The organism is Labrys sedimenti (assembly GCF_034424805.1).
GTDB classification, from domain to species: domain Bacteria; phylum Pseudomonadota; class Alphaproteobacteria; order Rhizobiales; family Labraceae; genus Labrys; species Labrys sedimenti.
The window spans coordinates 55,782-112,344 of the sequence record NZ_JAXOUF010000006.1 but is presented as its reverse complement, the minus strand read 5'-3'; the positions used below and the strand labels follow the sequence as shown (position 1 = coordinate 112,344).

Here is a 56,563-nt window from a genome sequence, read left to right as displayed (position 1 = left end):
TTTCACTCGCGTCACATCCATTGCATCGAGGCTGGCTCGCGGCCCCAACATCGTGTGCTGCCCATCGAGGACCCGATCATGCGCTACATCGCCTTGCTGCGCGCCATCAATGTCGGAGGAAACTCCACGGTCAAGATGGCCGAACTGCGCGCCCTCGGCGAAAGCCTCGGCTTTACCGGGGTTGCAACCCTGCTCCAGAGCGGCAATCTGATCTTCGAGGCGAGCGAGGCCGCCACGCAAGCCTTGGAGGCGCGTTGGGAGCAGGCCGTTGCCGAGACCTTCGGGGTGCCGGCCGCCTTCATGATCCGCACCCTGCCCGAATGGCGGGCCTTGATCGATGCCAATCCCTTCATGGCCGAAGCCAAGGCCGATCCTGCCCATTTGCTGGCGCTTGCCTGCAAGCAGGACATCCCGAAAGCAGCGGTCGAGACCCTGAGGGCAGCGATTGCAGGTCCTGAGCGCATTGCCGCCGGCGAGCGCTGCCTCTACGCGCACTATCCGGACGGTATCGGCCGCTCCAAGCTCACAACCAAGCTGATCGAGCGCCATCTGGGCACGCTGGTGACCGGCCGAAACTGGAACACGGTGCTGAATATTCGGAGCATGTACGGAGCCACGCCCCAGAGAGCATCGTGATCTCGTGCCAGCAGACACTTTAGATGTCTTGGACCACTGATAGGTGGTATAAAACTCCACCGTAGATCTGATGCTCTAGTAAATCTTTTCGTCCCGGCTCGGAACCCGGCTTGATCGCGACGTGAGCTGCACATTCTCAAGAGCGATTTGAACTTTCGCCTGCACTCTCAATTGAGAATTTCGCCAACTCTTATCCAGATCATAAAAATACAAGATACTTTTCAGCAAATAGATTAAGAGGTATATTAGAATAAACCGACATATAACATAATAAAGGAGGGCACCATGGGAGAGACTGCCATACATCCGGCAGCAATAAAGCACCTGCCTTCTTTCATAACCGCGCCAGGACAGACAGATATACTGTTCAATTTTGTATTGATATTCCTGTTAATCGTGGTATTCGCCGTCGGCACCTTCTATCTGCGCCTGCACGCCTTGCCTGAGCAGATCGCCCATGAGACCCAGAAAGTCCAACTGCAAATCGTGGCGGTCCTCGGACTGATCTCGCTGTTCACCCACAATCATCTGTTCTGGATCGCGGCACTGCTGCTGGCCATGATCGAGATTCCCGACTTCCTGTCGCCGCTGGCGTCGATGGCGCGTTCACTCAAGACCATGGCGCGGCGGGGAGCGTCGCATACCGCCCCATCCGCCCTCCCATCATCGACCACGGACAGTGCCAATCCGGAGCAGAGCCGCTCGCCGACAGCGAGCAGCAATGGCGGGGGGCCTGACCATGCTTGAATTTCTGCTTTGCTCACTGGTGACGATCCTGCCGGACTATCTCTATCGCCGTTATGGACAAGGCAAGAGGATCGGGCGCGAGATCACGCTCTATTCGATGTGGTTCGAGTTGCGCCGGGGAATCACGGCTTGCCTGATCCTGACCGTCTCCTTGATCACCATGATCTTCTATTTCCACCCCTCGACCACCAATGCCTCGACCGCCTTCCGCACGGTGACAATCTTGCCGGAAACAGGCGGGCGTGTTGCCGAGGTCTATGTAAGCCGCTTCCAGAAGGTCAAAGCGGGCGACCCCCTCTTTCGCCTCGACAGCACGGCCCAGGAGGCCGCGCTGGCGGTAGCGGACAAGCGTGTGGCCGAGATCGATGCCCAGATGACGGTTTCGACCACCGAACTCGCTGCCGCCGACGGTCAGATCCAGACAGCTGAAGCCACGTTGCAGCAGGCTCAGGACGATCTAGGCCGCCAACTCGAGCTGCAGCAACGCAATGCCAGCACGGTGGCACAGCGTGAGATCGATCGACTGCGTCAGCTTGTGGAGGGGAACCGCGGCGCCGTGGCCGCAGCTGTCGCCAACAAGCAGAGCCTGCAGACCAAGATTTCGACGCTGCTGCCCGCCCAAAAGGAAAGCGCTCAAGCTGCGGCCAAGCAGGCTCGGGTCGAACTGGACAAGACCGTGGTACGTGCCGGGGTTGCCGGTACGGTTCAGCAATTCACGCTCCGGGTTGGCGAGGTGGTGAATCCGCTGCTGCGCCCCGCCGGCGTGATGGTGCCCGAAAATGCCGGGCGTACGACCCTGATCGCCGGCTTTGGCCAGATCGAAGCCCAGGTCATCAAGCCAGGCATGATCGCCGAGGCGACCTGCATCGGCAAACCCTTCACCATCATCCCGATGGTCATCACCGATGTGCAGGATGTCATCGCCTCAGGGCAGGTGCGAGCCTCAGACCAGTTGGTCGATGCTCAGCAACTTGCGCGTCAGGGTACGATCACGGCCGTGCTGGAGCCACTTTATCCGGGACAACTCAATGGGGTGCCACCTGGCAGCAACTGCATCGCCAACGCCTACAGCAACAACCATGACGAGATCGAGGCGCCGGAGACTGGCACCGGCCGCAAGATCTTCCTGCATGCGGTCGATGCGACGGGCCTGGTCCATGCCATGATTTTGCGGATCCAGGCCGTCCTGCTACCGGTGCAGACACTGGTGCTGGGTGGGCATTGAGGAGCGCGCAGGAGCCCCCCAAAGCCGAACGGCTCCCCCTCGCAACATCGCGAAACCCTGCACGCATCGAAGGAGCCTTGAGCGCGGGCCGGTCGTCAAATCGTTGCGGCAGGCCCGGGCCGGTCATGCCGCTGCAATGGACGCCTGCCCCTTCGGCGCCTACCTTGACGAAATCCGCCCCGGGCAATCTCAGGGCGCTTCACTTCAGAGCAGGGTTCGGAACCATGTCGGCGGACGTCTATGAGTGGCTGAGTGATGCCGCATTGCGGATCACCAGCGTGCGCTTTTCGCTGATTGCCCCCCAGGCGCTGGCGCCGGCCTTCCTATTGATGGCAGTCGCCTCCTTCCTGACGCTTCTGATGAGCCGGCTTTGGCGCGTCAGCGATCGCCTGCGTGAACTCGAGGAAAAGACCCTGGCACATCTCGACGGGGAGGATCGCGCGCTCCTGGCCACGTGGCTGACCCGGCGAGGACGCCTGCTCTATCATGGCATTCGTTCGATCGTTGCCGCCGGCATCTGCGTGGCAACGGTTATCCTGATCGTGTTCTTCAACGCCCTGATCGGCATGCAGCGCGAGTGGGGAGCCTCTCTCCTGTTCATGATGGCGATCATGCTGTTTGCCCACGCGCTGATCTGCCTCTTCCGCGAACTCAACGTCGCCATCAAGGATTTCGACAGGCGATACGGGCACTCCGGAACTTTCAGCGCATCAAGCCGAGAATCCAAAATGTGAGTCGGGGTGGAGTTGCCGACCCATGGTCCCGCCCTATGCAAGCCACCAACCATCCGGCCGGTGTGCCGGATGGCGATTATACCAACCCACGGAATACGTGGCTCGTCATCCCCGGCCGAGCATAGCGGAAGGGGATCCAGGGGCTAGCGAGCACAGACTTTACAGCATCGAACCTGATTTCTGAATCAGGCTCGATGCTGTAATTCCTTGTTGCCGCATCTTTTTTACCGAAAACCGGTACCCACTTTTCGGCGCGATGCTCTAGCCCTGGATTCCCTTCCCGCCGCCTTCGGCGGCGCCGGGAATGACAGCGTTCTACCTACACACTCCGGTCAAGATTTATGAGGGTCGATATTACGCCGACATTGCCGCTTTCATGCGGATTCGCGAGAATAGCTTCCTACCAGCCGAGTTCGCGCAGATAGGCGGCGCGGGCACCGACACCCGTGTGGGTGAAGTCCGTGAAGACCCCGTCGATGCCCAGGCGGAAGAACTTCAGATATTCCAGGCTCGGATCGCCATGATAGTCGGCGGCCAGGTATTTCTTCTCGTTCCGGAAAGTGAAGACATGCACGAACAGGCCGGCCTTGTGCGCATCGGTGACGAGGCTGGTCGGATCCTGGGTCGAGGCCTCAGGCGTCGAGCCCTTATAGGGCGTGCCGTCGGCATTGCTGTCCTTCCAGGGCGAGATCCTGAGCGAGACGATCTGGGGCTTCCAGGGTCCGATGCCGTCGGCATAGGTCTTGATCTCCGCCAGTCCCTCCGGGCTCAGCATGGCGTCAAACCAGCGTGCATCGCCCGAGACCGTCCAGTCGAAGGGGCGCGAATTGGTGATGTCGTCATAGAGCACCTTGCCGGTCTCCAGGTCGACGCCATCCGCGTCGATGAGCTGGACCTGCCGGGTCTCCAGACCATGTTCGCGCATATATTTCAGGCTGGTCGGCTCGAAGCTCTGCACCAGGATGGGGGCTTCCTTGGTATTGAGGCCATTCTCCTTGATGATCTTGATCAGGGCGTCCTCGAGCGGGCGGCTGCCCGGCGCACCGCAGCCATTGGCGATGGCCTGCGCATTGTTCCAGGTCGGGTTCTTGGTTTCCGGGTAGACAGCGATCGGGCGGCCGGTCTCCTTGCTCTTGGCCTTGGCGATGTCGATGACCTCCTGGAAGCTGAGCACCGGGAACTTGCCGTTGAACACCTTCGGCCGCTCATTGGCCGCGTCATAGGTGGTGCCGGCGATCCAGTTCTTCAGCTCGGCCATGGTGAAATCGGTGATCGACCAGTCATTGGTATGGTCTTCGCCATCGACGACCAGGGACTTCAGCACCGATTTGGGATTGGCCGGATCGGTCAGGTCGGTGAGATATTCGGCGGGCCCGCTGGTCGGCGTCTGGGCCCATTTCACCTTGACCATGACGCCCGGCACCGTGCGCTTGCGCGCTGCGACGTCGGCATTGGTCTTGGCCACCTCGGCGACGTTGGTGTTGTCGCTCAGCCAGGGGTTGTGGCGTGCCACCAGCACGCAATCCTTGGTCAGGTGCAGATCCTCTTCGAGCGCGTCCGTGCCGAGGGCAGCGGCAAGGTCATAGGAGGCCTCGGTCTCCTCGGGTACCAAGCCCGGCACGCCGCGATGCCCGATCACCAGCGGCGGCTTGCCGTCGAGGGTGAGGAAGGGCTTGGCCCCGGCCGGTGCTGTATCGGATTGAGCAGAAACCGCCGACGGGGCGGCAAGCCCCAGGACGGCAGTACCAAGCAAAGCCACACCGACGCGTACATTCCATCGCGCGCAACCATATCTCATGACCGGATCTCCAACCCTTCGCTCGCATGATCTGTGAATGCCCACCCCCCGGCCTTCTTGTTCCAGTTTTCTGACAACGGCATGACCTGCGAAACGGATCGGCGCGCCGGGCACAGTCTTCCCTTCTCGAGGCATGCGTTTTTGAGCCGAGGATGAGAACCAGAGAAGAGCTCAGCCGGATCGGCACCCAAGCGATCAAAAAAGTATCACCACAACCCGTGAAACGTGGTGGCACGTAGTTTCCTCAACGGGTTAGCTTCCTGGCACTGGAGAGCCGGTGGCTCAACAGCAAGAGCGGCAAGGTCATACCCGGCCGCATTTGGGGGAGACGGTCATGCCCAGGCATCCGATAGCGGTCCTGGAGAGGCGCTGCGAGCATCGTCGCCGATCCATGTCATCCCGGCTCGAAAGGGCATCGCGCCTGGCAGATAACGCGCCGGCGCTCCCTGACACTCCGCTTGTTCCATTCGACTACGCCGCCGCTGCAAACGGAGCCTGACACGCTGATCAAAAAATAGCAGCGCCTTGGCACCTTGCGGCCAGCCAATGCGTTGTACCGCCAAGCTCCATCCCGGAACGCGGCGGGTGCAAGACCAATCCCGGCCGCGCAACGTCACGTCGATCATTCGTACAATCATAATATCCAAGGGAGAAAGCCCGAATGAAACTCACCGCCTTGAAATCCACCGGCGCGGCCGTCCTGGCCTTGTCCCTGCTGGGCAGCGCCTCGGTTTTGGCCCAGGATGCGGCCGTCAAGGACGCCACCATCGCATTCCTGATGCCCGACCAGGGCTCCACCCGCTATGAAGAACACGATCATCCCGGCTTTGTCGCCCAGATGAAGAAGCTGTGCGAGAGCTGCAAGGTGCTCTACCAGAACGCCGATGCCAGCATCTCCAAGCAGCAGCAGCAATTCAACTCGGTGATCACCCAGGGCGCCAAGGTCATCGTGCTCGATCCGGTCGACTCGGCCGCCGCGGCTTCCATGGTCAAGCAGGCGCAGAGCCAGGGCATCAAGGTCATCGCTTATGACCGCCCCATTCCCGACGCCAAGGCCGATTTCTACGTCTCCTTCGACAATAAGGCGATCGGCAAGGCCATTGCCGAGTCTCTGGTCGAGCATCTGAAGGAGCTGAAGGCGCCGACCGAGGACACCGGCGTGCTGCAGATCAACGGCTCGCCGACCGACGCGGCCGCCCGCCTGATCCGCGACGGCATCCATGAGGGCCTCAAGGATAGCGGCTACAAGACCCTGGCCGAATTCGACACGCCCAACTGGCTGCCCTCCAACGCCCAGCAATGGGCCAGCGGCCAGATCTCGCGCTTCAGCAAGAAGATCGTCGGCGTGGTCGCCGCCAATGACGGCACCGGCGGCGGCGCCATCGCGGCCTTCAAGGCCGCCGGCGTCGACCCCGTGCCGCCCGTCACCGGCAATGACGCCACCCTCGCCGCCCTGCAGTTGATCATCGCCGGCGACCAGTACAACACCATCTCCAAGCCGAGCGAGATCGTCGCTGCCGCCGCCGCCGACGTCGCCGTCGAACTCCTCGCCGGCAAGACGCCCAAGGCCGAGGCCACTCTGTTCGACACCCCCTCCAAGCTGTTCGTGCCGGCCATCGTGACGTCCAAGAACCTGAAGGCGGAGATCATCGACAAGAAGATCGCCACCGCCGACCAGCTCTGCGGCGGCCGCTATGCCGAAGGCTGCAAGAAGCTCGGCATCACCCAGTAAGCAGATTGGGGATCCCCAGGCCGCCTTCAAGCGCGGCCTGGGGATCATAGCTGCCACGGCCTGTTATCAGCTGTAGACTTCATGCGAGATCGCGCGGCGCCACATTATGCCGCCGGCCTCACGCCTGAGGCATTGCCGCACCATTCCTGCAGCCAGGCATTCCCGATCCATCCATGAAAGGACTCCGGCATGACTGACCTTTCTCCCGGTTCCGCATCGGCCAGTGCGCCCATGGGCGAGCTCATCCTGAGCCTGCGCAACGTCTCCAAGCATTTCGGCGCCGTATCCGCCCTGACCGATATCGAGCTCGACGTTCATGCCGGCGAGGTCGTAGCGCTGGTCGGCGACAACGGCGCCGGCAAGTCGACCCTGGTCAAGGTCCTGGCCGGCGTCCACCAGCCCAGTTCCGGCACCATCACCTTCCACGGCAAGCCGGTGACGCTTTCGACGCCGAGCGACGCCCTCAATCTCGGCATCGCCACCGTCTTCCAGGATCTCGCTTTGTGCGAGAACCTCGACTCGGTCGCCAATATTTTCCTCGGCCGCGAACTCGAGCCCTACCGGCTCGATGAGGTCTCGATGGAGATCAAGGCCTGGAAGCTGCTGAACGAATTGTCGGCCCGCATTCCCAGTGTACGCGAACCGATCGCCTCCCTGTCGGGTGGCCAGCGCCAGACCGTCGCCATTGCTCGTTCGCTACTGCTCGAGCCCAAGATCATCCTGCTTGACGAACCGACGGCCGCCCTTGGCGTCGCCCAGACCGCCGAGGTGCTCGACCTCATCGAGCGCGTGCGCGATCGCGGCCTCGGCGTGGTGATGATCAGCCACAACATGGACGACGTCCGCGCCGTGGCCGATCGCATCGTGGTGCTCCGGCTCGGGCGCAACAACGGAGTGTTCACGCCGGAGGATTCCCACCAGGATCTCATCAGCGCCATCACCGGCACCGCCGAGAATTCAGTATCCCGCCGCGCCACGCGGCTTCAGGGACAGAGCGCAACCGAGGGCACGCAGAGCCAGAGCCAGGAGAGCCGGCCATGAGCAGCAACATCGACCAAAGTCGCTCTGAAACGAGCACTGTCAAAACGCCGCTCGACCGCGCCGATGTCCGCGTGAAGCATGACGACAGCATCGGCGGCGCCATCAGCGCCTTCCTCGAACGCGTGCGTTCGGGCGACCTCGGCTTCCTGCCGGTGATCGTCGGCCTGATCCTGATCTGCATCGTGTTCCAGAGCCTGAGCCCGGTCTTTCTCTCGGCCAACAATCTGGTCAACCTGCTGTTCGACTGCTCGACGGTCGGCGTGATCGCCCTCGGCATCGTCTGCATCCTGATGCTGGGCGAGATCGACCTGTCCGTCGGCTCGGTGAGCGGCCTGTCCTCCGCGTTGCTCGGCGTGCTCTGGGTCAATCTGAATTGGCCGGTGGTGCTGGCCATTCCCGCCGCGATCCTGGCCGGCATGGCCATCGGTGCCGTCTATGCCTTCCTGTTCAACCGTTTCGGCATGCCGAGCTTCGTGGCCACTTTGGCGGGCCTGCTCGCCGTGCTCGGCCTGCAGCTCTATCTGCTCGGCTCGACCGGCTCCATCAACCTGCCCTATGGCTCCGGAGTTGTGGATTTCGGCCAGACCATGGTGATGCCCCACATCATCTCCTACGCCCTCGCCGGCATTGCCGGAGCGGTGATCTTCTATTCCGACTTCCGCACTTCGGCGCGCCGCCGCGAGGCAGGGCTCTCCGCCCGCCCCTTCAGCTTCACCTTGATCCGCGCGGTTGCGATCACCATCGCGCTCGAGCTCATCGTGTTCTATCTCAACCAGGATCGCGGCGTGCCCTGGATGTTCACGCTGTTCGTCGCTTTGGTCGTGACGATGGACTATGCGCTGACCCGCACCAAATGGGGCCGCTCGATGAACGCCGTCGGCGGCAATCGCGAGGCAGCCCGGCGCGCCGGCATCAATGTACGTTTCATCTATTCCTCGGCCTTCGTGATCTGCGCCGGGTTGGCAGCCACTGGTGGCATTCTCGCCGCCGCCCGCCTCGCCTCCGCCAGCCAGCAGGCCGGCACCGGCGAGGTCAATCTCAATGCCATCGCCTCGGCAGTCATCGGCGGCACCAGCCTGTTCGGCGGTCGCGGCAGTGCCTATTCCGCCCTGCTCGGCATCATCGTGATCCAGGCGATTTCGAGCGGGCTGACACTGCTCGATCTGTCATCCTCGCTGCGTTACATGATCACCGGCGGCGTGCTCGCCATCGCCGTGATCGTCGACTCCCTGGCCCGCAGGTCCCGCGTCTCCCACGGCCGCGCCTGACCTAGTTCCGAGCCGGCAAGCCGTTACCGATCAAGAGCTTGCCGGCTCCTTTTCGCAAGATACTCAAAATTCTAGCGGGAGGCATGCGCTGTCCCGGAACTGATCGAGGAGACGCCATTCATGGAACAGAATTTCTCGGGTAAGGTCGCGGCCATCACCGGCGCGGCTTCGGGCATCGGCCTCGAATGCGCCAAGGCCCTGCTGTCGGCCGGCGCCCGTGTCGTCTTCGTCGACCGCGCCGAGGACGCCCTCAAGACGATCTGCGCGGAACTCGGCCCCAATGCCATTCCCGTGGTAACCAACCTGCTCGATCCGGCCAGCGTGTCACGCATGATGCCTCAGATTCTCGACAAGGCCGGCCAACTCGACATCTTCCATGCCAATGCCGGTTCCTATATCGGCGGCGAGGTGGTGGAGGGTGACCCCGACGCCTGGGACCGCATGCTCAACCTCAACATCAACGCCGCCTTCCGCACGGTGCGCGAAGTGCTGCCGCATATGGTGGAACGCAAGACCGGCGACATCATCGTCACCTCCTCGGTGGCGGGCATGATCCCGGTAGTGTGGGAGCCGATCTACACCGCTTCCAAGCACGCGGTGCAGGCCTTCGTGCATACCGTGCGGCGGCAGGTTGCCAAGCATGGTATCCGCGTGGGCGCGGTGCAGCCCGGCCCTGTCGTCACCGCCCTGATCAGCGACTGGCCCAAGGCCAAGCTCGACGCGGCCCTGGCGGCCGGTGACCTCATGCAGCCGACGGAAGTGGCCGCGGCGGTGATGTTCATGCTCAGCCGTCCCCGCAACGTCACCATCCGCGACCTGGTGATCCTGCCCCAAGCCAATGATCTGTGAAAGATCGTTCAAGAATAAGCACCACTTCTTGAAACGTTGCGTACCCCCTCTCAAACGAAGTATTCGTTCCCTTGCAGGCCCCGGCGCGCCTGAAACAATCAGGCCCGCCGGCGTACCATATCGAGGAACTTCGACAGGCTGGGGCTCGGTTCATCCGCGCGACGCGCAAGGTAGAGCGGCGCCGTCAACCGCGTCGTGTCGTCAAGGCGCCGATAGACGATGCCGTTCGTCTCCAGTTTCGCCATCGAAGCCGGCACGATCGAGAGGCCAAGACCGGCCGAGACCAGGCTCAGCGTCGAGACCATGCGCGGCGTTTCCTGGCCCACCATCGGGCTGAAACCGGCGGCACGGCAGGCCGCGATGATGTCGTCATAGAGGCCCGGGCCGGAGGGGCGGCGATTGAGCACGAAGGTCTCGTTTGCCAGCGCAGCGAGCGACAGGCGTTGCCGCCGCAGGGAAACGGCGGCAAGCGGATGGTGGTCCGGCAAGGCAACCAGCATCTCCTCGACATGGAGGGGTTCGACGATGAGCCCGTCGGGCCTCGCGGCAGGAGCGCGAACGAAGGCCGCGTCCAGCCGATCGGCGCGCAGCAGTTCGATGAGATCGCCCGTGCTGCCCTCCTCCAGTGAGAGGGCGATGCCGGGCGCCGCATCGCGCAATCCGCGCACGACGGCGGAGACCAGCGGGTGGAAGGCAGCCGAGGTCGTATAGCCGACCGCAAGCCTGCCCTGTTCGCCGCGCGCCGCCCTCCTGGCGGCCTCCAGGGCCGCATCGACATCCTGCAGGACGAGCCGGGCCCGCTCGACCAGCACCCGCCCCGGCTCGGTCAATCGGACACCGCGGGGCAGGCGCTGGAACAGAGGCGCGCCGACCGCACGCTCAAGCACGCGGATCTGCTGGCTGAGCGGCGGCTGCTGGATTCCGAGCCGCTCGGCCGCCCGTGTCACATGCCCCTCATCCGCGACGGCCACGGCATAGCGAAGATGGCGCAGTTCGATCATATCATATCCTACAGATATGGATATTGCCTTTATCATATATTGGACATGATGGATCGGGAAGCCTAGCCTCGCAAAGAATTCTCGAAGCAAGGCCCGCATCATGGACGCAGCAAGCTCTTCCCTCCCACTGGAGAGGAAATCCCCCGACATTGCCGACCTCTTCGGCGGCTTCCTCACTCTGGGCCTGATCGGCTTCGGCGGTGTGCTGCCGCTGGCGCGCCGCATGGTGGTGGAAGAACGCGGCTGGCTGAGTGCGCAGGAATTCGCCGACCTGCTGGGCCTGTGCCAATTCCTGCCGGGCGGCAACATCATCAACATGTCCGTTGCCATCGGCCTACGCTTCCGCGGTGTCGCCGGCGCCTGCGCCGCCCTCCTCGGTTTGATCGCCGCCCCGACAGCCATCGTCATCGGTCTTGGCGTGCTCTATGACCGCTTCCACGCCGACCCGCATATCCAACACCTCTTTGCAGGGCTTTCGGCGGCTGCGGCGGGGCTTCTCATTTCGATGGCGATCAAGGTCGCGCGTCCGCTACGGCGCGATCCCGCCGGCATCGTGATCGCCTGTGCCTGTTTCCTGGCTATCGCCGTCCTGCGCCTGCCTCTGCTGGCGACCATGCTGGTCCTGGCGCCCCTCGGCATTTTCCTGGCCTGGAGGAAAGCGTGATGGCGTCGACCCTGCTGGCCCTTGCCTTGATCTTCACGGAGCTTTCGCTGCTTGCCTTTGGTGGCGGCAATACCATCCTGCCCGAAATGCACCGGCAGGTGGTCGATATGCATCACTGGATGTCGGCACAGCAATTCAGTGCGATGTTTGCCCTGGCACAGGCTGCCCCCGGCCCGAACATGATGATCGTGCCGCTGGTGGGCTGGCATGTCGCGGGACTACCGGGCGTGCTGGTGACCTCGCTCGCCAAGTTCGGCCCCTCCTCCCTCATCACCGGTGTCGCCGTCAGGCTCTGGGACCGCTTCCGTGACCGGCCCTGGCGACAGAAGGTACAGGCGGGGCTGCTGCCGATGACGGTGGGGCTGGTTACGGCGAGTGCCGCGGTGATCGCCGAAGCCTCCGCCGAAACCTGGCTGCTGGCCGGTATCATCGCCGTCTCCGCCTTTCTCACCGCGACGACCCGCATCCATCCATTGCTGGTGCTGGCGGGGGGCGCCGCGATCGGTCTGAGCGGGCTTGCCCAGTTCTGAGGCGAGGACGACGAAAAGGATTTTCGACCATGACGACGCCGGCATCCGATACGCTCGATCCACTGCTGCGCGATCTCCTGGCCTGGCTGTCGCGCAGCGACCGCCCCTATGCCGAGGTCATGGATGCCTGGCGGACATCCTGTCCACGCCTGCCGGTGTGGGAGGAGGCCAATGATCGGGGCTTCGTTTCCCGCGGCTGGATCGATGGCACTGCCATGGTCGGCCTGACCGAAGCGGGTCAGCGGTTCCTGAAGCAAGCAGATGAAGTTCGACCCATGACGGGTCTCAAAAGCTAGCCCAAGGCAACGCCGCGACCTTCCAGGAAAGACAGCAGCCAAGGCTCGCCCAGAAACACTTCGGCCTCGAAACCGGCCTGCCTTGCGCCTTCGACATTGGCGGGCAGGTCGTCGAAGAAGATAGAGTTGGCAGGATCGATGCCGGCCTTCTCGGCTACCACCTGGAAGGCACGCAGCGAGGGCTTCTCATGTCCGATCTCATGGCTGAGATAGGGCTCGAAACCGGCGAGCACGCCGCCCGATTCCTTCAGTACGAAGTCCCAATGCTCCTGATTGGTGTTGGAGAAGATCATCACCCGATTGCGCCTCGCCAGGCGTTCCATGACGGCGAGCATCGACGGATTGACGGCGAGATGGCAGCTCCAATCCTCGACGAAAACATCCCAGGACGCCCGATATCCACCAGCTTCCGCCAATTGCTGGTGAAACAGGCGGATCGGCGTTCCCGTGCCCCAGCGCGATTGCCGAAACAGGCTCACGACCTCCTCGGGTGTCCAAGAGGGGCGGCAGCGCGACGCAAGGCGCTCGAACAGCACGGCATTGTCGTGCTCGACCACGACACCGCCGAGATCGAAGACGAGCGCTTGGAAAGGCGATGACGACATGACGCTTCCTGCTTTCAACCGAATCCAACGCAAGGGCTATGAAAGCATTGCGGCACCGATAGGTTCATCGGCACCGCTCGACTAACTTTGCCTCCTGTATACAAGCGGAGACTTCATTCTCCTTTCAAGGCAACGGCTGGTGAAGGCGCCACCTCCCGTTCGGCCTTGCGTATTGTCTGTGTCTGTCCGGATCCAAAGATGAGGTAGCTGAGAATGGCCAGCACGATCACGCCGATTCCGCCATAGAGCATCACCAACTCGAAGCCGTCGACCAGCGCAGCGTGGACCAGGGTGCCGGACGGATCCGCCCCGGCGAGTTTCGGCATGTCCTGGCTCAGGCTTGCGAGATTGCCGGCGGCAACCTTCTCCGCCAATGCCCGCAGTTCCTCGGTTCCCAGCGCCACCCCAAGGCTCGCCTGCAGCGAGGCCCGGATGCCTTCGACCAGGACAAGGCCCATCACCGCGATATTGATGGCAAGGGTGATCAGGCGGGCACTGATATCGATACCGGAGGCCATGCCCGCCCTGTCCGCCGACACCGAAGCGGTGGTGGTGTTAGTGGTGGGCGTCGAGGTGATGCCGATGCCGAGGCCCGCGATCAGAAGGCCCGGCAGCAGGGTCAGCCAATTGGCGCCCTCGACACCGGCACCGATCTTCATGGCGATGAACCCGACACCAATCGTCATCAGGCCGAGCGGAATGGCGATGCGGGCCTGATAGCGCCGACGCAGGGCCTCGCCGAGCGGCGGGCCGACCATGAAGGGCAATGTATAGGCCAGGAGCAGCAGGCCCGCCTGCGTCGCGTCATAACCAAAACCGCTCGAGACATAGATCGGCAGATAGATGATGAAGGGCCAATAGCTGAAATTCATGCCGATACAGCCCATGATCGCGCCCGAAAACTGGCGGATACGAAACACCGAGAAATCGAACATCGGATGCGGACTGACCTTTTCGGCCGCCAGAAACGCAACGAAGGCGACGATGGCCACTGCGGCGACGCCCCAGCGCATGGCCGGTGCCAGGTCGGCTCCCTGGGTGATCAGATAGGAGAAGCCGAACACGGCCAGGGACAGCGTGACGATGCCGGCCAAATCGATGCGCTTTGCCTGAGGATCGCACGACTCCCGGACCCCGATACCGATGAGAAGCAGCGCCACGACCGCAAGCGGCACATGGATGAGGAACACCCACTGCCAGTTGGAAAGCGAGACGATCAGGCCGCCGATCAGTGGCCCGAAACCGAGGCCGACACCCGAGACGATGCCCCAGGCCGTAAAGGCCCGGCCACGCTCGGCGCCCTCCTGGAACTGGTGCGAGAGCACCGCCACCGTGCATAGCAACATCGCCCCGCCCGCCAGGCCCTGCAGGAAGCGGGCGATGATCAGCACCAGCGCCCCCTGTGCGAGGCCGCAGATCAGCGAGGCCAGCGCGAAAGCGATAGTGGTGATGATCATCACCCGCTTGCGGCCGAAGCGATCGGCAAGGGTGCCGGTTGCCATCAGGACCGTGGTGCAGGCGATCGTATAAGCATTCATGATCCACTGCAGATCCATGAAATCGGCCTTCAGCGCGGTTTCGAGGGTCGGCAGGATGACCGGCACGCTGGAAATCTCCAGCCCGAACAAGAGGGAAGCGAGACATACGCCCGCCAATGCGACAGCATTGCGCCCTGTCTGAAAAGTCATGATCGAACAACCTGGTCCGGGGCCGACGGCGATGGCCGCGCAGTCCTCCCCCGGCTCTTGAAAAAGACGGTTGTCCTCACATAGAAGATGACCGATCATATAAAAAGACGATCATCATCTATTTCAGAAATGACAAAATGGTATTGATGCAATGACGACGCTGGATGTTGATGCCGTCAAGGCGTTCGTGATGGTGGCCGACCTGCAGAGTTTCACCCGGGCCGCCGAGGCGCTGGCCAGCACGCAGGCGACCATCAGCGTCAAGCTGCGGCGCCTGGAGGAGAAGCTCGGCGCAAGGCTGATCGAGCGCACGCCGCGGCGAGTGCGCCTGTCGCCGCGCGGCGCCGCCTTCCTGCCCGCCGCACGCGACTTCATCGCCGCCCATGAACGGGCGATCGCGGAGTTCGCTTCGGCGCCCTGCCGGCTCTCGCTCGGCTTCGTCGATCATGTCGCCGGCCCCGAACTGCCGGCCCTGTTGGCGCAGCTCAACGCCCACGACCCGACGCTCACTTTGAAGGTGAAGATCGACACCACCACCATGCTGATGGCCGCTCTCGACGAAGGCGGGCTCGACGCCGTCATCGTTCACAACGAGGACGATCGACGGCCGGGCACACCGCTTTCGGCGACCCATTACGGATGGTACGCCTCGCCCGGCTTCGAATGGCGGCGTGAAGATCCCTTGCCGCTCGCCATGTTGAGCATGTGCGAGACCTGCCCCGATCGCCTGCGCTCCACAAAGGCTCTCGAACAGGCAGGCCTTGCCTGGAGCGAGACCTTCGTCGGCGGCGGCGGCTCGGCCCTCAACCTTGCCGTTTCCGCCGGCGTCGCGGTTGCGGCCCTCGCCCACCGCGTCGCCCCGCCCGGCGTGATCGAAGTCAGCGCCAAGCTCGGCCTGCCTCCCTTGCCGCCCTCGCAAATCATCCTGCATTGCAACGCCCTGTCGCCGCGGGCGCGGGATGCCCTGCGCATCCTCACCACGGCCTTCCGGGAACACCGGACGACCTGAGACACGGAGCAAGCATCATTCTTCTTCCTGCAGGCTCGAGAGCGGCAGCCCTTCGAAGCGCTTCAGCGTGTCCAGCACGATCGAGGTCTTCACGTGCTGCACGGAATCATGGGGCAGCAGCACCTCGTTGACGAAGCGTGACAGGCCGGCGAGGCCACGCGTAGCCACCTTGAGGTGGTAATCCATCTCGCCGGTGAGAGCATAGGCCTCCAGCACCTCGGGCAGATCGTTGACCAGCTGGGCGAATTTACGGGCATTGTCGCGATTGTGGGTGGCGAGCGTCACGGAGATCACCACCAGGAGGTCGAGCCCGACCTTGTGCGGATCGAGGCTGGCCTGGTAGCCGCAGATCACCCCCGACGCCTCCAGGCGGGAGCGCCGGCGCGAGCATTGCGAAGCCGATAGCGCGATCTTCTCCGATAGCTCGATATTGGTCAGGCGGCCGTCACGCTGCAGCTCCCGCAGGATTCGGAGATCATAGGCATCGAGATCGATCATTGCATCAATCCGAGGTTTCATGCGCGTTTCGTGCATAGATTTGCCGTGAGCCATCAAGAATGCAAGCACATTGCGCGATGATGCTGGCAGAATCCCTCTCAATGCGGAGGGCGTCTGGCCGCCCTTCTGACAATCAGGAGGAAATTATGGGTCCCTTCCCGCACGATGCACCGCCGGCGGCGATCACGCCCGACAATCCCGCAGGAACAGACGGATTCGAATTCGTCGAATTCGCCCATCCCGAGCCCGCCAAGCTCCAGGCGCTGTTCACCAGCATGGGCTATGTGCCGGTTGCCACCCACAAGACCAAGGACATCACGGTCTGGCGCCAGGGCGACATCAACTATATCGTCAATGCCGAACCCGGCAGCCACGCCATGCGCTTCGTCGAAACCCATGGCCCCTGCGCCCCTTCCATGGCCTGGCGCGTGGTCGACGCCAAGCATGCCTTCGAGCATGCGGTAACCCGGGGCGCCACGCCCTATGAAGGCGATGACAAAACACTGGATGTGCCGGCCATCGTCGGCATTGGCGGTTCCCTGCTCTATTTCATCGACGCCTATGGCGAAAAAGGCTCGGCCTACGCCCGGGAATTCGACTGGCTGGGCGAGCACGATCCAAAGCCGGCCGGTGTCGGCTTCTATTATCTCGACCACCTCACCCACAATGTCTATCGCGGCAACATGGACAAATGGTGGGCCTTCTACCGCGAGCTTTTCGGCTTCAAGCAGATCCACTTCTTCAACATTGACGGCCGCATCACCGGCCTCGTCAGCCGGGCCATCACCTCGCCCTGCGGCAAGATCCGCATCCCGCTCAACGAGTCCAAAGACGACACCAGCCAGATCGAGGAATTCCTCAAGAAGTATCACGGCGAAGGCATCCAGCACATCGCCGTCGGGACCGAGGGCATCTATGACGCGGTCGACAGACTGGCTGCCAATGGCTTGAAATTCATGCCGGGCCCGCCCGATACCTATTACGAGCGCTCCCATGCCAGGGTGAATGGCCATGACGAGCCGATCGGACGCATGAAGAAGCATGGCATCCTGATTGATGGCGAAGGCGTACAGGACGGCGGCATGACCAAGATCCTCCTGCAGATCTTCTCCAAGACGGTGATCGGCCCGATCTTCTTCGAATTCATCCAGCGCAAGGGCGACGAAGGCTTCGGCGAGGGCAATTTCCGCGCCTTGTTCGAGTCGATCGAAGAGGACCAGATCCGGCGCGGCGCCCTGGCTGCCGAGTAGCCACCTTCAGAAGCATGAAGAAGAAGCCGACGCCATCGCGGCGTCGGCAGTGTTGTCTACGCCGTCAGCCCGCAACGGCGGCGAGGCCTGCCTCGGCATCGGATTCGAAGCGATCCCCAACCGCAAGGCCGTGCGACTTTGCAAAGCTGGCCGCCGATTGCTTTTGCCCGGCATCATTGCGGATGGTGGCAATCTCGATCAGTCCGCCCTGCACCGCGATCGCAATGGCCTGCTCGCCGATAGCAGCGATCTCTCCCGGCTTCCCGCCGACATCACCGAAACGGCGCACCGGCCGCAGGACGCTGCCGAACAGGCGGACCTTCCTGCCCTGCACCATCGTCCAGGCGCCGGGGGCCGGATCACAGCCCCGGATGAGATTGTGGATGGCCTCGGCATGGGCGCTCCAGTTGATCCTGGCCTCGGCCTCCCGGCACCAGCCCTCATAGGAAGCGAGGCGTTCGTCCTGGACATGCTCGGAATGATGCCCGGCCACCACCAGATCCGCAGCCTCGAGCATTGCCTCGACGCCGAGCGGGAACAAATGGTCGAAATAGACGGTGCCGAGCGTGTCGTTCGGGCCGATCGCCACGGTCTTCTGCAGGATCACCGGCCCTTCGTCGAGCCCATCCGTCGGGCGGAAGATGGTAAGACCCGTCTGCCTGTCCCCCTTGATGATCGGCCAGTTGATCGAACTCGGGCCCCGATAGAGCGGCAGCAGGGACGGATGGTACTGGATCGTGCCGTGCTTGGGGATGTTGACGAAGGATTGCGGCGCGAATTGCAGCACATAGGCCATGACGGCGAGATCGACATCGAGCGCACGCAAGGCGCCCTCGGCCGCCGGGCTCTTGAGATTGGGCAGTTGGAACAGCTTGAGTCCCCGCTCCTCGGCGGCGAGGCGGAGCGGATCTGGCCGGGCACCCGGCTTTTCGGGAGCACAGAAGACGGCAGCGACCTCATCGCCGCGCGCCAGGAAGGCCTCCATCACGCTCTTGCCGAACGCTTGCTGGCCGATGATTACGATACGCATGATATCTCCATGAATTCAGGCAAAGAAGGTCCGCCCCCGCTCGCGCGGGGTTGGAAAATCCGTGATGTCGTCCGGGAAGTCGGTGTTCAGGCCGGCGCCAGGCACACTCGCGCGGCTTCGCCTGCGCTTCGTCTGCTTAGGGTCCTGTTCTGGTCAGACACCGGTGTTGATCCACACGGCCTTGGGCTCGGTGAAATTGTCGATGGCAGCGTCGCCATGTTCGCGGCCGAAGCCTGAATCGCGGGCTCCGCCCCAGGGCAGGCGCACATCGGTGGGACCATAGGTGTTGACCCAGACCGTGCCCGCCTTCAGCCGGCGGGTGAAGCGATGGGCGCGGCCGATATCCCCTGTCCACACACCCGCCGCCAGCCCGTAGACCGTGCCATTGGCAAGGCGGATGGCTTCTTCCTCGTCCTTGAAGGGAATGACGGCCGCGACGGGCCCGAAGATCTCCTCCTGGGAGATACGCATCTCGTGCCGGACGCCGGCAAACACGGTCGGCTCGACGAAATAGCCGGTCTTGCCATGCCTTGCGCCGCCTGCGACGACCGAAGCCCCTTCCTTGCGGCCGATGTCGATATAGTTCAACACCCGCTTCATCTGCACCTCGGAGACCAGCGGCCCCATGCTCGTGGCAGCCTCCAAGGGATCGCCGACACGGATCGAGCGGGCGCGCGCCGCCAGCCGCTCGACCATCTCGTCATAGACGCTCTCATGCACGAGAATGCGTGAGCCTGCCGAGCAGACCTGCCCGGTGTTGAAGAAGATGCCAGCGCCGGCCGCCTTGGCCGCGGCATCGAGATCGGCGTCCGGGAAGACGATGTTGGCCGACTTTCCGCCCAGTTCGAGCGTCACGCGCTTGAGATTGCCGATCGCGCCCTGCAGGATCTGGCGCCCGACCACGGGCGAGCCGGTGAAGGTGATCTTGTCGATATCCATGTGGTCGACCAGCGCTTGCCCGGCGATCTTGCCGAAACCCGGCACGACATTGAGCACACCGGCGGGGAAACCTGCCTCCAGCGCAAGCTCGCCGATCTTGAGGGCCGTGAGAGGCGTCAGTTCGGCCGGCTTGAGCACCACGGTGCAGCCACAGGCCAGGGCCGGCGCGATCTTCCACATGCCGATCATCAGTGGGAAATTCCAGGGGATGATGGCGCCGACCACCCCCAGCGGCTCGCGCACCGTATAGGTCAAGGCGTCGGTGCGGGCCGGTATGACCTGGCCGTTAATCTTGTCGGCCATGCCGGCATAATAGGTGAGCGTATCGAGGACCGCGGGCAGATCCTGGCGGCGAATGGCAGAAACCGTCTTGCCGGAATCGAGACTTTCGAGCCGCACCAGTTCGTCTTCGTCGCGGCGAATGAGATCAGCCAGCTTCAGCAGCAAGGCTCCTCTTTCGCTGGCCTTCATGCGCGACCAGCTGCCTTCGAAGGCTGCACGGGCCGAGCGCACGGCGGCGTCGACATCGCCGGCATCCGCCTCCGCCACCCGGGCAACGACCTCACCGGTTGCCGGATTCAAGGTCTCGAAACTGCGTCCGGAAGCGGCGGCGATGCGCCGGCCATCGATCAGGAGGTCATGAATGTCGCCATATACCCGTTTCAGCACGTCAAAGCTCCCATATATGTATTACAGTTCATATCTAATGCTTTGACCGACGACGAAGCTCGTCGGATGCAAGGCAGAAATCATGCTAGTTATCCAATAAAATCATGGGAATATGAAATCTTTTGCTTATAAGAGAGAGCGGAGTTATGAACGTATGATCCTATGTTGCAGCCAATATAATATGTTTTGTATTTCATATATTGAGGTCCGAGCCTCTAGGCTTGGAGCGGGAGAGGCGGCATGATCCGGATCGAGATCGAGCCCGTTTGGCGTTTTCACCGGCAGGAAGACGCGCAATCGCTCCAGGTCATGCTGGATTTCCTCGCCGAGATCCGCGCCACCGGAAAGATCACCGCCGCCGCTGATAAGGCGAATGTTTCCTATCGCCACGCCTGGAACCTGATCGAAAAATGGTCCGAGTTCTTCAGCACGCCCATCGTCGTCCGCCGGCAGGGCAGCGGCACCAGCCTCACGCCCTTCGGGGAGAAACTGGTCTGGGCGGGACAAAGGCTGGAAGCCAGGCTGGGACCGCTGCTACAGAACCTCTCGCAGGAACTGGAAACCGAGATCAACCAGATGCTGCCGCACGGGCCCCTGGTCCTGCGCATCCATGCCAGCCACGGCTTCGCCGTGCCCAAGCTGCGCAAGCTTCTCAGCCGCGAGCCGGACATCGATATCGATTTTCGTTATGTCAGCAACCAGAGCTCACTGGTTTCGCTGGTCCATGACGGCTGCGACCTTGCCGGCATGCATCTGCCGCAGGGCGAATTGCGCAAGCGCGCCATCGCCGCCAGCAAGGGCTGGCTCAACCCCAACCTGCATCGCGTGATCTCCTTCGTCACGCGCGAAGTCGGCCTGATCGTGCAGCGCGGCAATCCGCGCAGCATCGATGGGCTGGAAAGGCTGCTCGATCCCGCGATCCGTTTCGTCAACCGGGATCCGGACTCCGGTACGAGGCTCGTCTTCGAACAGCTTCTGGCCCAGCATGGCATCGATGGCAGCCGCATCAACGGCTATGAGCATTCCGAATTCACCCACGCCGCCGTCGCCGCCTATGTCGCCAGCGGTCTCGCCGACGTCGCCTTCGGGGTCGAGGCGGCCGCCCGACAATTCGGCCTCGATTTCGTGCGCCTCCTCACTGAAGACTATGTCTTCGTCTGCCACAAGCAGATCCTCGACCAGCCGGCCATGCAGCGCGTGCTGGCGGTCATGCGCGGCCAGGAATTCCACACCGCCATCTCGCAATTGCCGGGCTATCGCGTAAAGGAGGCCGGCGCGATCAAGACCATTCGCGAGGTGTTCCGCAAATCGGAGTAACATCCTTTTTTGCGAATGCCTGCGTGTCATCCTGCACAGTCCCCTCGCCGCCATCCCCCTAAAAGGGCATCAGCGAAACCGCAAAGACAGGGGAGCGCCATGACACGCAACGACATCGCCGAGACTATTTTTGCTAGTTTCCTGCTGGCACTGGCGGTTGTGCTGCTGCTCTCCTCCGGAGCGTCGGCGGCAGAGCCTTTCACCAGCGCCTATACCAACTTCGACACCGCCAAGTGCCCTCACCAGCCTGGAGGCGACGAGGAGGATTACGGCAGCTGGCGCTGCCCGGGCTATCGTGGCCTGCCGATGCGGTTTGCCGCCGGCGACCAGCGCATGTTCGTCAGCTTCGGCGAGGCCGGCGCCAACGACCTGGCTGCCAACGAAACCTTCGCGGCCTTCAACAGTGCCGATCACGGCAGGGTCGAATGGCGTCTTGCCGCCGGCGAGAGGCTGCCCTTCGCCACCATCCTGCAATGGCAGGTGATGACGGAGGCGGACCACAAGGCCGATGCCAAGGGCCCCTCGCCTGCCTCAGGCCGCGTGCTGGTCGTCACCCGGCTCGGCAAGGACGGCACCTGTCATGTCGGCTATGTCGATGCTCGCGCGAATGACGACGCAAATACACTCGCGCGCAGGATCGCCGACGAACATGCCCGCTCCTTCCGTTGCGGCCAGGATAAGCCAGTCGTGCTTGGAGCCGTTTCTCCTGGCCTGATCCTGCCCGGCAAGGCCCGCTGATCGCTCCTTTGCAGGTTGTCCCAACTATCCTTGGATATCTGCCCGGCAGGTGCTTCACCCTGCCGGCCATCCATGCAAAGCTGCCCCCACGATCGAGGCCCACGAAGATCGGGCGCTTAACGGGAACGTCAAGGGGAGACGCTGCGTGGGCTGTTCCGTCCGAGCCGCTGCCGGATTGCCGCAAGAGCGGACGGCATGAGTTACGAGTTCGAGTTCGCTGATGTCTTCGCCTACTGGCCGGAGCTTGCGGCCGGCGCCCTGCACACGCTGATACTCTCGGGGCTGGCCATGGCCATCGGCATGGTGGTGGCAGTCATAGGGGCACTCGCCAAGACCTCCGGCCCCCCTCCGCTGCGTTATGCCATCGACGCCTATATCGAGCTGATCCGCAACACTCCCTTCCTCATCCAGGTCTTCGTGATCTTTTTCGGCCTGCCCTCGCTCGGCCTGCGCCTGTCCTCGAACAGCGCGGCGCTGCTGGCGCTGGTGGTCAATGTCGGCGCCTATGGCATCGAGATCATCCGCGCCGGTATCGAGAGCATCTCCAAAGGCCAGATCGAGGCCGGCAAGTCGCTCGGCCTCAAGCCGCTGCAGATCTTTCGTCTCGTCATCCTCAAGCCGGCGATCCAGGCGATCTATCCCTCGCTGACCAGCCAGTTCATCCTGCTCATGCTCAATTCCAGCGTCTGCTCGGCCATCGCCGCCAGCGAGCTGACCGCAGCGGCCGGCGACATCCAATCGCGCACCTTCCGCAGCTTCGAGGTCTATTTCGTGGCGACCGCGATCTATCTGGCCTTGTCGATCGTGTTCTGGTGCCTGTTCGCAGGCATAGAGCGCGCCTTCCTGCGCCAGCCGAGCCGGCGATAGGGGGGCGGTATGCGTGTATTGAGCGAAGCCGACATCCTCTACATCCTGCTGGCCTTGCGCTGGACGCTGCTGCTTTCACTGGCCGCCTTCATCGGCGGCGGCATTGGCGGCCTTGTCGTCGCCTTGGCGCGAACGTCCGAGATCCGCCCCCTGCGCTGGCTGGCGATGGGCTATATCAAGCTGTTCCAGGGCACACCGCTGCTGATGCAGCTTTTCCTCGCCTTCTTCGTACCCGGCATCTTCGGCATCGACGTCAATCCCTGGACGGCGGCGGCGATCGGCCTTTCCCTTAATGCCAGCGCCTTTCTCGGCGAGATCTGGCGCGGCGCCATCGAAGTGGTGCCACCGGGCCAGAGCGAGGCGGCCCGCGCCCTCGCCCTCACCTACGTACCGCGCATGTTCAAGGTGGTCATTCCCCAGGCGGTGCGTATCGCCATTCCGCCGACCATCGGTTTCCTGGTGCAACTCATCAAGGGCACCTCGCTCGCCTCGATCATCGGCTTCGTCGAGATCACCCGCGCGGCCCAGATCATCAACAATGCGGCCTTCAGGCCCTTCACCATCTTCGGCCTGGTCGCGCTCGCCTATTTCCTGGTGTGCTGGCCGCTGTCGCTCTGGAGCCGCGCCATGGAGCGGCGGCTGACCGTCGCCAGACGCTGAGAATTTCGATCAAGGAGAGGAAACGATGATGGCTTCGACATATCCGATTTCGCGCCGACGGCTGGGCCTGTATCTGGCCGCCGGCATGGCCGCCCTGGCCCTGCCTCTCGCGGCCGGGCCTGCCTCCGCCGCCACGCCCGATGAAATCAAGGCGCGCGGCAAGCTGATCGTCGGTGTCCTCACCGACTACCCGCCCTTCGGCGGCACCGACACCGAACAGAAGCCGGCCGGCTATGATGCCGATGTCGCCGCCCTGATGGCCAAGAAGCTCGGAGTCTCGCTGGAACTGGTGCCGGTGACCGGCCCCAACCGCATCCCCTATCTGCTCACCAACAAGGTCGACCTACTCATCGCCACTTTCGGCATCACGCCCGAACGCATGAAGCAGGTGCTGTTCTCCAATCCCTACAGCACGTTGACCACCTATATCATGGGCCCTAAGGACCTGAAGGTGACCAAGCCCGAAGATCTCGTGGGTGTCACCGTGGGCGTGGCGCGTGCCTCGACACAGGACATCACCGTCTCGCAGATCGCGCCATCGGGCACCCAGATCATGCGCTTCGACGACGACGCCACCACCACCCAGGCCCTGATCTCGGGGCAGGTGCAGTCGATCGGTGCCTCCAACACCGTACTCGCCCAGCTCACCAAGGACTATGCCAGCCTCGGCATCGAGGCCAAGTTCAAGATGAAGGAACAGGCCAACGGCATGGCCTTCCGCAAAGCCGATACCGCATTGCAGGAATGGTGCAACGGCTTTATCGGCGAGATCGTCGCCGACGGGCAACTCAGCCAGATCAACCAGAAATGGTTCGGCTCTCCCCTGGCCCCCCTGCCGCCCATGCCGAAATTCTGATGACGCTGCGTCACCGGCGAAGACCGCATCTAGCGGTTTTCAGGCCAAGATCGTCCAGCAGACGGCCTGAAGAAGCCGTTGAGGAAACGGGTAGAGTTGGTATAGGCAACGGAAGTCTCGGCGATCCCTCCTCGATCGTCGCATAAGGAGGCCTGCCCCGGCCGAGAGCAGACAGCGAAAAACGAAAGCCAGCCGTGGTAATCTCCTCCAAAGCGACAACCCTGACCTATGCGCCTGACGACATCGTCATTCGTTCCGCCCTGCATCGGCACTTGCTGCAAATCGGGCTGCCTCGCTTCGCCTTGCGCAAAGTCTCCAAATGGTCGCGCTCGCATTATGGTCCGCGCGACGATTTCATGCGGGCGCTGGTCGAGCAGCGTTTCGGTATCCGCGTCGGCAAGTACAGCTACGGATATCGCCCGCTCTGCACCAAGCAATCCAAGATTGGCGAGATCGGCGCTTTTTGCTCGATCGCCACCGAGATCAAGGTCTCAGGCGGCAACCATCCTCTCGATCTCGTCTCGACCAGCCCCGCCATTTATCTCGAAGGCTGGGGCATCGTCGACGAAACGATCGACCGCCATTATCCCAAGAACGACCCGATCGTGATCGGACACGATGTCTGGATCGGTATGGGGGTGACCCTGATGACCGGCATCACCATCGGGCATGGTGCGGTGATCGCCGGTGGCGCGGTCGTCACCAAGGACGTGCCGCCCTACGCCATCATGGGCGGAGTGCCAGCCAAGCTGATCCGCTATCGCTTCGATGACGACACCGTCGAAAAATTGCTGGCCAGTGCCTGGTGGACCTGGCCGGACGAGGCGATTAGGGCCAAGGCATCGCTGCTACGGGATCCGGCCGCGTTCGTGGCGCAGCTTTGAGTATGTCGCTGGGCGGTTGAAAAAGGAAACGCCAGCCCGATGAATCAGCGATCTGCCTTGTCACCCGTCAGGTCATTACATAATCAAGATGTTACTTTGACGTTTTACCGAAATAGATCATGTAGCTCACAACTCCGAAATCGAGCATGACAACTGTTGTAATCACCCAGCCCATGCTGTTCCCTTGGCCCGGCTTTTTCGAGCAACTCGCCCTGGCGGACGTCTACGTTTATTTGGATGATGCTCAGTTCTCGAAGGGAAGCTTTACGAACCGTGTGCAGGTCAAGATCGGCGATCAGATCAAGTGGATGACCATTCCGCTTGCCGGCGGAGGCACCTACAAGCCCATCATGGATCTGGAAGCCACGGCCGCCGATTGGCGAGCAACACACCAACTACTCCTCAAGCAATCGCTCGCCGCCACCTCCCATGCAAAGGACGCGATGGACATTCTCGACAAGGCGTATGAGCAAGACAGACTGTGCGAAGCCCTAATTCAAGGCATCGAGCTATCTGCAGACCATCTCGGGATTGGAAAATCGCGAAAAATAACCCACAGCAGTAAGCTGAATATAGCCGGTTCCTCATGGAAGCGGGTACTGGACATCGTCCTCAGCGTCGGCGGAACAAGATATCTCACCGGACATGGGGCCGCGCGATATATGGACCATGAAGCGTTCGAAGCGAGCGGCGTGAGCATCGAGTATATGGACTACAGCCTGACGCCATGGCCGCAAGGTGGCGGTGCCTTTACACCCTATGTCTCCGTCCTCGACCTGATCGGCCATGCCGGCCGCGATGCCCATCGCTATCTGAAGCCCCGAACCACTCACTGGCGCGAATTTCTGGCAAAGCAGGCGCCATGACGCGTTAACCGGCAGACTTCCTCTATCGACTGCAGCCATCAAGCAAACAGGAATGCGATATTGAAGCGAGTGAGCTTGAGATCTCCGGAAAATAGCGATTTCGAGTTTCTCGCCTCGCTTCGGAGGGATTCTGCCCTGCAAGCCCTGCTCCTCAATGTGGTGACATCAACAGATGATGACGCGGTCGCCGAATGGCTGGAGCGCCGGAAAACCGACCCCCATGGCAGTTTCCTGGTCATTGCCGACGGCATGACAGGTGAAGCAATCGGCTTTGCCCAGATCACCAATATTCACCGTCGAAATCGACATGGCTTTATCGGGATCGTTATTGCACCGGGCGCGCAAGGCCAGGGCCTGGGGCGCGTTGCAATGGAGAATCTCATTACGACGGCGAAAGAAAAATATCACCTAGAAAAAATACTTCTGGAAGTCAGAGCGGACAATCTCGCTGCACTCTCCCTCTACAAGTCCATGAACTTTAGAATTGTAGGGACGATGTTGAACCACTTTCGTACGAAAGACGATATTTATGACGTTATATTGATGGAAAAGCAGGTATAAATTTTAGTATATACAACAATATTTACTTCATTTTTTGCGCCTAAACAACGCCAAAACCTGCCTGAAAGCGACACGGGTGATCTTCCCAATGCGGGCAACCCGTTTACCGACATAGAAAAAAGTAATTCCCTTCAGGGCAAGCTTCTCGATCCCGCTAAATCCGGCTTCATCGATATCGTGGAGGCAGGCTTTCCAATAGGCTCGCCGTAACCGGATGAGATGCATGGCCGGCACGATCCTCATCGAGCGATTGGCTTCTTTCCAGACGATACGCTGAGAAAACTGAGCCTCCGGTGCCATCGCAACGGCCCTGCGTATGAAAACCGGATACATCACCAGATGATCGGATCCCCATGGGTCCGGATACGCCCGATTGACGTAATCCAATATTCCACGCAAGGCATCGGTTCGCCACATGCCATAGAACCAGCTTGCAGGAGAATTATAGAGAAGATCCGCGATCTGCCGCAATTGCGACCCCCGCGGTTCCCGGGGCCGCGCGATGGTGACGGGCCTGTCACTTCGATACGTCATCACCGTGGGAACGGCCAGCAAGGCATTCGGCGTTCGATCAAAAGCGGCGACCAGTCGCTCGACATAGTCGGCGGAGGACAGGTCGTCATGCGCCCGCCACAGGAAGAGCGGTGTCTGCGCCGCATCCACCAGCCCACGGAAATTCCTGACAGGCCCGACATTCTCGGGCCGCCGCAGATATGTAATCCGATTATCGATTGCCGCATATCGCTCGACGATGGCTTGAGTGCCGTCCGTTGAAGCATTATCCGATATGACGATATGAATATTTCTGTATGTCTGGTTCAGTAAACACTCCAGACATTCCGCGATCATGTCTTCTGCATTATAGATAGGAATCCCTATAGTTACGCAGGGTCCTGACATGTTCACGGGCTCCTATCGGCCATCAACCGGAGCATGTCCTATTCCTTTGCAGCAATAGCCGCAACCAGCAATTCTCGCGCCGCCTCGGCCATTTTGATCGGTCTGGCGCCGCGTAGGTGGGCGCGGTATGTATCGGCTGCCAATCAAGTAGAGCCGAGTCACCGTGATCATTGCCCCCGAACGCATTCCCGTCGCAGGTCCCTCCATCACCGAGAGAGAGGCCGAACTCGCCGCGGAGGCTGCCCGCACGGCGTGGTATGCCAATCACTATGCCTATAATGCCCGCTTCGAGCGGATGATGGCCGATTATGTCGGCGTGAAGCATGCCGTCAGCGTGCCACATGCGACGGCGGCGCTGCATCTCATCCTGGCCGCACTCGGCATCGGCCCGGGCGACGAGGTGATCGTACCCGACGTGACCTGGATCGCCTCGGTGGCGCCGGTCACCTATGTCGGTGCCGAACCCGTGCTCGTCGACATCCTGCCCGATACCTGGTGCATCGATCCGCGCGCCGTAGAGGCCGCCATCGGTCCCAAGACCAAGGCGATCCTGGGCGTGGATCTCTATGGTTCGATGTGCGACTGGCAGGCCTTGCAGGACATAGCCGACAGGCACGGCATCCATCTCATCGAAGATTCGGCCGAGGCCCTCGGCTCTCGCTATCGCGGCCGTCGCGCGGGTAGCTTCGGGCGGGCAGCAGCCTTCAGTTTCCACGGCTCGAAGACTGTCGCCACCGGCGAAGGCGGCATGCTGGTGACCGATGACGACGATCTCCACCAGCGTGTGCTCTGCCTGCGCGATCATGGCCGCGCGCCCGGCGATCACCGCCGGTTCATCAATCAGGAGATCGCCTTCAAATATCGCATGAACGGCGTGACCGCAGCGCTCGGCGTCGCACAGATGGAACGCATCGACACGCTGATCGCCCATAAGCGCGCCATTTTCGATTGGTACCGGCAACGGCTCGGCGGGCTCAACGGCATCACCCTCAATGCCGAACCGGAAGGAAGCGAGAACTCCTTCTGGATGGTGACGGTGGTGCTCGATCCAGCCCTCGGCCTCGACAAGTTCAGCCTGATGGCCGAATTCGACAGGCGCAACATCGATACGCGCCCCTTCTTTTCGCCGCTGTCGAGCATGCAGGCCTTCGCCGATCGTCCGGCAGCCAAGCGTCTGGTCACGCCGCATGACAAGGGACAGGCGATCGCCAGGCACGGCATCAATCTGCCGTCCGGCTACAATATGACCGAAGACAAGGCAGATATCGTTGCGGGCGCGTTGCGGGAGATTCTCGCGGAAAAGGGCTGATGCTCGGGAGACCGACGGTGTGCTGTCGGGACAGCCGGCTCATGTGGCAAGGTCTCCTTGCCGCCACTCTCCTGAATCGCATTTCCCCAGGGCGAAACGCCAAACAACGTATAGCCGTTGCGGACTACTCAATTCGGTTCTTTTTCTCATCTGAAAAGGTAAATCGATATAAGTTCCGCAACGGACGGGTTGCTTCAATTTCATACTGGACAGGCCTGAAATTGGTTGTAGCATTCTACCTTGTTAACAAAGACGCCATTGGGGTTGTGGGCGCTATTTCTGCCAAGCGTTGCTTCACATAACAACCAAGTGCAGATTTCGCTTGCGAAAGCTTGGCGTTTCGAGAAATCGGTGAACGGGGGAAGAAGCATTGCTTCTTCCCCCGTTTTCGTTGCCGGATGACATTGCTGGCTTTTCAGGTAAGGGGGTTCCCTTACCCAAACACCAGCCCCCTTTCATCGATGGCCAACTAGCCCGGTATGGCCAGTGGATGCTTGGCAAGCAGGCTGATCGAGTGCACATTCCCTGCCCTCGCTTGACGAGCCGGCCGGCGATAACCGCGTGCCACGAAACGATTCTCCAGGATCACGCCGCATCGGCTGCCGCCGAAAGACTCTCCAAGTCGCCGGCCATCACAGGATTTTCCATGCCGCACAGCTTTGCTCGCAACGCCCTGGTGCTCGGCCTGCTCGCCGCCATCGGGCCCTTCGCCATCGATATGTATATTCCCGCCCTCCCCTCGATGGCGGAGCATCTCCAGACCAGCACCGCCGCTGCCCAGATGACCCTGATGGCCTTCTTCCTGGGGTTTGGCTTGACCCAGATCATCTACGGGCCGGTCTCTGACATTGTCGGCCGCAAATTGCCGCTCTATTTCGGTCTGGCAGTGTTCACATTGGCATCGATCGGTTGTGCGTCGGCCCCAACCATTGATTGGCTGATCGGCCTGCGCCTCGTCCAGGGCATCGGAGCGGCGTCGGTGATGGTGATCCCGCGCGCCATCATCCGCGACCTGCATACCGGCGTCGAGGCGACCCGATTGATGTCCCTGGTGATGCTGGTCTTCAGCGTCTCCCCCATTCTCGCCCCTCTCACAGGCAGTGCCCTCATTATTCCCTTCGGCTGGCGCGCCGTCTTCGTCGCCGTCACCATCGCGGCAGTGCTGAGCCTGCTGCTGACGGCTTTCGTGCTGCCGGAGACCCGGCCACCTGCCGAGCGCATCGCCGGCGACCTGTCGACAGTCCTGACCAATTACGGGCTGCTGCTGCGTGACCGCCATTTCCTGGGAGTGACCTTCATCGGTGCACTGGGCATGTCGAGCTTCTTCACCTTCCTGGCCAGCTCCTCCTTCATCTATGTCGATCATTTCGGCCTGACCCCGATGCTCTACAGCCTAGCCTTCTCCGTGAACGCCATCGGCTTCATCGGCGCCTCCCAGTTCAGCGCCTATCTCGGCCAGCGCTTCGGCATGGGCCGGGTGATCCTCGGCGCCGTCTTCGCCTACGCTGTCTCGGCCATCGCCCTTTTCGCGCTGGTTGCAAGCGGTGTCGACAGCCTGCCAGTGCTGATCGCAATGCTCTTCGTCACCTTTGCCTTCCTCGGCCTGGTCATACCGACCAGCATGGTCCTGTCGCTGGAGCATCATGGCCCCATTGCAGGCATGGCCTCGGCTCTTGGCGGCACGCTGCAGATGGTGACAGGTGCCGTCATGATCGTTATCGCCAGTCTCTTCTTCAATGGCACGGCCCTGCCGATGGTGACGATCATCGCCCTCTGCGCCATCGGAGCGCTGACTCTGGCCAAGCTCACTTTGACTGAAAAGGAGATCGCCACACCGGCGGAATGAGTCCAGCCACAGCGGTCTCGCACCGTTTTCGATCCCGACCGAATCGGCGCCTACATTGTCCTTTCCAAGGGCAAATGCCTTGCCCTCTACTAAAGAGGTAGGCGGATCAGCTTCCTGCCGGCGGCCAAACCTGCTAGATCTATTTTCAATCTATGCATCTTTGTGCAAAAGAATCTCGCTTTCGTTCGCAGCGAGGCTTGCGCGTCATTCGCGCTTTCCCAGCCAATCCGTCAAATTCGACACGTCATATTTGACGGAGTGTGCTCCTTGCGCCGCCCGTCTAGATTGATCTTGCGAACGGCGCAGCGATCTCCAAACAGATCCCCTCCATGCTGTGCTGTTCGCACCTTCGCTCGGTTCTCTCGATACCCTCCCAAGCCCGCGCAGCGGGCTTCTTTTTGTGATCGGCAAGACAGACATAAGTTTGGAATTTCGAACGATATCAATTCGATAGGCTCCTTTGGCGGCCCAGCACAGTTTGGAAGCTCATTGGCATTTTGAGGCCCGACGATGGCGCTCTCTCCCTCATCGTATCAGCTGAGTTCCCGGCAAGATCGCGGGCCGGATTGGGACTGTGAAGCCTTGCCGTTCGCCGAGCCGAGCCCTCCGTCGAAATTCAGCGCCGACACCTCCCCTTTCCAGGCCCGGGACCCGCCAGACCGGTGCTCCCAGATTGTTCTTCCTGGCTTGATGCCCCGCCGGCCGGCGCGTTGCTGGCCGGTTTCCTCCTCCGACTAAGAAAGTAGCCTGACGTGGAAGCTCGCCTCGATCCCCTCACCCTCGACAGAATGTTCCATGCGCTCGCCGATACCAGCCGTCGCACCATGATCGATCGTCTTGCCCGCGGACCAGCCTCTGTCAGCGAACTCGCACTCCCCCTCTCGATGGGCATGCCCGCGGTGCTCAAGCATCTCGGCGTGCTCGAAGCCGGGGGTATCGTCGTCTCCGAGAAGGCAGGCCGCGTACGTACCTATCGCATGACGCCGCATGCCCTGGCCCTGGCCGAAAGCTGGGTCGCCGAACGCATGGCCCTGCACGACAATGCCATTGACGATGCGCCGATGCCGGTGAAGCTGCCCGAACGCAGCCCGGTGACGCAGCTTCGCTCGGTCGAAGCTCGATAAGCCCTCACCAAGCGGGCGATCGGGGCGGGCATCATTCAGGTGCCTGCCCTTTCCGGCATGACGGCTGCCACGAATTGCCTGAGTTCGCGCCCGACATGGTCCGCAACTGGACAATTGGGGTCGAACCCCCACCAAGCGAGCGAGCCCTGCCATTGCGAAGCCATCAATTGGCCAAGCCCGTGGCGCCTGCCCCCCTGCTTCGCCAGACAGGTGTCGAGCACGTCGACGAGGACATCCCGCCAGCATGCGCCGCGTGCACGCAATAGGGGATCGCGCAGATCCTCCCTCAGGATCAGCAATCCTTCGGCATAGGATTCGATGGCGCCATAGTCGCCGGAAAGAGCCACCAGCAGGTCGACGGCGCCCTCGGGCGTGCGCGAAATATCCGCCGCCAGCTGTGACGTTTTTTCGTCCAGGCGATCCCAGGCATGGAGCAAGGCTGCCTGCTTGAGCTGCGCCTTGCTGCCGAAGCGCTGCACCAAGGTTGCAGCCGCCAGGCCGCAAGCCTGCGCCAATGCCGCAAATGTCAGAGCCTCAGGCCCCTTGTTGTGCAGAAGCTGCAGGGCAGCCTCCAGCACGGTCTGGTCGGGCAACGTCTTCGGGCGGGGCATCTTGACATCCAATTATAACCGAACAATCATTTATATATTAATTCCCGCCCATGGAAAAGGCGCGCTGCAATCGACAATGGGAGCTGTGATGATGCTCAAGGGAAAGGTTGCCCTTGTTGCCGGCGGCACGCGTGGCGCCGGCCGGGGCATTGCCATCGAACTGGGAGCCGCGGGCGCGACCGTCTACGTCACCGGCCGCAGCACGCGCGGACGACGCTCGGAGTATGACCGACCGGAAACCATCGAGGAAACGGCTGAATTGGTCGATGCCGCCGGTGGCAAGGGCATTGCCATCCGCGTCGACCATCTCATGCCCGGCGAGGTGCAGGACTTGGTGAACCGGATCCGAGCTGAACAGGGCCGCCTCGATATCCTCGTCAACGACATCTGGGGCGGCGAGAAATTGTTCGAGTGGAACAAGGCCGTCTGGGAACACGATCTGGACAAGGGATTGCGCCTGCTGCGCCTGGGCATCGACACCCATCTGATCACCGCGCATCACGCCCTGCCCCTGCTGATCGAGCACCCCGGCGGTCTTCTCGTGGAGATGACGGACGGAACGGCCGACTACAATGCCGGCCACTACCGCCTCTCGCCCTTCTACGACCTGGTCAAGTCGGCCGTGATCCGTCTTGCCTGGGCCCATGCCAAGGACCTTGCCAAGCACGGCGCCACCTCGGTGGCGCTCACCCCGGGCTGGCTGCGCTCGGAAATGATGCTGGAAGCTTTCGGCGTGGCAGAAGAGAACTGGCGGGATGCCACGGCGGCGGTGCCGCATTTCGTCATTTCGGAAACGCCGCGTTTCGTCGGGCGTGCCGTAGCCGCCCTCGCCGCCGATGTCGAAAAGAACCGCTGGAACGGTCAATCTCTTTCGAGCGGACAGCTGGCGCGAATCTATGGTTTCACCGATCTTGACGGCTCCCAGCCCGACGCTTGGCGCTACATTCCGGAGGTTGAAGAAGCCGGAAAGCCGGCCGGCGCGACCGGTTATCGATAGGTTCCTTCATGGCCATACTTGCCTCTGCCGAAACCACAGGATCCGCCCGCGGCATCCTGGCCATGATCATCGCGATGGTGAGCGTGCCGACCGTCGATGGCATCGCCAAATATCTGAGCGCGGACTATTCGCCCTTCTTCATCGGCTGGGCGCGCTACGCGGTCGCCGGCCTGGCGGTCCTGCCTCTCTCGGCCTGCCTTCATGGCAGGAAGATGTTCCCGTCGGAGCATCTCGCCTCCCATGCCGCACGCACCGTCTTCCTGGTCGCCGCGATGACTCTGTATTTCCTCGCCATCGCCCGCATCCCGCTGGCGACGGCGCTCTGCGCCTATTTCGTCGGCCCCATCCTGGCGGTTGCCCTTTCGGTCGTCGTGCTCAAGGAACGCATGACGCTCGTGAAGGGGCTCAGCCTTGCCTCGGGCTTTGTCGGCTCGATCATCATTCTCCAGCCCGGCGGCGCTGTCGAACCCGGCATTCTTCTGGCTCTGGCTTCGGGCATCTGCTTTGCCTTCTACCTGATCGCCACAAGGCGGGCGGCGCAGCAGAGCGATCCCGTCAAGACGCTGGCTTTCCAGTGCCTCATCGGTGCGGCGCTCCTCACGCCGCAGGCCGTGCTTTCCTGGACCACTCCTGCCAGCGATCACCTGCTGCTCTTCGCCGGTCTCGGGCTGATCTCGGCGGTCTGCCACCTGCTCTCCATCATCGCCTTCCGGCTCGCCGATGCCTCGACCCTGGCGCCCCTCGTCTATGCAGAACTCGTCGGTGCCGCCATCGTCGGTTATTTCGCCTTCGGCGATGTACCGGATGGCGTGACGCTGCTCGGTGCTGCGTTCATCATCGCGGCCGGACTCATCTTGTTATTGCGTCGGACCGCCGTCTGAGACCCGGCGAGACAATAACTGTCGCCGACGACAGGACGTTTCCCCAGCAAATATCCAGGGTTGCCGCGAGCAGGACCAGCCAGTTTACTTGGCCCATCACGAATCTCGGCACCGGCCGGGACACCCATAAGGGGAAGTCCGCATGAAGCCCGCATTGAGACTATTCGCCCTCGTCCTTCCCCTCACTGCCGGCCTCCTGGGGGGTGCTGCCCGCCCCGCCCTTGCCGAGGTCGTGTTGCACAAAGGCAATGGCGCCGAGGCCCAGACCCTCGATCCGACCCATAGCTCGATCATCGCCGAGCAATTCATCCTCAAGGACCTGTTCGAGGGGCTCACCGTTTTCGACGCCGCGGGCAAGATCACGGCGGGGACAGCCGAGAGCTGGACGATCTCCCCCGATGGTCTCGTCTACACCTTCAAGCTTCGTCCCAATGCCAAATGGTCGAACGGCGATCCGGTCACGGCCGCTGACTTCGTCTTCAGCTTCCGACGTCTCGAGGATCCCAAGGAAGCCGCCAGCTTCGCCAATCTGTTCTATCCGATCAAGAACGCCGAAGCCGTGAACAGCGGCAAGGCCGGCGTCGACACGCTGGGCGTCAAGCCCCTCGATGACAGGACACTGGAGATCACGCTGGAACGGCCGACGCCTTATCTCCTGCAGCTCCTCGCCAATCAGGCCGCCCTGCCGGTGCATCAGGCCTCGGTCGAGAAGCTCAAGGCGGATTTTGCCAAGCCGGGCAATCTGATCTCCAACGGCGCCTATGTCCTGACCGAGAACCTCGCCAATGATCACGTCACCCTGGTGAAGAACCCGCATTACTGGGATGCCGCCAATGTCCGCATCGACAAGGTGATCTCCTATCCGATCGATGACCAGGCCGCCGCCCAGCGGCGCTTTCTTGCGGGCGAGCTCGACATGACCTTCGAGTTCGCGGCCGATCAGCTGAAACTTCTCAAGGAGAAGGTGGGCGATCAGGTTCATGTCTCGCCCAACCTGACCAATGAATACTATGCCTTCGACACCCGCACCCCGCCCTTTGACGATGCCAGGGTTCGACGTGCCCTGTCGATGGCGGTCGATCGCGACTTCCTGGCCGAGAAAATCTTCTCTGGCACGCGCGTCGGCAGCTACAGCTTCGTCCCCGCCGGCCTGCCGGGCTATACCCCCGCCAAGCCGGACTTCGCCGACAAGCCTCAGCTCGATCGCGAGGACGCCGCCAAGGACCTGCTCAAGCAGGCCGGCTTCGGCGAGGGCGGCAAGCCGCTGAAACTTACCATCCGTTTCGGCACCAACGACAACAATCGCCGGATCGCTACCGCCGTGGCCGACATGTGGAAGGCGCTCGGCGTCGAGGTCTCCCTGCTCAATTCGGACAGCAAGTCCCACTACGCCTTCCTGCGCGATGGCGGGACCTTCGAGGTGGCGCGCGCAGCCTGGGTGGCCGACTATGCCGACGCGGAAAACTTCCTTGCGCTACCGACGACGGCGAACAAGGCGTTCAACTATTCCCATTTCGCCAGTCCGGACTATGACGCGCTGGTCGCCAAATCCTATACCGAAACCGATCCGGCCAAGCGTTTGAAGATCCTGGAGGATGCCGAGGCCCTGCTGGCGCGCGACCAGCCGGTCGCGCCTCTGCTCTCCAATGCCGACCTCTGGCTGGTCTCGAACAAGGTGAAGGGGTGGCAGGACAACGCCGCCAACGAGCATCTGACGCGGTTCCTCAGCAAGGAAGAGTGACGAAGTCGCCGAAGGCGTAGCTTCTTCGCTCGCTCGAAAGCGACGCCGGTCGTGCCCTCTCCCCGATGAGGAAAGGGCAAAGACGATATCGCTCCCGAACAGGGCCCGATTACGCCGCCAGGCCGAATTCCGCGGCGCTGTCGCTCAGCCAATGCCAAAAGCTGCCGGCCATGCTGCGGAACAGGGCGACCTCGTAGGTCGGAGTCTCGTCGAGCTGCCACAGCGTCACACCGATATGCGAGCAGGCGGTCACGGCAGCATCGCCCGGTGCGAACGCACGCGGATGCAGGTCGATGTCCAGGCCCTTGGCGAACATATCGCGGACGTGCGGGCCTGAGACCTTCAGCACGGCATAGCCGGAGGACTGGTCGGTCACCGAAGCGAGCGTACCGACCGTCTCGATCAGATCGGAGACGAGCAAATTGGGCTCTCCGGCCTCGCGCGTGACCAGCCAGGCCGACGGCCCGGTGCCCAGAGCGGCGAGCGTGCCAGCCACGGCGCGCTTGGGGCCATCAGGCAGCCTGAGGCCGTAGGCAGCCTGCATGCGCGCGGCCAAGGCCCCCTCCTGGCCCTTGCGAGCCGCCAGGGTGACGATTTCCAGGCCCGAGCGATCCTGCACGGTGACGCCTGCTCCCGTTCCTACCGGTTTAAGCAGGCCGGCAAAGGCGCTACGGGACTCCAAACGCCCTGCACTGATGGCGTCAAACATGGAGACGGCTCCCTTCAGGATCAAAGAAGATGGGCGAGACGACCTCGACCTCGATGTCGCCATTGCGCACCGGATCATAGGCGCGGATCACCTCGCCGTGGCGGGACGGGCCGTTGGCAAGCAGGCCAAGGCCGATCCAGCTTTCGAGCATCGGCGAATAGATCACCGAGGTCGCAAAACCCTCGTCATTGGCCGCCACGGAAGCGGCGCCCTTCTTGAGGAAATGCGAGCCGGCGCGCAGCCGATCCGCCGGGTTGACCGGCTTGACGCCGACGAGGCCGGGCCGATCCGGGGCCACCAGGGCCGGACGCTGGGCCAGGACACGGCCAATATAGTCCTTCTTGGGCGACATCATCTTGCCGAGGCCGAGATCGCGAGCCGTGGTCTGGCCATTGAGCTCGTTGCCGGCGACATGGCCCTTCTCCACGCGCATAACGCCAAGGGCTTCGGTGCCATAGGCACAGCCGCCCATCTCCTCAGCCAGCGCCATCAGCGCCTTGAGCAGGGCAAGGCCGTAATGGGCGGGCACCGCGATCTCGAAGGCGAGTTCGCCCGAGAAGGAGAGCCGGTAGAGGCGCGAACCGACATTGCCGAGCTGCAGCGTGGCGCATCCCATATAGGGGAAGGCTTCGTTCGACAGATCGGCGCTCGAGCCATAGAGTTTCTGCAGCAATTCCCGCGCCTTCGGCCCGGCCACCGCATATTGCGACCATTGCTCGGTGATCGAGGACAGCGAGACGTCGAGTTCGGGCCAGAGCGTCTGGCGGCAGAATTCGAGGTGCTGCATCACCTTCACGGCATTGGCCGTCGTTGTCGAGATCACATAATGATCCGGCGCGAAGCGGGCCGCCGTGCCGTCGTCCATGACGAAACCGTCTTCGCGCAGCATCAGGCCGTAGCGGCATTTGCCGACCGCAACCGTCGAGAAGGTATTGATGTAGACACGATCGAGGAAGGCGCCGGCGTCAGCCCCCTTGATGTCGATCTTGCCCAGCGTCGAGACATCGCACACGCCGACGATAGCGCGGGTGGTCTTGACCTCGCGGCAGACGCTTTCCAGCCAATCCTTCTCGCCGGGACGCGAGAACCATTGCGGGCGCAGCCACTGGCCGGCTTCCACCATGGTGGCACCGTTCGCCATCGCCCATTCATGACCTGCGGTGAGGCGCGTCGCCTTGAAATGCTTGTCGCGATGCGGCCCGGCCAGGGCGCCGATCGCCACCGGGAAATGCGGGGGACGCGAAACCGTGGTGCCAACCTCGGTCATCGAACGGCCGAGCAGGCCCGCCATCATGGCATGCCCGGCAATGTTCGACGTCTTGCCCTGATCGGTGGCCATGCCCAGCGTGGTGTAGCGCTTGAGATGCTCGACCGAGCGGAAGCCTTCGCGATGGGCGATCTCGATATCCTTGGCCGTGACGTCGTTCTGCTGGTCGACGAAGGCCTTGCTCTTCGTCTCGGCGACATGCCACAGGGGCTTGAGGCCGACAGGCTCGTCGTCGCAGGCCGGGATCGGGGCCTGGCCGGCGGAGAAACCGCAATCGCCGGCCGCCGTGCGGCCCGCTTGCGCCCCGGCCCGCAGGCAGGCACCCAGCGAGAAATCGCCATTGGCGGCGCCGACCACCGTCATGCCGTCGGGCAGATCGCCCGGCACGAAGGCGGCCAGTTCGTCCGACCAGCGCGGCCGGGCGCCCTTATGGGTGGTGAGTGCGACCTGCGGGTTCCAGCCGCCGGAGACCGCCAGAAAATCGGCGGGAATGGTCTCGCGCTTGCGCCCGATGACTACATCCACCGACTTGATACCCTGGGCACCGCCCTTGGCATCGGTGACGCTCGCACCCAGCAGTGTGCGCGTTCCGGCCTTGCCGGCCCAGCCGGAGACCGCGGCATCGACCTGCGAGCGCGGGTCGACGATCGCAGCCACGGTCACACCGGCGGCAACGAGATCGGCCGCGGTGCGCCAGCCATTGTCGCTGGTGGTGAACACCACGGCCTGCCGGCCCGGCGCCACGCCGTAGCGGTTGAGATAGCTGCGCGCCGCCGAGGCGAGCATCACACCCGGCCGGTCATTGCCGCCGAAGACGATGGGACGCTCGATGGCGCCCATGGCGTTGATGCAGCGCTTGGCCATGATGTGCCACAGGCGCTGGCGTGGCTGGTGCACGGGCGGCACGGGCAAATGATCCGACACCCGCTCCAGGGCGCCATAGGTGCCGGTGTCATAGACACCGAAGACCTGGGTGCGGCGCATGATGCGCACTTCAGGCATGGAGGCCAGTTCCGCCTCGACCTCTGCGGCAAAGGCAGCGGCCGGCTTGCCGCCGACCTCATGCCGCTCGGCCAACAACCGACCGCCAAGCCGGAAATCATCGTCGCACAGGATCACGCGTGCGCCGGCCCGGCCGGCTTCCAGGGCCGCCATCAAGCCGGCGGGACCGGCACCGATCACCAGCACGTCGCAGAAGGCGGCGGCCTTCTCGTAGGTGTCGGGATCCGGTAGCTGGCTGGCGCTACCAAGACCCGCGGCGCGGCGGATCATCGGCTCGTAGAGCTTCTCCCACAGGGCGGCCGGCCACATGAAGGTCTTGTAGTAGAAGCCGCCGACGAAGATGGGACCAGCAAGCTGGTTCACGGACAGCAGGTCGAATTTCAGCGAAGGCCAGCGGTTCTGGCTGGCCGCCTCTAACCCGTCATAGAGCTCGATGGTGGTGGCCTTGGTGTTGGGCTCGCGACGGGCGCCGCTGCGCAGTTCCACCAGCGCATTGGGTTCCTCCGGCCCTGCGGTGAAGATGCCGCGCGGGCGATGATATTTGAACGAGCGCCCAACCAGGCGGATACCGTTGGCGAGCAGGGCCGAGGCCAGCGTGTCACCGCTCAGGCCCTCATAGCTGTTGCCGTCGAAACGAAACCGCACCGTGCTGTTGCGATCGACCAGGCCCGCGGAAGGCAGACGAAAGGAAACGGCCTCGCTCATGATGCGGCTCCCAAAGCTTGAGGCATCACCAGTTCAGCCTTCTCGATTACGTGGGTCTTGGTGTTGCGTCGGACCTTGAGCCAGGAACGGCAGCCCGAGCCGTGATACCAGAACTCCTCATGCACGCCCTCGGGGTTGTCGCGCAGATAGGCATATTCATAGAAGTTCTTGCCGGCGTCCGGCGCCGCGGCATCCGGCCGCGTGAGCCCGGCATCGCCGAGATAGGTGAATTCGTGCACGCCGCGCGCACCGCAATAGGGACAGGCAATCCGCATCGAACCGTGCCTCAGTGAAGATTGGGTTGGGCGCCCTGGCCCTTTTCGTCGATCACCGCTCCGGTCTCGAAGCGATTGAGCCGATAGGCGGCAGCCACTTCGTGCGGCTGCTCCTTGGCGATGAGATGGGCAAAGCACCAGCCCGAGGCTGGCGTGGCCTTGAAGCCGCCATAGCACCAGCCGCAATTGAGGTAGAGGCCATCGATGCCGCTCTTGTCGATGATGGGCGAACCATCCATCGACATGTCCATGATGCCGCCCCAGCTGCGCAGCAACCGGAGACGACCGATCATCGGCATCACGGCCATGCCGCCTTCGCAGACATCCTCGACCACCGGCATGTTGCCGCGCTGGGCATAGGAATTATAGCCGTCGATGTCGCCACCAAAGACCAGGCCGCCCTTGTCGGACTGGCTGACATAGAAATGGCCGGCGCCGAAGGTGATCACACCTGGAATCAGCGGCTTGAGCCCTTCGGTGACGAAGGCCTGCAGCACATGGCTCTCGATCGGCAGGCGCAATCCAGCCATGGTGCCGACCTTGGAGGTATTGCCGGCCACGGCCATGCCGATCTTCTTGGCCCGGATGGTGCCGCGAGTGGTCTCGACGCCGACGATGGCGCCGCCCTCGCGGACAAAGCCCTTGACCTCGCAATTCTGGACGATGTCGACGCCGCGATCGCTGGCGGCGCGCGCATAGCCCCAGGCCACCGCATCGTGGCGCGCCGTGCCGCCGCGCCGCTGCAGGAGGCCGCCCTGGATCGGGAAACGGGCATTGTCGAAATTGAGGAAAGGCGCCATCGCCTTGACGCCGTCGCGGTCGAGCAGTTCGGCATCGACACCGTTCAGGCGCATGGCGTTGCCGCGACGGGCGAAGGCATCACGCTGGGCATCGGAATGATAGAGGTTCAGCACGCCGCGCTGGCTCATCATCGCATTGTAGTTGAGGTCCTGCTCCAGGCCCTCCCACAGCTTCATCGCATGCTCGTAGAAGGGAATGTTGCCCTGCAGCATATAGTTCGAGCGCACGATCGTGGTGTTGCGGCCGACATTGCCGCCGCCGATCCAGCCCTTCTCGATCACCGCGACATTGGTGATGCCGTGATTCTTGGCGAGATAATAGGCCGTGGCCAGGCCATGGCCGCCGCCACCGATGATGATCACATCGTAGTTGAGGCGCGGCTCGGCGTCGCGCCAAGTCGGCGTCCAGCCACGGTGGCCATTCAGGGCATTCTTGAGAAGGGAGAACAGGGAGTAATGCATCGATCTTCTTGCCGGGGAAGAGTTCGGAAAACTTCGGTTATCCGGTCGCGTCCTCGCCCGGCGAGAAACGGATCCCAGGGCTTGCTGCAAGAGCTTGCCGCCCAGCTATCCGCATCCAAGACCAGGCCACGCCGGCACGATCAGCGCTTATCGTCGAGAATCATGGATACCTCTGCCCCCAGCGAATTCGGGCTGCCTGGTTCATAGGCATAGCAGCCTGTTACCCACAGTGAAAGATTATTCCTGCGCGTGCAACATCTTTTACAATTTTAATGCCAGGAAAAAAGTTTCACCGCGAATGCCGGTCGCCGGCAAGCTGCCGGCTCGTCGGGCCGCAGCGGCCGTGGGCAAAGGCGCTTCCGCCCGCCTGCCCCGGCATCCGGGCTCAAAAGAGGGCTTCCAGCGGTTGCGGGCGGGCAAGAACGAAGCCCTGGGCCCGATCGACCCCGATGGCACGCAACAAGGTCAATGTCTCCTCATTCTCCACCTGCTCGGCCACCGTAATGGCTCCCAACCGGTGGCCGACCATGTTGATCGATTCGACGATGGTGCGGTCGACGTCGCTCTGTGCCATCTGCCGGACGAAGTCGCCATCGATCTTGAGACCGTCGACGGAGAACTGCCTGAGATGAGTGAACGAGGACAGCCCTTTGCCGAAATCATCGAGCATCACGCCGCAGCCGGCACCCCGCGCCTTGGAGATAAACTGCTGCGCGGCCGTCAGATTGTTGATCACAGCCATCTCGGCAATCTCGAAATGGACGCGCCGGGGCGACAAACCCGATTGGGTGAATTCCTCCTGCAGCAGCGGCCAGAGGAAGGGATCGCTCAGTGAATTGGCAGAGAGATTGATGGCGAGGGAGATGTCGCCGGCGCCGAGCAAACGGGAACCATAGCGGCGAAACGCGGCATGAATGACCCAGCGGTCGATACTGCCCATCAGGTCGTAATGTTCCGAGGCCGGGATGAAGGCGGCCGGCTCGACGACGTTGCCGGCATCGTCGAGCATGCGCAGCAGGATCTCGAAATGCCGCTGCCCGCCTTCCCGCCCGGAAAGATCGAAGATCTGCTGGGCATAGAGGTGGAAGCGGTTGGCTTCGATCGCGTGGCGGATGCCGGCCGCCACCCGCATCTCGCTGTGGTTGCGATGGGTCGAGCCCTTCCCATCTTCATAGACGGCAAGCTGGTTGCGGCCCGACGTCTTGGCGGTGTAGCAGGCGATATCGGCCTGGCTCATCAACTCATCCTGCCTTGGCGCTTCCGCATCGATCCTAGTCAACCCCACGCTGGCGCCGATCTGATAGGTCCGGCCATCCCAGGCGAAGCGCAACTGAGCCAAACCGCGCAGAAACCGTTGCGCAATCGCCTCTCCCTCGACGATCGAGCAGTCGCGCAGCAGGAGGGCGAACTCGTCGCCACCCAAGCGGGCGGGCACGTCCTCAGTCCGGCAGACACGACGCATCAGATTGGCGACTTCACGCAACAACGCATCGCCAGCGGCATGCCCGGCGCTGTCATTGACGATCTTGAAGCGATCGAGGTCGACAAAGCACAGCACGTGCCGATGCTGGCTTTTGCGCGCCTGCTCGAGCGACAAGCGGATCTCGCGCTCGAAGGCGGAACGGTTGGGAAGTCCGGTCAAGCTGTCGTGATTGGCCGAGTGTTCCAAAGCCTGCTGCAGGATGCGGGCCTTGGTCACGTCCTGGAACACCAACACGGCGCCGATGATTTCACCCGAGGCCGTGCGCACGGGAGCGGCGGAATCGCGCACGCTGCGCCGCTCGCCGTCGCGTCGCAGCAACACGGCCCCCTCACTAAGATAGTAGGGACGCATGCGAGACAGGCAGGTTTCTACCGGATCGGCAAGGGGTTCACCGGTGGCTCCATCGACGATGCGAAACACTTCGGACAGGCGCCTGCCAACCGCATCCGGACCTGGCCATCCCGTCATCTCTTCGGCACCGGGATTCATGAACGTGATCCGGGCATGAGCATCGGTCGAGATTACGGCATCCCCGATCGAATGCAGGGTAATGCGCAGCCTCTCCTTTTCCTCGAACAGCGCCTCCACCAGTTCCTTGTGCTCGGTCACATCCCAATCCATGCCGACCGTGCGGATCGGAGCACCGGCCTCGTCGCGGATCACCCGGGCCAGAGAATGGATGTGGCGGATCCTGCCGGAACGCCGGTCCCACAGGCGGAACTCCATGTCGAACAGCGTGCCTTCACGCATCGCCCTGTCATATTCGCGCGTGATTGCGGCTACGTCGTCGGGGTGAATGCGATCGAGCCAAGCCTGCCGGCTGCCGTCATAGCTGTCCGGCGGCATGTCATAGAGCCGATGCAGGCGATCGTCCCAATTGTAGCGCTGGGAAGCGAAATCATATTCGAAGACACCGACGCCGGCCGCCTCGATCGCCAGTTGCAGCCGCTGGTTGAGGGCCAGGATAGCGCTTTCGGCCTCCTTGCGCGCCGTGATGTCGGTATGGGTTCCGATGATACGCAGGGCACGCCCGTCCGCCGCCCTCTCGATCACCTTGCCGCGATCATAGACCCAGCGCCAGTTGCCATCCTTGGCCAGCAGGCGGTTCTCTATGGCGAAATCCGGTGTCTCGCCGCGCAGATGGGCTTCAATGATCGCCCGACACCGTGGCAGGTCCTCCGGATGCATACGGTCGGACCATTCGCTGGCGCTGGTCCCGACTTCGTCTTGGTCGTAGCCCAGCATCGCTTTCCACTGATGCGAATAGAACACCTCCCCTGTCTCGAGATTCTGATCCCAGACCCCATCGCCCGAGCCGTAAAGCGCGAATTGCCAACGCATTTCGCTATGTCGAAGAGCCTCCTCCGCGGCCTTGGCATCGGTGATATCGCGGGAGATGCCGATCAGCCCGGTGATCTTGCCGCGCTCGTCGCGCCGCGGCGCCTTGGTGGAGGAATAGGTGCGCAACACGCCGCCGAGCATGGCCGTTTCCTCCATTGTGGAGGGTTCCCCGCTCTGCATCACATGGCGGTCGTTCTCGATCAGGCGGCTCGCCATTTCGGCCGGAAAGATTTCGGTATCGTGCCGACCTAGGATCTCGTTGCTCGACCGCCCCATCAGCCTCTCAACCGCAGGATTGACCAGAGCATAACGGCCGTCACGATCCTTGGCATAGATCAAATCGGGCGTACCGTTCATCACGGCCTGCAGCAGGACCAAAGTGTCGTGCAGTCTCTGATTGCGCTCCACATCGTCGGTGACATCCCAACAAACACCGGTCCCATGCGTCAGCGTACCGTCATCGCCACGGATCAGCCTGACCGTGGAGCGGATATGACGCACCCCAGCAGTCTTTGGACACCGAATACGATAGTCGAGCTGATAGTGCGAACCAGACTGCAGCGCGCTCTGGCGAATGCGGTCGACCCTCGCGCCATCTTCGGGCGAGAGCAAGCCGAAGAACTCTTCCAGCGTGTTGCCGAACGTCTCGGGCGTCACGCCGTGAAGCGCGTAGGTTCGCGCATCCCAATGACGGCGGCCCGAGGGATAATCGACGTGGAAGATGCCGATTCCGCCAGCTTGAACAGCTACCTCCAACCGCTCCGAAACAGCGGTAAGACGTTCCTCCATTTCCTTTTGGTATGTGATGTCGGCAATGGTTCCGATCATACGCTTGACCGTGCCGTCCGGTGCATACTCGACCGACCTTCCGCGGCTGATCACCCAGATCCAGCGACCGTCATTGTGCCTCAATCGATAGGTCGCGTCGAAGTCCCGATTGCCATCACGTCCGACACGTCCTGCAGCCTCCGCCATACGGGCACGATCGTCCGGATGCATCTTGCTCAGCCAGTTGGCAATCGAATGCACGCGCTCTTCGTCCGGCAGGTCGAGCATGGTGCGCCAGCGTGACGATACCCACACCATTCCATTGGGTACGTCGAAGTCCCATACGACCTGCCTCGAGCCTTCCAGGGCCTGGCGCCAGCGCCACTCCGCCTCGGCCAAGCTGGCCTCGTGAAGCTTTTGATCCTTGATGGCCACGATTTGCACAATGGCGGCAAAGGGGGAGGCCATGTCCGGCGCGTCAAGCCGGGAGATACTGGTCAAACCGGTAAAGCCCGTCCCGTCCTGACGGCAATAGCGGAACTCCACAGCGTCCCTATTGCGGCCATCCCAAGAAAAACCGGCGCGATCCTCCGGATGAGCAAGATCGGCAAGGGTCATGCCGACATGGTCGGCCGCCTGGTAACCGGTGAGGCGACAAAAGGCCGGATTAGCATGGCAAAACCGGCCATCATGGCCAATCAGGGCCATGGCGAAGCCGGCTTGCTCGACGACACGGCGAAGCAATGCCACATCGCCCGGAAGAACGACCGCATCAAGGCGATCGGAGCCCAGCCCGGCGTCTATCTTCATCTGGCGGATCTCACCTGCGCGAGCGAAATCATCAGCATTCAAATTGCGGCAATGGTACTGAGAAGCTGCGCCATTGCCAAATGCCGTCACAAGAATTCATGTCGTTTTCAGCAGTGTTTTGCACTCGACACGACCCGCCTGCCAGGAATATTCGGGAAGCACCGGACTTGCCCACGGTTCTTCTTCCCGGGCCATCGGGCAGGGCTGAGGCACCGTTAGGGCAAGCGCTCCCCGCGCGAGGCGACGAGTACAGCGTACCACTCCTCCCGGTTCCAGCGCGGCTGATAGGCCTGGGGAATCTCGCGGATGCGATCGAGGTTCTGGGTGCCAACGATTGGAATGGTCCGCACCGGATGCGCCATCAGCCAACTCAAGGCCACCGCAGTGCGTGAGACACCCGCCTGCTCGGCCTTGGCGTCGAACAGGCTCACAACCGCCCGCGCCCGCTCGTCCTGCGGCTGCGCCAGCCGCCCGCCGGCCAAGGGCGACCAGGCAAGCACCGCCATGTCATTCATGATCGCCTGGTCCAGAACTCCGTCGTGGAGCGGATCGAGCTTGAGGGCCGAGAATTCGGGCTGATGACTGACGATGGGCAAATCGAGGCAGGCGGCCAGGCCCTGCGTCTGCGCGACGGTGTAGTTGGAGACGCCAATGGCGGCGATCTTGCCGGCCCGGTGCGCATCTTCGAGAACCCTGGCGATCTCGCTGGGATGGGTGAGGATATCGGGCCGGTGGATCTGCCAAAGATCGATGCGATCGACCTGCATCCGCTTCAACGACGCGTCGATGGCCGAGGAGAGATAGGCGGAAGAGGAATTATAGGGCGTGCCGAAGACGATGCCACCCTTGGTCGCCAGCACCATGCGCCGGCGCAATCCGGGGCTGACCGCCAGCACGCGGCCGAGCTGGCTTTCGGCGACGCCGAAACCGCCAAGGTCGGACGGACCATAGATGTCGGCGGTATCGAACAGCGTGACGCCGGCTTCGAGCGCGGTTTCCACCAGCTTCTCGGCCGAGGCGAGGTCCTCTCCCCCGAAGCGCCACATGCCCCAGGCCACCGAACTTACCGACATGCCGCTGCGGCCAAGGGGACGGATGGGTTCGGGTACCGGCAGGTCGCTCATCTCGGGATCTCGCAGTGACGATGCGTCACTTCTATCAAGCGGAGGTCGCGATGGACATCCCCTCCTCCCAATAAGGCGGATCACCGAAGCTGCGCTTCAAATGTTCGGCGAGCACCCGCAGCTTGACGGAAGGCCGCCGTCCTTCGGGATGGGCGAGGAAGATGAATTCCGGCTCCGGCCGAATGCCGATATCGATGACTTTCAACCTGCCGGCGCGGATCTCGGGTCCGACGATGAAAGTGGGCAGGAGCCCGATGCCGAGGCCGGCAAGCGCGGCATCACGGATCACGTCGCCATTGTTGACTCGCAAGGCCACCTTGGCCCGCACGATTTCGACGCCATCAGGCCCGAGGAAACGCCAATCGGCAGCCCCCCGGTTCGAATAGAACAGTCCTTTATGCCGATCGAGCTCGCCGATGGAACGCGGCATACCTTCGTGGTTCAGATAGTCCGCCGACGCCACCAGGTAACGCTGGCTCGGGGCGAGACGCCAGACCATCAGCCGCGTATCCGCAATGGTACCGTGCCGGATGACGCCGTCATGGGCACCGGAGGCGACGTCGACGCGGCGATCATCGAGATCCAGGATGAGCTCGACCTGGGGATGCGCCGCCAGGAACGGGAACAGAGCCGGGCCGAGATGCAGGCGCCCGAAGGTGATCGGCGCGGCAATCCGCATCGGGCCGGCCAGGGTGCCGCGCCGTTCGGCCAGATCGGCAGCCGCCTCTTCCACCTCGCGCACGATCCGTCTGGCGCGCTCCAGAAAAGCAGCTCCATCCTCCGTCACCGACAAACGCCGTGTGGTACGATGGAGCAATATCGTACCGACACTCCGCTCCAATTCTCCCAGGCGTTCGCTGACCACCGATTTCGACAGGCGCAGGCTGCGGGCCGCCTCGCTGATCGATCCGGCCTCTGCAACCGCAACGAAGCTTGCGATCCCGTCTAGTTTCATCGTTCGGAAATTCCGGAAGATAGAGCCAACATATGCAGGATACTCCGAACAGAATGATTGCGCCATATTCGCTCCATTCAAAGCATCTCCCATGAACGAGGAACTGCAATCATGAACAGACTCTCAGGCAAGCGTGCGCTCATTACCGGCGGCACCACCGGCATAGGCCTGGAAACCGCCCGCCAATTCCTGGCGGAAGGCGCCCGCGTCGCGGTGACCGGCACCAATCCCCAGACGCTGGAGGCCGCCCGCAAGGAACTGGGCGAAAACGCCCTGGTCATCCAGTCGGATGCCGCCGACGCCGCCGGCCAGAAAAGGCTCGCCGAGACCATCGCCGAGGCCTTCGGCGGGCTCGACATCCTCTTCGTCAATGCCGGCATCGCCCAGCTCAAGCCGCTGGTGGACTGGAGCGAGGCCGCCTTCGACAAGCTCTTCGACATCAATGTGAAGGGCCCTTATTTCCTGATCCAGGCCCTGCTGCCGATCCTGGCAAATCCGGCCTCGATCGTGCTCAACACCTCGGTCAACGCCCATATCGGCATGCCGAATTCCAGTGTCTACGCCGCGTCGAAAGCCGCGTTGCAGTCGCTGATCCGCACCCTGTCGGGCGAATTGATAGGCCGGGGCATCCGTCTGAACGCCGTCAGCCCCGGCCCGATCGCCACGCCGCTCTACGGCAAGCTCGGCTTTGCGGAACAGGACCTGAAGAACGTCGCCGACACCATTAAGGGCCTGGTGCCCGCCGGCCGCTTCGGCGAGGCCAGCGAGATCGCCAAGGCCGTGGTGTTCCTGGCCTCCGACGAAGCGGCCTATACGGTCGGCAGCGAACTCATGATCGATGGCGGCATGGGCACGCTCTGAGCACCGGCGGCGATCCTATTCTTCCCGCCCGAGGCTCGCCGCCTCGTCTTCCGACAAGGCCGGGGGCTGAACGCCCCCGGCTTCGATGGAGACCGGCCTTCCGGAGCGCGCCGCCTCCAGGATGCCCTCCATGATCTCGAGCACATGCAGCGCGAGCTCGCCTGAAGCCCGAGGCCGCCGCCCTTCCTTGAGGCTGCGAGCGAGATCGGCCACTCCGAGCATGCGATAATTCGCTCGGTCGGGCGCGGCGTAGGGCCAGTTCAGGCCGCCATAGGTCATGGCGGCCGTATCGATGGTCTGCCAGGCCTCGCCCTTGCGGCTGAGGGCAAGAGTGCCGCCGAACGTGTCCGGGTCGGGCAGGCTGAGCGAGCCCTCACTGCCATGCAGTTCGATCGGCTGGTTGGAATGGCGGAAGACATCCCAGCTCATGCCGACATTGACGAGAGCGCCGCCGGCGAATTCGACCAGGGCCATTAGGGTGGTGGGCGTACCCACGGCGAAACTCGTGCCCTGGTTGGGGCCGGGCGCGGTAATCAGCCGCTCCGCTTGTCCGGTCGTGGCCATCGCCGCGACCTGACGCGCCGGTCCCAGCAGATTGACCAGCATGGTCAGGTAATAGGGTCCCATGTCGAGGACGGGACCGCCGCCTGGCTGATAGTAGAACTGCGGGTTGGGATGCCAATGCTCCATGCCTCGCGTCATCATGAAAGCCGTGCCGGCGGTCGGGCGGCCGATTGCCCCTTCCGCCATCAGCCGGCGGGCTGTTCGTCCCGCGGCGCCGAGGAAGGTATCGGGGGCGGAACCGATCGCCAGCTTGCGCCGGCTAGCCTCCTCGACCAGCTTGCGGCCCTCAGCCGCCGTGACGGCAAGCGGCTTTTCGGTAAAGACGTGCTTGCCGGCGGCAAGAGCTGCCATCGACACGTCGAAATGAACGGCCGGAATGGTCAGGTTGAGGACGAGGTCGACTTCGTCGTCGCCAAGCAGTTCCTCCACGCCGAGAGCCCGAATGCCGTATTCTTCGGCTCTGACCTTGGCGGCTTCCGTTGAGATATCGGCACAAGCCCGCAATTCGACGCCGGGGAAAAGCGCGGCGTTGCGCAAATAGGTCATCGAGATGTTGCCGCATCCGATCACGCCGATGCCGAGTTTACCCATGCGTCTCCTCCACCAGCCGTTCCAGCTAGCTTGCTCATTTTTGCATTAATTTAGAAAGTAAACACGAGAAGCTTCCCGTTTGAATGAAATTTTTTGAACGAAAATGACAATTTGTCCTTGACAGTCGCCAGCCCCAGGCCAAGCATGATTGAAAAATCAGGGTGGTCAGTCACCCACGCAGGGAGGAACTGTGATGTCGGACGTTCCCACACGCTCGACCCCGGCTGCCGGGGCCTCGCAATCCGGATCGGCGGCGCCAAGCCGGCGCAGCTTCCTGCAGGGAGCGGGCCTTGCCGCAGGTGCCCTGGCACTCGGCCTGCCCAAGCGCGCCCGCGCCGCGGACCGCACCGAGATCACCTTCGCCAGCGCCAAGTTCTTCGGCAAGCAGACCATGGCACAGGTGGTGGACGCCTATAACCAGTCCCAGGGCAAGATCCACGTCACCTATGTCGAGCTGCCGCCGCCCAGTTCCTCCACCGAGGTGCACACGGCCCTGGTGCAGCAGCTCGCCCGCCGCACTGGCACGCCCGACGTCTTCACCCAGGACGTGGTCTGGATCGCCGAATTCGCCGGCGCCGGCTGGGCCCTGCCGCTCGACGAATATTTCAATGCTTCAGTGCAGAGCCAGTTCTTCCCCGGCCTAGTGGCCGCCTGCACCTACAACAACAAGCTCACCGCTCTACCCTGGTATGTCGATTCAGGCATGCTGTTCTATCGCAAGGATCTCCTTGAGGGCATCGGCGCCAAGCCGCCCGAAACCTGGGATGAGCTCACCGCGGCCGCCCAGGAGATCCAGAAATCCGGCAAGGCCGATTTCGGCTATCTCTGGCAGGGCAAGCAGGCCGAGGTACTGGTCTGTGATCTCGTGGAAGCCATCGCTTCCAATGGCGGCTCGATCCTGGCTGCCGACGGCAAGTCGTCGGCGCTCAGCGACGACAAGGCGGTGGCGGCGGTCCAATTCCTCTACGACACCATCAACAAGACCAAGATCAGTCCCTCGGACGTGCTGAGCTGGGACGAGGAACCCTCGCGCCAGCCCTTCACGGCCGGCCGCGCGCCCTTCCTGCGCAACTGGTCCTATGTCTACGCCATCGCCCAGGACAAGGCCGCCTCCTCGGTGGTCGACAAGGTCGGGGTGGTGCCGCTGCCGCATTTCGCCGGCGGCAAGAGCGCGGCCTGCCTCGGCGGCTATCAATATGGCGTCAACGCCAACACCAAGAACCGGGAAGCGGCGATCGAGTTCCTGACCTGGATGTCCTCGCCGGCCACCCAGCTCCAGTTCGCTCTGCAGCTCGGCATCGCCCCGACCCGCCCCGAAGTGTTCGAGGATGCCCAGCTCGGCAAGGAGCAGCCTTTCATGAAGCAGCTCAAATCGGTGTTCACCGGCGCGACGCCGCGCCCGGTCACCCCGAAATATGCCCAGGTCACCCTTGCCATCCAGTCCGGCGTGTCGAAGGCCCTGGTCAGCGGCAACATCAAGGCCGAGCTCGAGGCCGCCAGCGCCAAGATCAATGCGATCGTCGCGGGATGACGCAATGAGCTTGCAAGCCTCCGCGGCCAGCCCGCCCCTCGGGGCTGGCCTGCGGTCCTTGGACCTGGCGCCCTGGCTCCTGATCCTGCCGCTGCTGATCTCGCTCGGCTCGGTCTCGGTCTATCCCATCGTCAACGGGGTCTGGCTGTCACTGACCAACACCTCGCTGGTCACCCAGGAAGACGCTTTCGTCGGCCTGGCCAATTACCGCATGCTGCTGGGCGACGACGCCTTCTGGAACGCCTGGGGGCATACCGTGCTGTTCACGGCGGTGTCGACGGCGCTCGAAACCGTGCTGGGGCTCGGCATGGCCCTGCTGCTCTACGAGCCCTTCGTCGGCCGTTCGCTGGTGCGCGCCGCCATGCTGGTGCCCTGGGCCATGCCCACCGTGGTCACCTCCAAGATGTTCGGCTGGCTGTTCGACGGGCAGCACGGGCTGATCAACTACCTCCTCAAATCCGTCGGGCTGATCGACGGCAACGTCAACTGGTATGGTTCCGTCGACCACGCCCTCAACACCATCATCATCGCCGACGTCTGGAAGACGACGCCCTTCATGGCCCTGCTGCTGCTGGCCGGCCTGCAGACAGTGCCGCGCTCACTGACCGAGGCTGCCAAGATGGACGGGGCCTCGGCCTGGCGTATCTTCTGGCATGTACGCCTGCCTTTGCTGCTGCCGACGTTGCTGATCGCAGGCATGTTCCGGGCCCTCGATGCCTTTCGTATCTTCGACCTCGTCTATGTCCTCACCGGCGGCGGCCCGGCCGACTCCACCGAAACCCTGTCGACCCTGAGCTACAAGGTGCTCTTCTCCACCCTGCAGTTCGGCTATGGCTCGGCGCTGTCCACGGCGATGTTCATCACCGAGACACTGATCGCCATCGGCTTCGGCATCTTCATCGTGGCGCGTCTGAGGAGGCAGGGATGAACGCTCGCGAGATCCTGCGCCTCGTCGTCGTCTATACCGGCGCGACCCTGCTCCTGGTCTGGTCGGCCGGGCCGTTCCTGTGGCAGTTCTCCACCTCGCTGCAGCTCGACAAGGCGCTGACCGATCCCGTGCCGAGCTTCTGGCCTTCGCCGGCCACTCTCGAACACTATGCCAATGTCTTCTTCGTCAAGAAATTCCAGCTCTATGTGCTGAACTCGGTGATCGTGGCGGGGCTCACCACCCTGTTGTGCCTCGCCATCGGGGCGCTCGCCGCCTTTTCTCTGTCGCGGCTGGAGATCAAGGGGCGCTTCGGCATCCTCGGAGTGGTGCTGTCGGTCTCGATGTTCCCACAGATCGCCATCGTCGGCCCGCTCTATCTCACGGCCTCCAATTACGGCTTCCTAGACACCTATAGCGGCCTCGTCATCGTCTACCTGGCGCTCGGCCTGCCGCTGGTGACCTGGGTGCTGTTCGGCTATTTCGACACACTGCCGCGCGAGATCGACGAGGCCGCGCGCATGGACGGCGTCGGGGTCATCGGCCTGTTCCTGCGCATCATCCTGCCGATGTCCCTGCCCGGCCTCGTCACCACCGGCCTGCTCGCCTTCATCGCGGCCTGGAACGAATTCATGTTCGCCCTCGCCTTCACCTCGACCATCGAGCACCAGACGATCCCCGTCGGCATCGCCAATTTCACCAACCTCTATTACGTGCCCTGGGGCGACGTGGCCGCCGCCTCCGTGGTGGTCACCGTGCCGCTGATCGCGCTGGTGCTGTTCTTCCAGCGCCACATCATCGAGGGCCTGACACAAGGCGCCGTCAAGGAATGACATCATGAGCGAGACTGCCAAGCTGAAGGCCGGCTGCCAGACCTTCACCTGGGAAATGCTCGGCAAGGCCTGGAGCGGCAATGCCGACGACCTGCTCGCCGCCATCGCGGCGGCAGGCTATGCCGGCATCGAGATCACCGACACCATGATCCCGCCCTATGCCGACCGCCCGCGGGACTTTGCCAGGGCGTTGGAAGCCCATGGCCTGACGCTGGTCGCCTTCGCCTGCGGCAGCTCTTCCGGCTTCACCGAAGCCGGCGCCGTCGAGGCCGACCTCGCCATGGTCGACCGCGCCTTGCGCTTCACCGCGCATTTCCCCGGCGCCATCCTGTCGCTGGGCAGCGCCACGATCATGAGCCCCGGCCCCCTCGACGACAAATTCGCCGTCGCCGGGCGCTTCTACAATTCAGCCGGCGAACTCGGCCGCGTCGTCGGCGTCGATGTCGCCGTGCATCCGAGCTCGCATCACGACACCCTCTTGAGCTCGCGGGCCGACTATGACCGCATCATGGCCCTGCTCGATCCTGCCCTGGTCGGCTGGGTACCCGACACCGGCCATATCCTTCGCGGCGGCCAGGATATCCTCGACACGTTGCGTACCTATCAGGACCGCATCCGCTATCTGCATCTGAAGGATGTCGATGCCGAGGGCCATTGGCGCATGCTGGGACAGGGCATCTGCGACCTCAGGAGCGTGGTCGACATCGTTGCATCAGGGCCGAACTTCAATGGCTGGCTGGTGCTGGAGGAAGAATCCGACATCGCGGCCGCCGATCCCGCCGCCGCCGTCAGGGCCAATCGCGAAACGCTGCACCGCGCCGGCATCTGAGCTGCACGCCGGCAGCACGAAACCCGCAAAGGAGAACGCCGAGATGGCCACCGTCAATCTCAAGGGATTGCGCAAATCCTATGGCGCCGTCGAGGTCATCAAGGGCGTCGATCTCGAGGTCGAGGATCGCGAATTCGTGGTCTTCGTCGGCCCCTCCGGCTGCGGCAAGTCGACCCTGCTGCGCATGATCGCGGGGCTGGAGAAGATCACCGGCGGCGACCTCCTCATCGACGGGCGGCTTTCCAACGATGTCGCGCCGGCCAAGCGCGGCCTCGCCATGGTATTCCAGAGCTATGCGCTCTATCCGCACATGACCATCGCCGACAATATGGGCTTTGCCCTGCGCATCGAGGGCGTGCCGAAGGCCGAGCGTACCGCCAAGGTACAGGCTGCAGCCGAAACCCTCCAGCTCGGTCCCCTGCTGCAGCGCCGGCCCAAGGAGCTCTCCGGCGGCCAGCGCCAGCGCGTCGCCATCGGCCGCGCCATCGTGCGCAACCCCAAGGTCTTCCTGTTCGACGAGCCTCTGTCCAATCTCGACGCGGCGCTGCGGGTGCAGATGCGCATCGAGCTGATGCGCCTGCACGAACAGCTCCAGGCCACGATGATCTACGTCACCCACGACCAGGTCGAAGCCATGACCATGGCGGACAAGATCGTGGTGCTCAATGGCGGGAAGATCGAGCAGATCGGCGCGCCACTCGAGCTCTACAATCACCCCCGAAACCTGTTCGTGGCCGGCTTCATCGGTTCGCCGCGTATGAATACGCTTCCGGCCCGGATCGTCGCAATCGATGCAGGAGGCCTCAGCCTGTCCCTGCCAGGCGGCAAACGTATCACCCTGCCCGTTGCGGCCGGTGGCCTCAAGGTCGGTTCCGAAGTCACTTTCGGCATACGCCCCGAACACATCACGCTCCTGAACGGGGCTGATGACGCAGGCGACGCCATCGCCGGCACGACCAGCATCGTCGAGCATCTGGGCGGGCTGACCGTGTTTCATACGGCCATCGCGGAGGGGCAGATATTGGTGGTGCAAACCGACGGCAAGAACCCGGTACGAGCCCATAGCGAGGTCAATTTGCGGATCGATCGCGATTCAGCCCACGTCTTCGGGCCGGACGGCACGGCCTTGCCCTATCTGGCCGCAAATGCCGCCTGAAATGTCCCGGTCACAAAGGCGCAAAAGACCGCTGCGGACGGTGTAAAACGTCCGCGTCCTCTCCCTACGTCCTGCCCTGTCGCTCAGCCATGCAGCGAGTGGCTGCCACGCAATTCGGTAAGCGGCGCCGCCGTTATGGCGGGGCGTAGGTGCTGCACCATATGGAAGGCCATGCGCCCGGCGCCGATCAGTTCGTAATAACGCAGCATCGCATCCGCCGCCCGAGGCGCATGTCCCTCGAGATTGGCCCGGTGCTGTCCATCCTTGGGCACCACCTTGAAATCGCCATTGGCCGCCATCAGGCGGCGGGCACAAAGGCCTTCGATGATCGGACGGGTCTCTTCCGTCCATACATACCAGCCATAGTCATCGGCCTGCGTGCGCAGGAATTCCAACTCCTCGACCGAGAAGACGGCGGCACGGCTTTCTTTCATGGCTCCACCCTATCGTTTCTGGCCCCGCTCGATTGAACGCGGCGAGGCACATATGGTTCCGTCAAGGCAGTGCAAAAACTATAGCGCGCATTCGCGTCATAACCTAGGTATAGAAATCGATTCATCTTTTAAATTTTATTCATTTACCTGGATTTCATCGCGTAAAAATTGAGCAAACAAGTCATAATTCGGGCAGAGTTGCATAAATCCGTCATATGGGCATTTTCTGGGCCGGTAGGTCAGCATCAAATTTTGCAGTCTTGAGTCGTCGTCATCCAACGTACAAATCCGCACATCACCGCCGGGTCAGCACGCAAAAAGGCGAGTAATGACCTGACCTTGCCGTTCCCGGACGCGGGTCTTGGCCGGCATGATGACGAGAGTGCCATTCAAACCGGAAAAGCTCTCATGCGCCGCCTTTCAATCGCCTTCGTCACGACCGCTCTGCTCGCGGGTTCGGCTACGGCCGAGACCTTCAAGGACTGGCAGGCGAGCTGCGATACCGGCCGCCAATGCCAGGCCATCGGCCTGGCCGCAGGCGACCCGGACGCAAGGGGCTATGTCAGCATTCGCCGCCACGTCTCGGCACCGATGGAGGTTCGCTTCGCGGTGACCGATCCGACCGGCGCCCTTGCCGGCCAGCCCCATGTCCTTCTGGCGGATGGCAAGCCCATCGGGCCCCTCGCAGGCCCAATCACCTTCTCGGCTCCCGAAGAAGAAGGCGGGCTGGTCGAGGCTACCCTCGTCATCGATGCAAGATCATCTCTGACC

52 protein-coding genes and 1 pseudogene (1 of these 53 running past the window's edge) are annotated in these 56,563 nt (G+C 62.7%); 34 read left to right on the top strand and 19 right to left on the bottom strand.

All coding sequences use genetic code 11. The features are described from left to right. Positions 1–78: 78 nt before the first annotated feature. The 4 genes from U1R88_RS19245 (at position 79) to U1R88_RS19230 (ending at position 3,342) form a co-directional block, all read left to right on the top strand. Positions 79–636 carry a DUF1697 domain-containing protein gene (locus tag U1R88_RS19245; RefSeq protein WP_322432703.1) on the top strand — a complete coding sequence of 186 codons (558 nt, stop codon included), beginning with the start codon at positions 79–81 and terminating at the stop codon, positions 634–636. Between the two features lie 285 nt (positions 637–921). Next, complete coding sequence (locus tag U1R88_RS19240) at positions 922–1,383, top strand: hypothetical protein (protein WP_322432702.1); 462 nt, start codon at positions 922–924, stop codon at positions 1,381–1,383. Beyond that, positions 1,376–2,608 (top strand): HlyD family secretion protein, encoded by a 1,233-nt coding sequence (locus U1R88_RS19235; RefSeq protein WP_322432701.1) that lies wholly within the window; start codon positions 1,376–1,378, stop codon positions 2,606–2,608. The genes U1R88_RS19240 and U1R88_RS19235 overlap by 8 nt, the downstream gene beginning before the upstream one ends. Before the next feature lie 224 nt (positions 2,609–2,832). Next, complete coding sequence (locus U1R88_RS19230; protein WP_322432700.1) at positions 2,833–3,342, top strand: DUF2721 domain-containing protein; 510 nt, start codon at positions 2,833–2,835, stop codon at positions 3,340–3,342. Between the two features lie 400 nt (positions 3,343–3,742). On the opposite strand, the gene U1R88_RS19225 is transcribed toward U1R88_RS19230, so the two are convergent. Then, the gene (locus tag U1R88_RS19225) at positions 3,743–5,140 is read right to left on the bottom strand and encodes a glycerophosphodiester phosphodiesterase family protein (RefSeq protein ID WP_322432699.1); all 1,398 of its coding nucleotides are present in this window, start codon (positions 5,138–5,140) and stop codon (positions 3,743–3,745) included. A gap of 661 nt (positions 5,141–5,801) precedes the next feature. On the opposite strand from U1R88_RS19225, the gene U1R88_RS19220 reads away from it, so the two are divergent. The 4 genes from U1R88_RS19220 (at position 5,802) to U1R88_RS19205 (ending at position 10,030) form a co-directional block, all read left to right on the top strand. Next, positions 5,802–6,872 carry an ABC transporter substrate-binding protein gene (locus tag U1R88_RS19220; protein ID WP_322432698.1) on the top strand — a complete coding sequence of 357 codons (1,071 nt, stop codon included), beginning with the start codon at positions 5,802–5,804 and terminating at the stop codon, positions 6,870–6,872. A gap of 189 nt (positions 6,873–7,061) precedes the next feature. After that, on the top strand, positions 7,062–7,913 hold the full coding sequence (locus U1R88_RS19215; protein ID WP_322432697.1) for an ATP-binding cassette domain-containing protein: 852 nt from the start codon (positions 7,062–7,064) through the stop codon (positions 7,911–7,913). Further along, complete coding sequence (locus U1R88_RS19210) at positions 7,910–9,181, top strand: sugar ABC transporter permease (RefSeq protein ID WP_322432696.1); 1,272 nt, start codon at positions 7,910–7,912, stop codon at positions 9,179–9,181. Before U1R88_RS19215 ends, U1R88_RS19210 begins: the two co-directional genes overlap by 4 nt. Positions 9,182–9,301: 120 nt before the next feature. Then, positions 9,302–10,030 carry an SDR family oxidoreductase gene (locus U1R88_RS19205; RefSeq protein ID WP_322432695.1) on the top strand — a complete coding sequence of 243 codons (729 nt, stop codon included), beginning with the start codon at positions 9,302–9,304 and terminating at the stop codon, positions 10,028–10,030. A gap of 98 nt (positions 10,031–10,128) precedes the next feature. Here the strand turns inward: U1R88_RS19205 and U1R88_RS19200 are convergent, their stop codons facing one another. Then, positions 10,129–11,031 (bottom strand): LysR family transcriptional regulator, encoded by a 903-nt coding sequence (locus U1R88_RS19200; protein ID WP_322432694.1) that lies wholly within the window; start codon positions 11,029–11,031, stop codon positions 10,129–10,131. A 100-nt stretch (positions 11,032–11,131) separates the two neighbouring features. Between U1R88_RS19200 and U1R88_RS19195 the strand changes: the two genes are divergently transcribed. The 3 genes from U1R88_RS19195 to U1R88_RS19185 are packed head-to-tail and all read left to right on the top strand — an operon-like array spanning position 11,132 to position 12,521. Then, a complete protein-coding gene (locus U1R88_RS19195; protein ID WP_322432693.1) occupies positions 11,132–11,695 on the top strand; it encodes a chromate transporter in 564 nt (187 codons plus the stop codon). Further along, complete coding sequence (locus U1R88_RS19190; RefSeq protein ID WP_322432692.1) at positions 11,695–12,225, top strand: chromate transporter; 531 nt, start codon at positions 11,695–11,697, stop codon at positions 12,223–12,225. Before U1R88_RS19195 ends, U1R88_RS19190 begins: the two co-directional genes overlap by 1 nt. A gap of 29 nt (positions 12,226–12,254) precedes the next feature. Continuing rightward, on the top strand, positions 12,255–12,521 hold the full coding sequence (locus U1R88_RS19185; protein ID WP_322432691.1) for a hypothetical protein: 267 nt from the start codon (positions 12,255–12,257) through the stop codon (positions 12,519–12,521). Here U1R88_RS19185 and U1R88_RS19180 read toward each other — a convergent pair. Together U1R88_RS19180 and U1R88_RS19175 are read right to left on the bottom strand one after the other, a co-directional pair. Continuing rightward, positions 12,518–13,126 (bottom strand): HAD-IA family hydrolase, encoded by a 609-nt coding sequence (locus U1R88_RS19180; RefSeq protein WP_322432690.1) that lies wholly within the window; start codon positions 13,124–13,126, stop codon positions 12,518–12,520. The genes U1R88_RS19185 and U1R88_RS19180 overlap by 4 nt on opposite strands. Positions 13,127–13,239: 113 nt before the next feature. Continuing rightward, a complete protein-coding gene (locus tag U1R88_RS19175) occupies positions 13,240–14,814 on the bottom strand; it encodes an MFS transporter (protein WP_322432689.1) in 1,575 nt (524 codons plus the stop codon). A gap of 151 nt (positions 14,815–14,965) precedes the next feature. Between U1R88_RS19175 and U1R88_RS19170 the strand changes: the two genes are divergently transcribed. Continuing rightward, positions 14,966–15,823 (top strand): LysR family transcriptional regulator, encoded by an 858-nt coding sequence (locus U1R88_RS19170; RefSeq protein WP_322432688.1) that lies wholly within the window; start codon positions 14,966–14,968, stop codon positions 15,821–15,823. A gap of 15 nt (positions 15,824–15,838) precedes the next feature. Here the strand turns inward: U1R88_RS19170 and U1R88_RS19165 are convergent, their stop codons facing one another. Continuing rightward, positions 15,839–16,321 (bottom strand): Lrp/AsnC family transcriptional regulator, encoded by a 483-nt coding sequence (locus U1R88_RS19165; RefSeq protein ID WP_156771619.1) that lies wholly within the window; start codon positions 16,319–16,321, stop codon positions 15,839–15,841. A gap of 146 nt (positions 16,322–16,467) precedes the next feature. On the opposite strand from U1R88_RS19165, the gene hppD reads away from it, so the two are divergent. Next, positions 16,468–17,571 carry a 4-hydroxyphenylpyruvate dioxygenase gene (gene hppD / locus U1R88_RS19160; RefSeq protein WP_322432687.1) on the top strand — a complete coding sequence of 368 codons (1,104 nt, stop codon included), beginning with the start codon at positions 16,468–16,470 and terminating at the stop codon, positions 17,569–17,571. A 64-nt stretch (positions 17,572–17,635) separates the two neighbouring features. Here the strand turns inward: hppD and U1R88_RS19155 are convergent, their stop codons facing one another. Together U1R88_RS19155 and U1R88_RS19150 are read right to left on the bottom strand one after the other, a co-directional pair. Continuing rightward, the gene (locus tag U1R88_RS19155; RefSeq protein ID WP_322432686.1) at positions 17,636–18,601 is read right to left on the bottom strand and encodes a methionyl-tRNA formyltransferase; all 966 of its coding nucleotides are present in this window, start codon (positions 18,599–18,601) and stop codon (positions 17,636–17,638) included. Positions 18,602–18,754: 153 nt separating this feature from the next. Next, a complete protein-coding gene (locus U1R88_RS19150) occupies positions 18,755–20,209 on the bottom strand; it encodes an aldehyde dehydrogenase family protein (RefSeq protein ID WP_322432685.1) in 1,455 nt (484 codons plus the stop codon). A gap of 240 nt (positions 20,210–20,449) precedes the next feature. Between U1R88_RS19150 and U1R88_RS19145 the strand changes: the two genes are divergently transcribed. From U1R88_RS19145 to U1R88_RS19110, 8 genes are all read left to right on the top strand, one after another. Beyond that, positions 20,450–21,526, top strand: coding sequence for a substrate-binding domain-containing protein (locus tag U1R88_RS19145; protein WP_322432684.1), 1,077 nt, complete (start codon positions 20,450–20,452; stop codon positions 21,524–21,526). 99 nt (positions 21,527–21,625) lie between these two features. After that, complete coding sequence (locus U1R88_RS19140; RefSeq protein ID WP_322432683.1) at positions 21,626–22,264, top strand: hypothetical protein; 639 nt, start codon at positions 21,626–21,628, stop codon at positions 22,262–22,264. Between the two features lie 195 nt (positions 22,265–22,459). Then, positions 22,460–23,131, top strand: a complete 672-nt coding sequence (locus U1R88_RS19135) for an amino acid ABC transporter permease (protein WP_068291510.1) — start codon at positions 22,460–22,462, stop codon at positions 23,129–23,131. A gap of 9 nt (positions 23,132–23,140) precedes the next feature. Further along, the gene (locus U1R88_RS19130) at positions 23,141–23,791 is read left to right on the top strand and encodes an amino acid ABC transporter permease (protein WP_068291509.1); all 651 of its coding nucleotides are present in this window, start codon (positions 23,141–23,143) and stop codon (positions 23,789–23,791) included. A gap of 25 nt (positions 23,792–23,816) precedes the next feature. Beyond that, positions 23,817–24,647: a transporter substrate-binding domain-containing protein gene (locus U1R88_RS19125; protein ID WP_068291507.1), complete on the top strand. Its 831-nt coding sequence runs from the start codon at positions 23,817–23,819 to the stop codon at positions 24,645–24,647. Positions 24,648–24,841: 194 nt separating this feature from the next. Beyond that, positions 24,842–25,531, top strand: coding sequence for a CatB-related O-acetyltransferase (locus tag U1R88_RS19120; protein ID WP_322432682.1), 690 nt, complete (start codon positions 24,842–24,844; stop codon positions 25,529–25,531). 146 nt (positions 25,532–25,677) lie between these two features. Continuing rightward, positions 25,678–26,397, top strand: coding sequence for a WbqC family protein (locus tag U1R88_RS19115; protein WP_322432680.1), 720 nt, complete (start codon positions 25,678–25,680; stop codon positions 26,395–26,397). A gap of 69 nt (positions 26,398–26,466) precedes the next feature. After that, complete coding sequence (locus tag U1R88_RS19110; protein WP_322432870.1) at positions 26,467–26,958, top strand: GNAT family N-acetyltransferase; 492 nt, start codon at positions 26,467–26,469, stop codon at positions 26,956–26,958. A 27-nt stretch (positions 26,959–26,985) separates the two neighbouring features. Here U1R88_RS19110 and U1R88_RS19105 read toward each other — a convergent pair whose 3' ends face one another. Next, entirely contained in the window at positions 26,986–27,858 is an 873-nt protein-coding gene (locus U1R88_RS19105) for a glycosyltransferase family 2 protein (RefSeq protein WP_322432679.1), read from the bottom strand. Between the two features lie 163 nt (positions 27,859–28,021). Between U1R88_RS19105 and U1R88_RS19100 the strand changes: the two genes are divergently transcribed. The 3 genes from U1R88_RS19100 (at position 28,022) to U1R88_RS19090 (ending at position 32,137) form a co-directional block, all read left to right on the top strand. Further along, entirely contained in the window at positions 28,022–29,167 is a 1,146-nt protein-coding gene (locus U1R88_RS19100; protein WP_068291499.1) for a DegT/DnrJ/EryC1/StrS family aminotransferase, read from the top strand. A 646-nt stretch (positions 29,168–29,813) separates the two neighbouring features. After that, the gene (locus tag U1R88_RS19095) at positions 29,814–31,013 is read left to right on the top strand and encodes a multidrug effflux MFS transporter (RefSeq protein ID WP_322432678.1); all 1,200 of its coding nucleotides are present in this window, start codon (positions 29,814–29,816) and stop codon (positions 31,011–31,013) included. A gap of 788 nt (positions 31,014–31,801) precedes the next feature. Then, positions 31,802–32,137 carry an ArsR/SmtB family transcription factor gene (locus U1R88_RS19090; protein WP_322432869.1) on the top strand — a complete coding sequence of 112 codons (336 nt, stop codon included), beginning with the start codon at positions 31,802–31,804 and terminating at the stop codon, positions 32,135–32,137. Between the two features lie 35 nt (positions 32,138–32,172). Here U1R88_RS19090 and U1R88_RS19085 read toward each other — a convergent pair whose 3' ends face one another. After that, on the bottom strand, positions 32,173–32,748 hold the full coding sequence (locus tag U1R88_RS19085; protein WP_322432677.1) for a TetR/AcrR family transcriptional regulator: 576 nt from the start codon (positions 32,746–32,748) through the stop codon (positions 32,173–32,175). An 88-nt stretch (positions 32,749–32,836) separates the two neighbouring features. Between U1R88_RS19085 and U1R88_RS19080 the strand changes: the two genes are divergently transcribed. From U1R88_RS19080 to U1R88_RS19070, 3 genes are all read left to right on the top strand, one after another. Next, positions 32,837–33,745, top strand: coding sequence for an SDR family oxidoreductase (locus U1R88_RS19080; protein ID WP_322432676.1), 909 nt, complete (start codon positions 32,837–32,839; stop codon positions 33,743–33,745). Positions 33,746–33,753: 8 nt separating this feature from the next. Further along, positions 33,754–34,626, top strand: a complete 873-nt coding sequence (locus tag U1R88_RS19075) for a DMT family transporter (RefSeq protein WP_322432675.1) — start codon at positions 33,754–33,756, stop codon at positions 34,624–34,626. A 142-nt stretch (positions 34,627–34,768) separates the two neighbouring features. Beyond that, positions 34,769–36,367, top strand: a complete 1,599-nt coding sequence (locus U1R88_RS19070) for a peptide ABC transporter substrate-binding protein (protein WP_322432674.1) — start codon at positions 34,769–34,771, stop codon at positions 36,365–36,367. A gap of 109 nt (positions 36,368–36,476) precedes the next feature. On the opposite strand, the gene U1R88_RS19065 is transcribed toward U1R88_RS19070, so the two are convergent. The 8 genes and pseudogenes from U1R88_RS19065 to U1R88_RS19030 all read right to left on the bottom strand — a co-directional run bounded on the left by U1R88_RS19065 (position 36,477) and on the right by U1R88_RS19030 (position 48,068). Further along, entirely contained in the window at positions 36,477–37,076 is a 600-nt protein-coding gene (locus tag U1R88_RS19065; protein WP_322432673.1) for a sarcosine oxidase subunit gamma, read from the bottom strand. After that, the gene (locus tag U1R88_RS19060) at positions 37,069–40,050 is read right to left on the bottom strand and encodes a sarcosine oxidase subunit alpha family protein (protein ID WP_322432672.1); all 2,982 of its coding nucleotides are present in this window, start codon (positions 40,048–40,050) and stop codon (positions 37,069–37,071) included. Before U1R88_RS19060 ends, U1R88_RS19065 begins: the two co-directional genes overlap by 8 nt. Continuing rightward, positions 40,047–40,325, bottom strand: coding sequence for a sarcosine oxidase subunit delta (locus U1R88_RS19055; RefSeq protein ID WP_322432671.1), 279 nt, complete (start codon positions 40,323–40,325; stop codon positions 40,047–40,049). Before U1R88_RS19055 ends, U1R88_RS19060 begins: the two co-directional genes overlap by 4 nt. Positions 40,326–40,336: 11 nt before the next feature. Continuing rightward, the gene (locus tag U1R88_RS19050; RefSeq protein ID WP_322432670.1) at positions 40,337–41,587 is read right to left on the bottom strand and encodes a sarcosine oxidase subunit beta family protein; all 1,251 of its coding nucleotides are present in this window, start codon (positions 41,585–41,587) and stop codon (positions 40,337–40,339) included. Between the two features lie 385 nt (positions 41,588–41,972). Then, the gene (locus tag U1R88_RS19045) at positions 41,973–45,578 is read right to left on the bottom strand and encodes a PAS domain-containing protein (protein WP_322432669.1); all 3,606 of its coding nucleotides are present in this window, start codon (positions 45,576–45,578) and stop codon (positions 41,973–41,975) included. Positions 45,579–45,695: 117 nt separating this feature from the next. Further along, positions 45,696–45,887 (bottom strand): annotated as a pseudogene (locus U1R88_RS35695) (PAS domain S-box protein); the annotation flags it as partial. Positions 45,888–46,204: 317 nt separating this feature from the next. Further along, positions 46,205–47,113, bottom strand: a complete 909-nt coding sequence (locus U1R88_RS19035; protein WP_322432667.1) for an aldo/keto reductase — start codon at positions 47,111–47,113, stop codon at positions 46,205–46,207. Between the two features lie 34 nt (positions 47,114–47,147). After that, entirely contained in the window at positions 47,148–48,068 is a 921-nt protein-coding gene (locus U1R88_RS19030) for a LysR family transcriptional regulator (RefSeq protein ID WP_322432666.1), read from the bottom strand. Positions 48,069–48,179: 111 nt separating this feature from the next. On the opposite strand from U1R88_RS19030, the gene U1R88_RS19025 reads away from it, so the two are divergent. Further along, the gene (locus U1R88_RS19025) at positions 48,180–48,929 is read left to right on the top strand and encodes an SDR family oxidoreductase (protein ID WP_322432665.1); all 750 of its coding nucleotides are present in this window, start codon (positions 48,180–48,182) and stop codon (positions 48,927–48,929) included. A 15-nt stretch (positions 48,930–48,944) separates the two neighbouring features. On the opposite strand, the gene U1R88_RS19020 is transcribed toward U1R88_RS19025, so the two are convergent. Next, positions 48,945–50,084 carry a Gfo/Idh/MocA family protein gene (locus U1R88_RS19020; protein WP_322432663.1) on the bottom strand — a complete coding sequence of 380 codons (1,140 nt, stop codon included), beginning with the start codon at positions 50,082–50,084 and terminating at the stop codon, positions 48,945–48,947. 193 nt (positions 50,085–50,277) lie between these two features. On the opposite strand from U1R88_RS19020, the gene U1R88_RS19015 reads away from it, so the two are divergent. Genes U1R88_RS19015 through U1R88_RS18995 form a run of 5 tightly spaced genes read left to right on the top strand, consistent with a single transcriptional unit; the run spans position 50,278 to position 55,358 of the window. Beyond that, on the top strand, positions 50,278–51,615 hold the full coding sequence (locus U1R88_RS19015) for an ABC transporter substrate-binding protein (protein WP_322432662.1): 1,338 nt from the start codon (positions 50,278–50,280) through the stop codon (positions 51,613–51,615). A gap of 4 nt (positions 51,616–51,619) precedes the next feature. After that, complete coding sequence (locus tag U1R88_RS19010) at positions 51,620–52,543, top strand: carbohydrate ABC transporter permease (protein WP_322432661.1); 924 nt, start codon at positions 51,620–51,622, stop codon at positions 52,541–52,543. After that, positions 52,540–53,373, top strand: coding sequence for a carbohydrate ABC transporter permease (locus tag U1R88_RS19005; RefSeq protein ID WP_322432660.1), 834 nt, complete (start codon positions 52,540–52,542; stop codon positions 53,371–53,373). Before U1R88_RS19010 ends, U1R88_RS19005 begins: the two co-directional genes overlap by 4 nt. A 4-nt stretch (positions 53,374–53,377) precedes the next feature. Further along, complete coding sequence (locus tag U1R88_RS19000) at positions 53,378–54,202, top strand: sugar phosphate isomerase/epimerase family protein (protein WP_322432659.1); 825 nt, start codon at positions 53,378–53,380, stop codon at positions 54,200–54,202. Between the two features lie 43 nt (positions 54,203–54,245). Then, positions 54,246–55,358: an ABC transporter ATP-binding protein gene (locus tag U1R88_RS18995; RefSeq protein WP_322432658.1), complete on the top strand. Its 1,113-nt coding sequence runs from the start codon at positions 54,246–54,248 to the stop codon at positions 55,356–55,358. An 83-nt stretch (positions 55,359–55,441) separates the two neighbouring features. On the opposite strand, the gene U1R88_RS18990 is transcribed toward U1R88_RS18995, so the two are convergent. Next, entirely contained in the window at positions 55,442–55,792 is a 351-nt protein-coding gene (locus tag U1R88_RS18990) for a hypothetical protein (RefSeq protein WP_322432657.1), read from the bottom strand. A gap of 408 nt (positions 55,793–56,200) precedes the next feature. Between U1R88_RS18990 and U1R88_RS18985 the strand changes: the two genes are divergently transcribed. Continuing rightward, positions 56,201–56,563 carry the 5' portion of a DUF1176 domain-containing protein gene (locus U1R88_RS18985; RefSeq protein ID WP_322432656.1) on the top strand. The gene runs 150 nt beyond the window's last position, so only the first 363 of its 513 coding nucleotides appear in the window; its start codon is at positions 56,201–56,203; its stop codon lies beyond the right edge, outside the window.

Excerpts from the sequence above, each read along its gene's own strand:
- U1R88_RS19190 (WP_322432692.1), top strand. The coding sequence starts at position 11,695 with ATGGCGTCGACCCTGCTGGCCCTTGCCTTGATCTTCACGGAGCTTTCG.
- U1R88_RS19085 (WP_322432677.1), bottom strand. The coding sequence starts at position 32,748 with ATGCCCCGCCCGAAGACGTTGCCCGACCAGACCGTGCTGGAGGCTGCC.
- U1R88_RS19205 (WP_322432695.1), top strand. The coding sequence starts at position 9,302 with ATGGAACAGAATTTCTCGGGTAAGGTCGCGGCCATCACCGGCGCGGCT.
- U1R88_RS19070 (WP_322432674.1), top strand. The coding sequence starts at position 34,769 with ATGAAGCCCGCATTGAGACTATTCGCCCTCGTCCTTCCCCTCACTGCC.
- U1R88_RS19075 (WP_322432675.1), top strand. The coding sequence starts at position 33,754 with ATGGCCATACTTGCCTCTGCCGAAACCACAGGATCCGCCCGCGGCATC.
- U1R88_RS19235 (WP_322432701.1), top strand. The coding sequence starts at position 1,376 with ATGCTTGAATTTCTGCTTTGCTCACTGGTGACGATCCTGCCGGACTAT.
- U1R88_RS19135 (WP_068291510.1), top strand. The coding sequence starts at position 22,460 with ATGAGTTACGAGTTCGAGTTCGCTGATGTCTTCGCCTACTGGCCGGAG.
- hppD (WP_322432687.1), top strand. The coding sequence starts at position 16,468 with ATGGGTCCCTTCCCGCACGATGCACCGCCGGCGGCGATCACGCCCGAC.
- U1R88_RS19230 (WP_322432700.1), top strand. The coding sequence starts at position 2,833 with ATGTCGGCGGACGTCTATGAGTGGCTGAGTGATGCCGCATTGCGGATC.
- U1R88_RS19210 (WP_322432696.1), top strand. The coding sequence starts at position 7,910 with ATGAGCAGCAACATCGACCAAAGTCGCTCTGAAACGAGCACTGTCAAA.
- U1R88_RS19175 (WP_322432689.1), bottom strand. The coding sequence starts at position 14,814 with ATGACTTTTCAGACAGGGCGCAATGCTGTCGCATTGGCGGGCGTATGT.
- U1R88_RS19240 (WP_322432702.1), top strand. The coding sequence starts at position 922 with ATGGGAGAGACTGCCATACATCCGGCAGCAATAAAGCACCTGCCTTCT.
- U1R88_RS19155 (WP_322432686.1), bottom strand. The coding sequence starts at position 18,601 with ATGCGTATCGTAATCATCGGCCAGCAAGCGTTCGGCAAGAGCGTGATG.
- U1R88_RS19005 (WP_322432660.1), top strand. The coding sequence starts at position 52,540 with ATGAACGCTCGCGAGATCCTGCGCCTCGTCGTCGTCTATACCGGCGCG.
- U1R88_RS19165 (WP_156771619.1), bottom strand. The coding sequence starts at position 16,321 with ATGATCGATCTCGATGCCTATGATCTCCGAATCCTGCGGGAGCTGCAG.
- U1R88_RS18990 (WP_322432657.1), bottom strand. The coding sequence starts at position 55,792 with ATGAAAGAAAGCCGTGCCGCCGTCTTCTCGGTCGAGGAGTTGGAATTC.
- U1R88_RS19140 (WP_322432683.1), top strand. The coding sequence starts at position 21,626 with ATGACACGCAACGACATCGCCGAGACTATTTTTGCTAGTTTCCTGCTG.
- U1R88_RS19095 (WP_322432678.1), top strand. The coding sequence starts at position 29,814 with ATGCCGCACAGCTTTGCTCGCAACGCCCTGGTGCTCGGCCTGCTCGCC.
- U1R88_RS19025 (WP_322432665.1), top strand. The coding sequence starts at position 48,180 with ATGAACAGACTCTCAGGCAAGCGTGCGCTCATTACCGGCGGCACCACC.
- U1R88_RS19060 (WP_322432672.1), bottom strand. The coding sequence starts at position 40,050 with ATGAGCGAGGCCGTTTCCTTTCGTCTGCCTTCCGCGGGCCTGGTCGAT.
- U1R88_RS19145 (WP_322432684.1), top strand. The coding sequence starts at position 20,450 with ATGATCCGGATCGAGATCGAGCCCGTTTGGCGTTTTCACCGGCAGGAA.
- U1R88_RS19035 (WP_322432667.1), bottom strand. The coding sequence starts at position 47,113 with ATGAGCGACCTGCCGGTACCCGAACCCATCCGTCCCCTTGGCCGCAGC.
- U1R88_RS18995 (WP_322432658.1), top strand. The coding sequence starts at position 54,246 with ATGGCCACCGTCAATCTCAAGGGATTGCGCAAATCCTATGGCGCCGTC.
- U1R88_RS19065 (WP_322432673.1), bottom strand. The coding sequence starts at position 37,076 with ATGTTTGACGCCATCAGTGCAGGGCGTTTGGAGTCCCGTAGCGCCTTT.
- U1R88_RS19105 (WP_322432679.1), bottom strand. The coding sequence starts at position 27,858 with ATGTCAGGACCCTGCGTAACTATAGGGATTCCTATCTATAATGCAGAA.
- U1R88_RS19225 (WP_322432699.1), bottom strand. The coding sequence starts at position 5,140 with ATGAGATATGGTTGCGCGCGATGGAATGTACGCGTCGGTGTGGCTTTG.
- U1R88_RS19050 (WP_322432670.1), bottom strand. The coding sequence starts at position 41,587 with ATGCATTACTCCCTGTTCTCCCTTCTCAAGAATGCCCTGAATGGCCAC.
- U1R88_RS19125 (WP_068291507.1), top strand. The coding sequence starts at position 23,817 with ATGATGGCTTCGACATATCCGATTTCGCGCCGACGGCTGGGCCTGTAT.
- U1R88_RS19055 (WP_322432671.1), bottom strand. The coding sequence starts at position 40,325 with ATGCGGATTGCCTGTCCCTATTGCGGTGCGCGCGGCGTGCACGAATTC.
- U1R88_RS19000 (WP_322432659.1), top strand. The coding sequence starts at position 53,378 with ATGAGCGAGACTGCCAAGCTGAAGGCCGGCTGCCAGACCTTCACCTGG.
- U1R88_RS19130 (WP_068291509.1), top strand. The coding sequence starts at position 23,141 with ATGCGTGTATTGAGCGAAGCCGACATCCTCTACATCCTGCTGGCCTTG.
- U1R88_RS19215 (WP_322432697.1), top strand. The coding sequence starts at position 7,062 with ATGACTGACCTTTCTCCCGGTTCCGCATCGGCCAGTGCGCCCATGGGC.
- U1R88_RS19030 (WP_322432666.1), bottom strand. The coding sequence starts at position 48,068 with ATGAAACTAGACGGGATCGCAAGCTTCGTTGCGGTTGCAGAGGCCGGA.
- U1R88_RS19170 (WP_322432688.1), top strand. The coding sequence starts at position 14,966 with ATGACGACGCTGGATGTTGATGCCGTCAAGGCGTTCGTGATGGTGGCC.
- U1R88_RS19020 (WP_322432663.1), bottom strand. The coding sequence starts at position 50,084 with ATGGGTAAACTCGGCATCGGCGTGATCGGATGCGGCAACATCTCGATG.
- U1R88_RS19220 (WP_322432698.1), top strand. The coding sequence starts at position 5,802 with ATGAAACTCACCGCCTTGAAATCCACCGGCGCGGCCGTCCTGGCCTTG.
- U1R88_RS19115 (WP_322432680.1), top strand. The coding sequence starts at position 25,678 with ATGACAACTGTTGTAATCACCCAGCCCATGCTGTTCCCTTGGCCCGGC.
- U1R88_RS19245 (WP_322432703.1), top strand. The coding sequence starts at position 79 with ATGCGCTACATCGCCTTGCTGCGCGCCATCAATGTCGGAGGAAACTCC.
- U1R88_RS19080 (WP_322432676.1), top strand. The coding sequence starts at position 32,837 with ATGATGCTCAAGGGAAAGGTTGCCCTTGTTGCCGGCGGCACGCGTGGC.
- U1R88_RS19200 (WP_322432694.1), bottom strand. The coding sequence starts at position 11,031 with ATGATCGAACTGCGCCATCTTCGCTATGCCGTGGCCGTCGCGGATGAG.
- U1R88_RS19015 (WP_322432662.1), top strand. The coding sequence starts at position 50,278 with ATGTCGGACGTTCCCACACGCTCGACCCCGGCTGCCGGGGCCTCGCAA.
- U1R88_RS19185 (WP_322432691.1), top strand. The coding sequence starts at position 12,255 with ATGACGACGCCGGCATCCGATACGCTCGATCCACTGCTGCGCGATCTC.
- U1R88_RS19010 (WP_322432661.1), top strand. The coding sequence starts at position 51,620 with ATGAGCTTGCAAGCCTCCGCGGCCAGCCCGCCCCTCGGGGCTGGCCTG.
- U1R88_RS19180 (WP_322432690.1), bottom strand. The coding sequence starts at position 13,126 with ATGTCGTCATCGCCTTTCCAAGCGCTCGTCTTCGATCTCGGCGGTGTC.
- U1R88_RS19090 (WP_322432869.1), top strand. The coding sequence starts at position 31,802 with ATGTTCCATGCGCTCGCCGATACCAGCCGTCGCACCATGATCGATCGT.
- U1R88_RS19195 (WP_322432693.1), top strand. The coding sequence starts at position 11,132 with ATGGACGCAGCAAGCTCTTCCCTCCCACTGGAGAGGAAATCCCCCGAC.